Source organism: Nostoc sp. CCY 9925 (assembly GCF_963920935.1).
Lineage (GTDB): Bacteria > Cyanobacteriota > Cyanobacteriia > Cyanobacteriales > Nostocaceae > Nostoc.
This window is the reverse complement of sequence record NZ_CAWUDO010000041.1, coordinates 1-57,671: the sequence shown is the minus strand read 5'-3', so window position 1 is coordinate 57,671 and position 57,671 is coordinate 1. Positions and strand designations below refer to the sequence as shown.

The following is a 57,671-nucleotide window of genomic DNA, read 5'->3' as shown; positions in this document are numbered from 1 at the left end:
TACGGTAGATATAACAGCCGCCAATTCCAATTCTCTCTCAACGATGCTTTGGTTGACGATAAGAAACTAGCGTTGCGAATTGCGGGAGCCTACAGAGGACAGGATGGATTTATTAAGAATTTAGCCACAGGTAATGAAATAGGCGAGCGATCGCGCCTAGCTGCACGAGCGCAACTTTTGTGGACACCTACACCGGATTGGACAGTATCTTTTAATAGCTATAACAGCTTTACAGATGATGGTAATCCAACCTACAACAAGTTAAATCCTCCTGACCCATTCGAGGTTAATTTACAAACCGAAGGATACAGTAAGCTAGATACAAATACCCAAGCTTTAAAAATCGGTTATAACGGTGAGGGTTTCCGAGCCACATCTATCACCGCACGTCGTTTTACCCGTCAAGAAAACGTTGTTCCGGGAAGCACAGGAGCGGTACAAATTATTGATGGTATTGGCTCCACATTATTGACGCAGGAATTACGTTTCCAATCTCCAGAAACGGCAGAGCGTTTTCAATGGTTGTTAGGTAGTTACTACGAATCTCGTGACTTTAACGTTGGCGATGCTCAAACCGACTTTCCTGGATTTGGAAGATTTAGACGTACTGGAGACGATTATCGTCAAACCTACGCGGTATTTGGACAAGTAGATTATCAGCTTATAGAACCATTAACTGTATTTGCTGGTTTACGTTACGAATCTAGTGATGCATCTTCAGATAGTACTTATGATTTAGTAAACGCTGACGGAACTCTAACTCCCCAGCGTCCGGCATTTAACAATGAAAAAGTCAGCAACAATGAATTGATTCCCCGCTTCGGTTTGAAATATCAATTCAATCCTAATTTAATGGGATACGTAACTATTGCCAAAGGTTATAGACCGGGTGGATTAAACTATCGCGCCAATAGCGAAGCAGAACTTCGATTTGGGGAAGAAAAAACCTGGAGTTATGAAGTCGGTTTGAAATCTTCTTGGTTGAGCGATCGTTTAATTGCCAACCTATCAGTCTTTCACAATGATGTAAATAACTATCAAGTTTTGCAATATGACGAGAGTGGGTTTTTTGGCAGAGTTAGCAATGTTGACCTTAAAGCCACAGGAGTAGAATTTGAACTGAAAGCCAAACCAGCTAAGGGATTCGATTTAACTGCATCAGTTGGTTATGTAGATAGTATATACAAAAACTACCTAAATTCCGATACAGGTGTAGACCTAAGCAATAATCAAGTTCCCCTATCCCCACAATTTACCTATAATTTAGCTGCTCAATATCGCAGTCCGGGAGGCTTATTTGCTCGTGCAGAATTACGTGGTTATGGGATTACTTATTTTGATGATGCGAACCAAATCAAGCAAGAACCTTATGCCTTAGTAAATGCCCGCATCGGTTACGAAGCTGAGAAATATGGCATTTACCTTTATGCAAACAACTTGTTTGATACTCGCTACATCACCTCTGGATACTTATTCCCAGTACCAGATGGAACCGCAGGATTTGGCGATCCCGTGACCTATGGCGTGCAAGTTAAAGCTAATTTCTAATTTAATTGTTGTAGCGATGGGAAAAATTATCTTTCCTGTCGCTATTTTTGATTTTTTATTCTCTGCACATTGCCATGCTTGCTAAATTAATCCTGCTCGCCGCACTTTATACTACTCAATTCATTCCGACAACCTTTTTTATCCAAACCGTACCTGTTTTTATGCGACAACAAAATATGTCGCTTAATGCTATTGGTTTGTTGAGTTTTCTCATTCTTCCCTCAGCGTTAAAATTTCTGTGGTCGCCTTTTATTGACCGCTACCGTTTGCCAAAGTTAGGACATTATCGCGGTTGGATTATCTGTTTTCAACTTTTGTTAGCACTTGTAACATTTGGATGTGGATTTATTGATATTCAAGAGAATTTCAATATCTTAGTTTTTTGCATGTTTCTCGCTTTTTTATTCTCCGCCAGCCAAGACATTGCCACTGATGCGTTAGCAGTAAATTTACTCGAACCGCGAGAAAGAGGATTAGGAAACGCTATTCAAGCTGGGGGAAATGTTTTTGGCGCTATTATTGGTGGAGGTGGAGCGCTGATTTTACTAGATAGAATCGGCTGGCGGTATAGCTTGATAATTATGTCAGTCGTAATTTTATTGACTTTGATTCCAATACTACTGTATCAAGAACAAGTTAGTAATAAACCTCAGAAATCAAACTTTTTTAAATCTTATTTTCAACCTTTTATCAACTTTCTCTCGCGTCCCAAAGCATTACCGTGGCTTTTCGTAGTATTGCTATATATGGGAGGCGAAATGATGTCAGGTACAATGCTTCGTCCACTTTTTGTTGATAGAGGTTTGTCGCTCTCAGATATTGGCTTAATGTTGGGTATTGTCAGCTACAGTGTCCGTATTGTTAGTGCTTTGATTGCAGGAGTTTTGATTACCCACTTGGGAAGATTACGTTCTCTAGCTCTATTTGGCTTTGCTGCTAGCATGGTGACACTTTTGTATATCATACCTGCAATTGGTATCAGTAGTTTACCTGTGCTGTATGCTGTGAGTATAACAGTCAATGCAGCCCAAAGTATGGCATATACTGCATTGCTAAGTGCCATGATGGATAAATGCGAACCTGCAACAGCCGCTACTGATTATACATTTCAGGTGTCAGTAGTATACATTGGCGGAATTGCTGCTTCAGTTCTGAGTGGTGCGATCGCCAGTTCTACGGGATATACGTTTATGTTTATTATTAGTGCAGCCTTGAGTTTATTGAGCGTATTACTAATAACCAACTTGCGGGCATAGAAGCAACACATTCACAAGGTATACAGCCCTCTTGCTATATCGGATTGGTTAAAAACCCTGACCAAAGTCCTACCGATCATGTTCTTTAAATTGTCAGAGGCGATTATCCCACAAAGGAGACGCTACGAGAAGGTACATACGGTATCTTCGATTTTTTAGTACGGTTAACCGTAATTTTTATTCGTGTCAAGTAGTTGTAAAAAATATTTACATATTGTTATATTTGGTTACATAAGCAAGTAAAGGAAAAAAGACATGACAAGCAAAGGTTTTACCATGAACGAACTCGGTCAACTCAACAACTTTGCAATCGAACCAAAAGTTTATGTAGACCAAACTCCAAGAGTTGGCTTTACTGAGTATGCTGAAAAACTAAATGGTCGTTTAGCAATGATTGGCTTCGTCTCACTCATAGCTGTAGAAGTTGTCACAGGACACGGCTTAATCGGATGGTTGACAAACCTATAACTAAATCTGAATATTTAAGAATTTCACTCAATTAACCGATAGAAAATTACCAGAGGATAGCTATGAAAACTGATTTTGATTTCCCTAAAAAAGATTTAATTGGCCCCGTTGTTTTTCGCCCCAATTTCAACAACTTTGCAACAATTAACGTTAACCAAGCCTGGTCATTATTTTTCAGTGCAGGTCAAGACGATAAAGTACTGGGAGAAGAAACTGAATTAGGCAAGTTTTTTACTAACCTTTTAATTGCTGTGGGAGTAACAGGAACTCTTTGGGCAATCTATTTCAGCAATTTGGGATAAAAACTTGGCTTCAGGTTTTAAGTTGAATAAATATATCCGAAGTCTTGGTGGACATAACCAAGACTTCTTTTAATTTGCAGGAATCAATTATTAGTAACTGTGCATTTAGCGGGACTTAAACATTTTTGAGGGAAAAACAAGTCTCAAACCCATGCAGCGTAAGAGAAATACACCTTATGCTCAAAAATAGCCCAAAACTTAGATATATTAAGAAACTAAATAAAACGATATTAAAGTCTTTCTGTATATAGATTTGAGGTTCTTGTTTGGTTGTTTTTGTCTCAATCCCACTAAAAAATGGTAGCTATTGCAACCAGTCAGTTTAAGTATTATTAAATTCATAATCATGCTATTATTAGACCAATATCAACTCGGTTCTGTTGGGAGTCAGCCATCAGACTCAAGGGGGAAAGTCCGGTGTAAATCCGGCGCTGTCCCGCAGCTGTAATCAAGGTTCGCCTTGTGAGTCAGAATGCCCGCCGAAGTGAACTTGTAAATTTTGTACATCTGCGAGGCACAGATAAGTATTTTTATGAAGATTTCTACAACTACTCAGCTTTACGTTTTCATAGCCCCACATATCAATCCGCTACAGATTACGACTTTCTATGAGAGGGTAAGCGATTAATTTCCGGTACAAGTTGTGTCTTGAGATGCAGCGATCGCTATAAGCCACTCCCTATGAGAGTATCGCTTGCAAATAGTCACAACAACAAAAAAACGCTGTATTAACTAACAGATGGAAGTTGTTCAAAACAGGTAGTAAATGGCGTGTATGACATACATAGTCCTGTTTCACCACTGAACAAATACTTTCCCAATCACGCAGAGAAATTGCTAAGTTACTAAATTAATACTTCAGTTAATTATCATGCCGAAATTCTATCTTCACCGAACTGGGAAGATTCCTACTGCTATTCACCCCTTTGTCAAACAAACGGCTCTCCCCCAAGATAAACACAAGCCCAGTCTATTTCAAGGGAAAATTATTCAAGATGTTCAAAACATTGCAATGTCGATGTATCGGATGATTTATATTGCGATTGCATCCGTCGGACGGTTACGACATCGCTCGTCTGATTCGGGACAAGCAGCAATAAGTAAACCGTTAGATCGACTCAAATAGGTGTACAAAAACGTTCAAAAAAATGTCAACTTTATTATATTCTGTAATTGGTTTTCTGATGCTTTTAGTAATTGGAATTGCGGCTTATTTCCTAACTGCCCGCAAGTATCAATCCTCATCCACAGTCGCCAATTCCTACGATCAATGGACGCTTGACGGCATCCTAGAGTTTTATTGGGGGGAACACATTCACCTCGGTCATTACGGTTCGCCACCACGACGCAAGGATTTTTTGGCTGCTAAATCTGATTTTGTCCATGAAATGGTTAAATGGGGTGGAATAGAAAAATTACCTCCTGGTACTACTGTCTTAGATGTTGGCTGTGGTATTGGGGGCAGCAGCCGGATTTTAGCGCGAGATTATGGGTTTGCTGTTACAGGGATTACCATCAGCCCTATTCAGGTTAACCGCGCCCAGGAGTTAACACCCCAAGGGCTAAATGCCCAGTTTGCGGTCGATGATGCGATGGCATTGTCGTTTCCAGATGCCAGTTTTGATGTGGTTTGGTCGATTGAAGCAGGCCCCCACATGCCAGATAAAACCGTTTTTGCTAGAGAATTAATGCGGGTGCTAAAGCCTGGTGGAGTGTTGGTTCTAGCTGACTGGAATCAGAGGGACGATCGCCAAAAACCTTTAAATTTTTGGGAGAAACCAGTAATGCGGCAACTTCTCGATCAGTGGTCTCATCCAGCTTTTTCCAGCATTGAAGGCTTTTCCGAGCTTTTGGTGGGGACAAAATTAGTTGAGGGGGAGGTAATTACGGCAGACTGGACGCAAGAAACCCTTCCTTCTTGGTTCGATTCGATTTGGCAAGGAGTGGCTCGACCAGAGGGATTGGTGCGTTTTGGGCTGTCTGGTTTCATCAAGTCTGTGCGCGAAGTACCGACGCTTTTACTGATGCGTTTGGCTTTTGGTGCAGGGTTGTGCCGATTTGGAATGTTTCGGGCTGTGCGGGCAAACTCACGCACAGAATTGATGGACAGAAACTTTGCCAACCAAAATCCCTCAAGCTTGGTTAGGTAGCCAACCCGACACCACTTTAACTAAGTACTGCTTTGCGCGAATTGAGGATTGAAATTTAAACGCAGAGGAACGCATTCGCGGAGCGTCCCGTAGGGAAGGTTAGCGCAGAGGTACGCAGAGGATTCGCTACGAACTTGTGAAATCCTGTACTAAGAACGAATTTAAGTTTTGTTTTGGGCGATCGCAGCTAGTTATGAATATTTGGATTTTAACGCCTGCTGACTGTAGTGATATCTGCGGTTTGAACAACTTCCTACACATCGCAAAATTAATCAACAAACGACACACTTTATATGCAAAAAATTCCCGTCACAGTAATTACAGGATTTCTAGGTGCAGGCAAAACGACGTTAATTCGCCATTTACTGCAAAACAATGAGGGACGACGCATTGCTGTTTTGGTAAATGAATTTGGAGAAATCGGAATTGATGGCGAACTTTTGCGTGATTGCCAAGTTTGTGACGATGAAGAAGACTCCAACAGTAATATTGTTGAACTCACTAACGGTTGTCTGTGCTGTACGGTGCAAGAGGAATTTCTCCCAGCGATGCAAGAATTACTGAAGCGACGCGCGAGCCTAGACTGTATGTTGATTGAAACCTCTGGACTAGCACTCCCAAAACCATTGGTGCAAGCATTTCGCTGGCCGGAGATTCGCACAGGCGCTACAGTTGACAGCGTAATTACTGTGGTGGACTGTGAAGCGTTGGCAACTAATCAATATGTAGGCGATTTAGCAGCTCTGTTAGCACAGAGACAAGCCGACTCTAGCATAGAACACGAAACACCGATTGAGGAACTGTTTGAAGATCAACTGGCTTGTGCTGATCTAGTATTGCTGACTAAGAGCGATCGCGTTGATTTACCAACGCAAGTTAGGGTGCAGGATTGGCTAAAGCAGAACTTATCCCCTGGTGTAAAAGTCATTCCTTGCCAGGACGGTAAAATCAGTGGCGATTTGTTACTCGGTTTTAACGCTGCTGTAGAAGACAACTTGGATAGTCGCCCCAGTCACCACGACACCGAAGCTGAACATGAACATGATGAAGGGATTAATGCAGTGCAACTACTGCTAAACCAGGCATTTGAGCCGACTGTCTTAGTCAAACGCTTGCAAACATTGGTGCAACAGCAAGAAATTTATCGAATTAAGGGATTTGTAGCAGTTCCAAATAAAGCCATGCGTCTGGTATTACAGGGTGTCGGTAATCGATTTGACTACTTTTATGATCGTCCTTGGCAACCCCACCAAGCCCGTCAAACGCGATTAGTATTGATTGGACGAGAGCTTGAGCAGGTTCGCATTGAATCATTGGTGTTGGGGGAGGAAGTCAATGCGACCATCCAATAGTGTTTGGCAAGGAAATTTCGGCTACTGGCAAAATAGCTTTATTCATAATAATCTGCTGGTAATCGGTTACACAGGATGGAAAGGATTTCAGTCATTTGGGCGGGGAGTTGTTATTTGTGATGTGGATACTAAAGTTACTCACCCGACAAATACAAGTGTTGATACAGTTTCCTTCACCCTGCAATTTCTTCCCTCCGATCTGATTAGGTTTTACTTGCGTTCTTTTCAGGATAGCGGAGCTATATCGCAATCAATCTGCTCATCCATGATTTCATCAATTTCCCCGGTGATCGCAACATACAATCCCCATCAAGATATTCTTCTGGTGCTAAAGGCTGAACCTCAGATTGAGGTTAATTTTTTACACCAACTAAAAATTACTCCACCCGATTGCTACGAACAAGTTTGCAAGCGATGGTCAGAATTTAAACCAAGCCTAATACCCTAAAACTTACTTTAGTCCCAATGCTTAAGCCAAAATCAAGCAATATTCCCAAAGCAACTCGCTACCAAAATGCAGCGATAGATTATTACATGGGACTCACAAACTCCTCCTATCTCCATTACGGGTACTGGGAGCCATTACCTACTCAAGGTGAAGAATTAACTCTAACTCGCCTGCGTGTGGCGCAGGAAAGCTATGCAGCCAAACTTTTGAGTTTTATCCCAGAAAGTATAAAAACTGTGCTTGACGTAGGCTGTGGTATTGGAGGTAACGCAGCATATTTGTGCTCACGCGGTTTAATTGTTGAGGGATTAGCACCCGACGCACTCCAGCAAGAGAGGTTTATTAAAAATACCAACAGTCAAGTACCTTTCTACTTAACGAGATTTGAAGATTTTCACAAATCATACTCCTACGACTTAATTCTGTTCAGTGAGAGCAGCCAATATATTGCTGCTCTCGATTTAGCTCAAGGTGCGGCTCGTTTACTGGATAGCGGTGGCTACTTGCTGCTTGCAGATATGATGCGTTTTGATGCCGAATACCAAGAAGGTATTTTTTCTAATTGTCATGTCGCCAGTGAACTCCAAGCGGCGTTAGAACAGGCTGGATTTAAGTTAATCAAAACTGAAGACATCTCCACTCAAGTTGCACCAACGATTGACTTGTGTGTTGATAACTTTCGTACTTTTGGGCTGAGTACAGTTAAATATATTGCTGATGTTGTAGCGATCGCACTCCCACCATTATACGCGATCGGACGTTGGGCATTTAAGCGTTGGCTCGAAAAGCCAATTGCTGAGGGATTAGCAGCACGCGCTATTTTTGAAAACCATCTGTGTTATTCCATTCAACTTTGGCAGTTATCTAAAGGAGATTAATTAAAGATGATCCCAGAAATAAACACCCAAGATTGGCAACAAAATTTTATAGCCACTAATTTATTGGCAATTGGTTACAACGCTTGGGTAGGTTATTTAGGAGGAGAACGTGGTGTCGTGATTTGCAGCACTAATTCTGTGCATTTAGGTATGGCTGGCGAAACATTTAAAGCGCATTTTATCCCGCGTAAAAATCTCGCAGCTTTCTTAAATGCTTGGTTAGCAGCACCCGATACTGTACTGTTGCAAAGACACTTCATGAATGCTCATATTCTCGAAGCTTTAGATAAATATAATCCTCAAAAAGATGTTATTTTTTTGTTGGAATACGGTTATCAAGCTGCTTTTTTCTATTTAACTAATTTACCAATTACACCACCGCAATGTTACCAAACTGTATGCAAAGAATGGGCAGAATTCCAACCTCCGCACACCCTTTTAACAGGAGCAAAAACACAATGAGACTCATCCAAAAGCAAAAACAAGCTTTCTAGTTTTACCGCTTTTTCCCAATTGCTATGTATAGAGCTTTAATAGCAAAATTAAAGTCTTACAATACTTCTTAGAAATGTAATACTCTGGACAAAATTAAATCTAGAGTGTGTGAAAAGTCCCCTATCCTGATAATTAGGGGATTTATTTTATGAGTGTTAACTGTAGCACAAGTATAATTCTATATTCAGTAAGTAATATGGGGAATCAAAATTATTATTGACTAAATTTACATATACACAATAACTATGGTAATGTGACAAATAACTGTCGGTTCTGATGGTGAGCAGCCATCAGGCGCAAGGGGGAAAGTTCGGTGTAAATCCGGCGCTGTCCCGCAGCTGTAATGAGACGAATATAACGTGTCTCTTAGTCAGAATGCCCGCCGACTCACTCTAGACACAAAACATTTATCTGCGAGGCACAGATGATACATTTGATTAATAAATTTCATGGGTACAGATACTGTTTTAAGACAGTACCCTCTGCAAGTTTTACTAATTCGCTTCGCTGTTAGTAACGACACTTAATTTTTGGTTGTCTTATAGGGATTTGGGTATCCATAAGGAATACCACAAAGTCTTTTTTGCTATCCAAATAGTATCCATCATGATTTAGGTATGGCAATGCATTGTAGCAAGCTAGTTGAAGCCTAAATCTTAAAAACTCATAGCACAAATAAATACCTGTCTTTACTGAAAACGAGGAGTTTCATGTCCACTTCCCGTACAGTTACTTATTGTGAATTTTTCTCAAAAATCTTTGTTTTTACCGCAATCTATGGGATAGTCTGCGGAAGAAATGTAGCGATTGCTAATCAAGTTGCACAAATATCTGAGTTTCCTAAGTATGAAGGTTCTGCAAGAGACTTACAACCAGTTGCACAAGTAACACCTGAAAATACTCCAGCCTCCACAACAGAAACAGAACCCGATATTGAATTAACAGTCATCGACAAGCTATTGAATGAACCTGTATTTTCACCCTTTCGCCGCGAAGGGACAGTAAAAGATTCCACCCGTCCCGTTTACGTAATTACGGGTGAAGAAATGGAAGCGCAGGGTGCAAGAACTGTCAAAGAAGCACTGCGATTTCTTCCTGGTATCTTGGGTGATGGTACTGTTGGCACAGAAGTTAATGCTTTAAGTGGTCAATTTATTCGCGGTTCTAATACCGATCAAGTATTAATATTGCTTGATGGTAGACCGATTAATAATCTTGGTGGCGGTGGTTTTGACCTCTCAGAATTTACCACTAATAATATTGAAAGAGTCGAAGTATTACCAGGAGGAGGTTCAACTCTTTATGGTTCTGATGCGATAGGAGGGGTAATTAATATTGTCACTCGTCGTCCCACAGAGAAAGTTACAACAGAAGCCAAAATTAATATTGGTGCTTATGGACTAAACCAAAAAAGTATTCAAAATAGTGGGAAAGCGGGTGCAATTTCTTGGGTTGTAGGTTACAACCGTACACAAGCAGAAAATAATTATCCTTTTACAATCCCTGAAGCCAATTTTACAGGAACTAGAACAAATAATGATGCTCTATTTAACAACTTTAATGTCAAACTAGAGGCAGATTTAGGCACACGTAATACCTTAACTCTCTCAAGCCTATACTTAAGCAAAGAACAAGGAGTACCAGGAGGGGTAGCAATTCCTGAACCCCAATTTGGGCAAGGTTTTTTCAATTCTTTCACCGACAATAATCGCAAATACACAGACCAAGTTCTCACTGATTTAACCTGGAATTCCAAATTAGGGAATGGTAATGATTCACTTTTAACAGCCAGAGTTTATACTGATTTTCTCAATACTCGTTTTGATAACCGTAGTGGCGCACTTTCATCTCAAAATCGGTTTGATTCTAACCAAGTTTCTTACGGTATTCAAACCACACATAGTTGGAATCTTACCAAAAATCAGATTTTAGTTTATGGCTTTGATTACCGGAATGCAAATGTGCGTAATACCACCTTTAATTATGGCAGTAATGTCAATAGAGAAAATTACAATGACAGTATTAGTCAAGGAGCCATTTTCGCTAAATATGAAAATAATCTTACTTCTAGTTTCAGTATCAATTTAGGAGTACGCCAAGATTTCAGTAGCTTGGTAAATGGTTCATTTACATCACCATCTGTAGGTACAAAATTAGCAGTCTCTGACTCCACAACAGTCAGAGCAAACTACATCAAAAACTTTCGAGCGCCAACCATTGCCAATTTATTTAACAATAATCCTACTAATATTGGTAATCCTGAACTTAAACCAGAAAAGGGTGATAGTTTTGATATTGGCATTGACCAAAAGTTAGGTAATATAGGCTTATTACGTTTGACGTTCTTTAGTAACACAGTATCCGATACAATTGTCTTTAAGCGGTTGACACCACCCGTGAATGGCAATACAGGTACTTTTGAAAATATCGGACTAGTTAGAACTACAGGAATTGAAGCCTCTCTGAATTTGCAGCTAGCGAAGAATATCTATGCTTTTGCTAATTATACAGCTAATGATCCGCGCATTTTAGAAAGTTCTAATCCGGCGGAAGTTGATAAGGAGTTACGATTTGCAGGTGCGGATAAATTAAATTTGGGTGTTTCTTATGAAAATCCTCAAGGTTGGTATTTAGGATTGCTCATGAATTCTTTGAATGGGTATCCAACGAATAACGATAATACAGAGTTTTTGTCTGGTTATACTACTTTAGATTTCAAAATGCGCGTCCCTTTAAGTGATAGTTTGATACTGACAAGTAGTGTAGATAATATCTTTAACCAGCGTTATCAGTTGTTTCCGGGTTTTCCTGATGGGGGGAGGGTTTTTCAGGTTGGGTTGAGTTCTAGGTTTTAAGGTTAAGAATTTTTTCACGCAGAGGAGAGTTGAAGATGAGTGAATTTAATTGTTTGGTTACACCAGTAAATCAAGTTGTGACTGAGGCGTTGTCTACAGGTGGGACAATTGAGTATGAATATTTTGATTGTGTAAGTGATGTTTTGTCATCGTTACTTTACACTTTATTTGAGCAGAATTGGCAACAGGTAGGGGTGGGGCATATTGTCCAAGGTAGTGTTTTGGAATTAGAATTTAATGCTGCACCAAAACTTTGTATTCTCTACGATGGATATTTGACGGTAGCCACTGAAGGCTGGCATTTACATTTGTGTATTGATACTAATTTTGGTGGGCCTCTTTGTAGAACCCCTGTAGAAGTCAGGAAGCAGCGTCAAGTTAGTCGTGCAGCTTTTTATCGTCGGTTTAATGCAGAAGGGAATCCCAGAAGTTGGGGAATTCAGTTTTGGAATGGTGCAGATGAACAATTGATGACGATTTTATTACCGAATCCTTTCGTTGATGGTGAAAATTTATTACCAGAAGGTAAACCTGATTTATCAAAGTTAGCTTTGTATCAAGAATTAAGAGATATTTATGTATTGGGTATTCAACCAATCCCGTTTAGCAAAAATCCCCTGAAGCATTCTTATATTTCAGTTTGCACTTCTACTCGCTGCCTTCCTTCACGCAAATGGCAACCCACATTTGATGCTTTAAAATCCGCAGTTGAAAATGCAGGTTTAGATGTGGAAGTGAGAACATCTGGCTGCTTGGAAGTTTGCCAACAAGGGCCAGTAGTATTTTATTCTGATGATAGAACTTGGTACACTCGCGTTAACTCAAGTGTAGCTGAAACTATTGTCAATGAACATTTGCTAAAAGGTAACAAAGTTATTGAAAATTGCTATCCACCAGATTCCCCATAACTTCTATTTTTAAAAATCTCACGCGAAGACATAAAACAGATTTTATTTAGTTCATCTTCTTTTCTCTTCTTCTCTAACTCTCTGCGCCACCCTGCGGGAACGGCAAAGCCGAACCGCGTCTCTGCGTGAGAAAAATTATATTTCCTCAAACCCTATGAAATTGGTAAAACTGACTCACTCAAAACCCATTATTTTTTTGTACCAGTTTTTTCTCATTGCAACTTTAATTATTGCTTGCCATAGTACGGCAATTGATACCTCTACAAATACCAATAATAACGACTGCATTCAAAAATATGACCCCAATACTGATTACTTCCCTAATAAAATCAAGATTACTCACGCAACAGGCTTCGCAGTACAGTATCATAAACACTACAAAATAGTCACTATAAAAAATCCTTGGCAGAATACTAACACAGGTTTTCAATATGTTTTAGTCCAATGTGGAACTCCCACGCCAAAAGGATTTAATCAAGCACAGATAATTACAGTTCCCATTAATTCCATAGTTTCTCTATCTACTACTCATTTACCTCACCTAGCCAAATTAGGTGTAGTTGATAAACTGATTGGTATTAGTAATAGTAAACAGGTCAATACTCCTGATGTAGTCGAGAGAATCAAAGCCGGAAAATTAGCACAAGTAGGTGATAATTCAAATGTGGATATAGAGAAAGTACTAGAATTAAATCCTGATTTGGTAACAACTTTTGGTACTGGAAATTCCCAAACTGATAGTTATAGCAAACTCACAGAGGCGGGTTTGAAAGTGGCAATAAATTCTGAATATATGGAAGACACACCACTGGGAAGAAGCGAATGGTTAAAATTTACGGCTCTGTTTTTTAACAAAGACGAGCAAGCAGAAAAAATATTTAGTGAAATTGCCAATAAATATGAACAAGTAGCTCAAAAAGCTAAATCTGTAAAAAATCGTCCAACTGTATTCGTAGGGTTCAATTTTAAAGGAACTTGGTATATGCCTGGAGGCAAAAGTTACGTAGCTAAATATCTGGCTGATGCAGGAACAAACTATCTCTGGAGTGATGATAAATCCTCTGGTAGTTTACCTTTATCTTTTGAAGTTGTTTTGGAACGTGCAGCCAATGCTGATTACTGGTTGAATTTTAGCCAATCTTGGAAGAATTTAAAGGATTTAGTCGCTGAAGATAATCGCTATGCTGATTTTAAAGCTGTGAAAACAGGCAATCTTTACAATAATAATGCCCGTGTCAATGAAAGTGGAGGTAATGATTACTGGGAAGGCGGAATTAGTAACCCAGATATAGTTTTATCTGACTTAATGAAAATACTGCATCCAGAGATATTACCTAACCATAAACTATTTTATTACCACAAACTTAATTAATAATGTTCAGCGAAAAATATAAATTTAAAATTCCACTAATAACCCAAAAAACTCCGGTTTTCAAAACTATTATTTTCTTAATTATACTTATAAGTTTAATCTTGGCTTTTTTATTAGACTTAGCTTTGGGTTCAGTTGATATTCCTGTTAATGAAGTAATAAAAATTTTGCTTGGACAAGAACCAGAAAAAGTTACCTGGACTCATATTATTCTCAAATTTCGCCTACCTAAAGCCTTGACTGCAACTTTAGCTGGTGCAGCTTTAGGCGTGAGTGGCTTACAAATGCAAACCCTATTTAAAAATCCCTTAGCTGGGCCTTTTGTATTGGGTATTAGTTCTGGTGCAAGTTTAGGTGTAGCGTTAGTTGTGCTGACAGCAAGTGCTACGACACCAACATTATTAGCCGATTTGGGATACTTCGGCGATTTTAGTTTAGTCATAGCAGCAAGTCTCGGCGCAGCATCAGTTTTAGGGATGATGTTAATTGTTTCTCGCCGAGTGCAGGACACAATGACGCTACTGATTTTAGGTTTATTGTTGGGCTACGCTACTAGTGCAATAGTAAGTATTTTGTTGCAGTTTAGCTCAAAAGAACGAATTCAAAGTTATATTATGTGGACTTTTGGTAGTTTTGCTGGGGTGACTTGGAAACAGTTAGTTGTTTTAATTCCAGTGATACTTTTAAGTTTATTGGGAGCAGTGTTGCAATCAAAATCTTTGAATGCACTTTTACTGGGTGAATCTTATGCACGTAGTTTAGGTTTAACTGTGCAAAAAACCAGATTTTCTATTATTACCAGTGCATCTATATTAGCTGGAGCAATTACCGCTTTTTGCGGCCCCATTGCATTTTTAGGTGTAGCAATTCCCCATTTATGCCGTAGTCTGTTCAATACTTCCGACCATCGGATATTAATTCCTAGTGTAACAATGATGGGTGCAATCTTAGCATTGTTTGCAGATTTGTTTTCTCAACTTGCGGTAAGTCAGATGGTTTTACCTTTAAATGCTGTCACCGCTTTGATTGGAACTCCTGTTGTGACTTGGGTAATTCTGCGGCGTAATTCCCAAAAGTCTTTTTAAGATTTTTGAAACGCAGAGGTACGCGGTGAACCAGCGCTGCGGGAGGGTTTCCCTCCGCAGGCGACTGGTGAACCCGAAGGGAGGTAAGCGCAGAGGTACGCAAAGTGTTTTTAAGGTTAATTCGCTATGAATTATTATTCTGATAATGAGTAACTCGATTTTAACAACTCATAACTTGACTATTGGTTATAAGACATCCCGAAAAACTGTTCGGTGTGTTGCATCGGATATTTCTGTATCTCTGCAATCTGGGGAACTGGTTTGCTTACTTGGCCCTAATGGTGCGGGTAAATCTACATTACTGCGATCGCTCGCCGGAATGCAACCCCCAATATCAGGTGAAGTCCAACTCTTGGGGGAAAATATTTACAAGTTAGCACCACAAGAATTAGCCAAACGTCTGAGTTTGGTACTCACCGAGAAAGTTGATGTCGGAATGCTATCAGCTTACACCTTGGTCAGCTTGGGGCGATATCCTTACACTGATTGGTGGGGAAATTTGACACCCGAAGATGAAGCTATAGTAACTTTGGCAATAAAATCTGTAGGAGCAGTACACTTAGCACAACGCCAAGTTAGCGAATTAAGTGATGGTGAACGCCAAAAAATCATGATTGCACGTGCTTTGGCTCAGTCGCCTATTGTGATGTTACTTGATGAGCCAACAGCATTTTTAGATTTACCGCGACGGGTGGAAATTATGCAATTGTTACGCCAGTTAGCACGAGAAACCAATCAGGCGATTCTCCTTTCTACCCACGATTTAGATTTAGCTTTGCGTTTGGCTGATAAAGTTTGGCTATTATCAACTAATGGTATTTTACACGTTGGCGCACCAGAAGATTTGGTGTTGAGTGGTGCATTTGCTGATACTTTTGAGAGTGAAGGCGTAGAGTTCGATGTTGCTTCTGGGGAATTTCATCTCCATACATCCCACAAAGGAGAAATTAATTTGATAGGTGAGGGGATTGCATCTGTGTGGACTATTCGTGCTTTAAAACGTGCAGGCTTCAAAGTTAATCAAAGTCAAAATAGCTTACCAATCTCAGTAGAAGTGATGTCAAACTCTAAACAATTTTTGTGGAAAATCACACAAAGCAAGACTGTATATACTTATTATTCATTGTATGAAATGATTAAATTTTTGGATCTTTTATAAAAGCATTGTCCCTAATTTATTGAGATTCTCTAACTGTATAATCAAGAAAAATTACGAAATCGCTCTAATATCCGTTGTCGCACTCGTTCTATAACTACTCCCTCCTCAGCAGATAGCCCATCAAATAACATCTCATATATCAATGGTACGCCCAACTCTAACTCTTCTAAAAGTGTACGCTGGCTAAATACATCTTGTGGTTTACCTTCTAGCATCAGCCGCCCTTTATCCATAACAAAAACCCAATCTGCCCACCGATAGACTAAATCTAAATCATGGGTTGCCATCAACAAAGTGGTTCCATCTCCATGAATTTTTTTCATGGTTGCTATCAAATTACGAGTATGTTTTATATCTAAATATGCAGTTGGCTCATCCAACACCAACAGTTCCGGTTGTAGCACCATCACATCGGCTATAGAAACTCGCTTTTTTTGTCCTAAACTCAGATGATGCACTGGTCTTTCTGCTAAAGCAGTCAGTTCAAATTCAATTAATGCTTGCTCTACTCGGTCTTTAATTTCTGGTTCTGGTAAACCTAAATTACACAAACCATAAGATATATCTTCTTCAACCGTAGAAGCTACTAATTGTTGTTCTGGATCTTGAAATACTAGGCCAACTTTCTGCCGTAATTTACCCAGATAATTACGATTATAACTTAATGGTTCACCACGCCAATGAACAACACCAGAATCAGGTTTATATAAACCGTTAGCTAATAGAAACAATGTCGTTTTACCACAACCATTCTGACCAATTAAGGCACACTTTTTACTTGATGGAATCTTCAGTGTTAGACCATTCAAAGCTGATTCCTGCGCCCCTGAATAGGTGTAATATACCTGCTCAAATTCGAGTAAATATTCCTGCATTTCGCCAAAACTCTAATCCTATTAATCCTACACAACCGCAAATCGCTTCGATGATATATCGTGCTTGGGGACGATAGCGACGAGGATGCCAAACTCGAAATTCAGTCACAAAACCCCGTGATTGTAATCCGAGAGAGAACTGACTATATCGTTGTAAAGTTCGCTGTAATAGTTGTGCGATTAGTAGTGCTAAACTTTTCATTCCACTTTGCCAAGTACGGTAGCCACCACGGGAATTTTGTGCTGTCCACAATTCATTGGCTGTGTTCAGCAGAATGAAAATAAACCGATACATTAATAATAATAAATCGGTTAAAAGCACTGGAAATCCTAAGTAACGCAGAGTTTGTAATATTTCCGTGAAAGGTACAGTTAGCATGAGAAAATATAGGCAAGAAACAGAGGCTAATGCTCTGGTTAAAATTCTCAATGCTTGGCTACTGCCACTATGACTGATATAAATATAGAAGTGTCCGAGAGTTAGTCCATACCATGAGTCTAATTTGACACTTTGTAAATCAGTAATTGCAACTCCATTCACCATCAAGGCTGGTAAACTTGTCAAACAAAAAACTATGGTGAACATTAACAACCGAAAATAAACACCAGCCGGAATTCTTGCATAAATAACTGTCCAAATACCCATCCAAAGCGCCATTAAAATTTGCACTAGCGGATGAGTAGCAAAGGAAATAGCAAGAGTAGTAAATGCAAAAATTAGTTTATGTTCTGGTGGCAAACTTCGTAGTCGATTAGTGTAAGCTAAAGTGTCTATTTGCAGGCTCATTCTTCACGTTTTTGTTGTTGGGAACGTCCTTTATACAACCCAATTGCATAACCGACTACTCCAGCACCTAAAGCTGCTTGCGAAGCAAATAATAAACTTTCTATTTCACCACTAGCTGGTTCAAAAAATGATTTAAACCAGGGTTTATATCCAGGTTGTATTTCAGTAATTGCTTTTTCTGCTTTGTCATCGGAACCGGCAAATTCGCCACCACGCACAAATATTAACGGTGCAACTGCTAAGGCTAATACAGCTACTACCAACAGCCAGTTACTCAACCCTTTTTTAGATTGACTCATTTCCTTGGGGTTCCCGTTTGATTAATTTCAACAATTCTAATTCTTGAGGATTATAAGATTGTAGCCAGTTCCACACCAATACAGTTAGCAATCCTTCACTAATTGCTAAGGGAACTTGAGTAATGGCGAAAATTCCGGCGAACTTGGTAAATGAAGCGAGAAACCCACCAACAGGTGCAGGAAAAGCTAGGGCGAGTTGGATAGAAGTGATAATGTAGGTGAGTAAATCTGCGATCGCAGCTGCTAGAAATATGGCGATTTTTTGTTTACCACCCAACTTTATTGTCAGATTATATATCCAGTAAGCTGCAAATGGCCCAGCGATCGCCATCGAAAAAGCATTTGCACCCAGCGTCGTCAAGCCACCATGCGCCAGTAACAAAGCTTGAAATAACAACACTAAGCTACCCAAAACTGACATAGTAAGGGGGCCAAACAGCACCGCACCTAACCCCGTCCCTGTTGGGTGAGAACAGCTACCTGTGACGGAAGGGATTTTCAACGCTGACAGCACAAAAGTAAAAGCACCAGCCAAGCCCAGCAGTAGTTTCAGTTCCGGGTTCGCTTGGGTAATGCGAGTCAGACTACGCAATCCCAATAGAAAAAATGGTAATGCCACAATCCACCAAAAAATCGCCCACTGCACGGGTAAAAAACCTTCCATAATGTGCATGGCGTAGGCGGGTTTGGGTAAACCAACTACTAGATAAAAACTGATAACTCCCATCAGGGTTAGACTGACTAACGCCTGTTTTTTTCTTTTCATAATCTGTACCTCGCAGATTTATGTAAACGAATTGATTCTAACCGGCGGGCATCCTGACTCACCTAATTTTGGCTCACAGTTGCGGGACAGCGCCGGATTTACACCGGACTTTCCCCCTTGCGTCCGATGGCTGCTCCCCATCAGAACCGATTGGAGTAACTATATCACCATTACTAATTTTGAACAGCGATTTTTTACCAGGTATTTACAAAGCGTAGTTTATTGAGATAGTTTAGCTCTAAATAGCCGCATTCCATTCGCCGTTACAAACAAAGAACTTCCGGTATCAGCTAAAACTGCAACTGCTAACCCGACAAATCCGAATGTCCCCAAAAGTAAAAACAGTGCTTTTGTTACCAGCGAAAAGACAATATTTTGCTGAATTACCTTTACGGTACGGCGACTCAAATCAACAGCCGTAGCGAGTCTTCTTAAGTCACCACCAACCAGTACGACATCAGCGGTTTCCAACGCTATATCTATCCCACCCACCGCAAAGCTGATATCCGCAGCCGCCAATGCCGGGGCATCATTTATACCATCACCTACCATGCCCACAATCCCAGAACGGCGCATTTGTTGAATTATTTGCAGCTTATCTTCTGGTAAAAGTTCTGCTTTATACTCTTTAATGTCAAGCTGTTGAGCAATTTGTTGGGCAACCTGAGTGCGATCGCCTGTTAACATGACTAGATGTTGCAATCCCTGCTTTTTCAACAATCGCACAGATGACGCAGCCTCCAAGCGCAAGCCATCCGCCAGGGAAATCACTCCTAATAAACCCTGGCTATTGCCTACTAAAACTGGAGTTTGTCCCAAATTTTCCATCTCACCCAAGAGGGACTCGGCAGCCAGTGATAAACTGATACCTTGATCCACAAATAACCGCCGATTTCCCACAAAATACTGCATTGTGCCAAAATTTGCGGTAATACCTCTACCAGGATAAGCTATAAAATTCTGGGGATTCTCTAACTCTATTCCTTCCTCCCTGGCTTTTGCAACTATCGCCCTAGCCAAAGGATGTTCAGATTGTTGTTCCAAAGCAGCGGCGATTAATAATATCTGCGTTGCACTCACTTCCCCCAACTCCTTCACCTGTAGCACTACAGGTTCTCCTTGGGTCAGGGTTCCCGTTTTATCAAAAGCAAGACTGGTGAGTTTTCCAGCAGTTTCCAAGCTATTACCGCCCTTGAATAATATCCCTTGACGGGTGGCTGCACCAATAGCACTGACAATGGAAACGGGGGTAGAAATCACCAAAGCACAGGGACAAGCAATTACTAATAACACTAACGCTCGATAAAGCCAAATATCAAAGGATTGAGCAAATACCAAGGGCGGAATTAAAGCCAGAGCGATCGCTATCATTATTACAATAGGTGTGTAAACTTCGGCAAACTTATCTACCCATTGCTGGGAAGGTGCGCGGCTTGATTGAGCAACTTCAACTAAGTGAACAATTTTCGCCACCGTCGTATCAGCAGCAGTATGTGTGACTTTCACCTCTAAAAAGCCAGTTTGATTTAATGTTCCCGCAAAAACGCGATCGCCTATTTCTTTATCTTCAGGAATAGATTCTCCTGTAATTGGCGATTGGTCAATTGCTGAATTTCCCGATACCACCACTCCATCTAAAGCAACACGCTGTCCTGGACGAATTGTCAGAGTTTCCCCAACTTGAATTTCTTCGACGCGCACTGTTACTTCCTGAGAACCCCGCCTGATAGTTGCAGTCGGTGGAGTCAAATTCATCAGGTTACTGATAGCATTGCGGGTACGACCAAAGGTAAAAATTTGCAGCGTCGTCCCCAAGGAAAATAGAAAGATCACCAATGCAGCTTCAAACCAGTCCCCTAAAATCACCGCACCAATCACCGAAATCGTCATCAGCAAGTTCATATCGGCGCGGCGTAGGCGTAACTCCATCAAACCGGCTCGTGCAATGGGAAATCCAGCTACGATGATGCCAATGCCATAAAAAGCCCGTACTATCCAAATAGGTAGCGCCAAATACTGAGTTATCAAACCCAGAACTAAACCTACTCCTGCTAAAATCACACTCAGCCCCCGGCGGTTGTGAATCCAGAATTTCCAGTTTGTCAAGTCGGTATTTTGAGACTGCTGGCGGACTGGATGAGGGTGTTGGTGTTCGTGATTTATGGAAGTCTCATCACTTTGCTCGACTGTATAACCCAAAGTTTTAATCCGGTCAAAAATCGCCGTTTCATTGACTTGTTGCGGGTTATATAATATGTCCGCTCTTTGGGTTGCAAAACTGACCGATACCTCCAAAACGCCTGCTATCTGCTGCAAACCAACCTCAACTGTCTTAGCACAACCGCCGCAATCCATCCCGCCAATTTTAGCTTGTAGGCTTTGAGTAGGAACCGCATCAGTGTGATGGTCGTGGTCACAAGAATGGGAATGACTGAGATGGGTAGCTGCTTCATGACTCTGCTCAACTGTATAGCCCAAAGCTTTGATCCGATCAAAAATCGTCTTCTCACTGACTATCTGTGAGTCGTAGGATACTTTGACTTTTTCTGTCGCAAAGCTCACAGATGCTTCGGTCACACCACGTAACTGCTGCAAGCTGACTTCAATTGTCTTAGCGCAGCTTCCGCAGTCCATACCACCAACCTGCAAAGCTTGAGTTCTAATGGAGGGAGTTTGAGTCATGGCAGCTTGACAAGAAAGGCTACAAAGTTAACTACCAATATTCTAATACAACAGTTGAACAACTGCTCAATTGTTAAATAAGTACATTTTTAGTTAATATTGAGATTGATTACCATTGCTGCCAGCCAAAAAAAAGAGATGAACAAGCGCACATCCAAGTCAGAAAACGAGCTACTACAAAGTGCTGACAACGCGCCCACCTGTGACACCCATCTGATACATCTAGATAATGTCCGCTTAACTCAGTCACAAATCCTACCAACAGATAAAGCGCAGCAGATGGCAGAACTCTTTGGGGTGTTAGCAGATCCGAACCGTCTGCGTCTACTATCTGGTTTAGTAAACCAAGAATTGTGTGTTTGCGATTTAGCAGCGTTGACGAAAATGAGTGAATCAGCCGTTTGTCATCAGCTGCGATTGTTGAAAGCTATGCGTTTAGTCAGCTATCGCCGAGAAGGGCGAAATGTCTATTACAGTTTGGCTGACAGTCACATCATTAATTTATATAGTTCTTTAGCAGAACACCTTGACGAGTCAAATGCTTAAGGTTTTACCGGAAGTTTGGTTCGTCTTTTTTATGCAACAGAAGTTTGACAAATTGTCTTTTGACATTAGCAGTTATTTAATGTCAATGTTTAAAGCAAAATCTGATGTTTCCCCAGATAAACCCCGTCCATTTTGAAACCTAGAGTTTTTAAGGAAAGTATATTATTCGGTCGTGGCTTGAGTTCTGAGCTTTACCCTAATTCCAAAAAAACTACGGTTTTCAAGGTAGACGCGGTTTAAAATACAAAAATACACTGATTTGAACAACTTTTTTAACTTTGCTTGCTAGCCCATCTGCTGCTCACAATATTCAGGTAACTAAATCGTGTGAGTCAGGTACAATCCAGCAATCAAGCTTTCTTTTAATAAGGATTTAACCCAAATTCTAAAGATATTAAAAACTAGTTTATACAAAGATATAAAGCTTATTAAATAAACATCCAACTACCCCTGTTTAAAGCAAACTATATGGAATTTATTACTAATTTATATATCAACAAATGTTGATTAAATATTGAAGTTTTGTTGATTGGCTTTTTGAGCTAAAGGTTACATACTAAAACCAATCTATGTAAAACAGAGTAGTCAGGTTTCATTGAATAATGAGTATTTATTGGCTTCCTCATATAGCTAATTTTCAGGACAACTATATGAGCATTTTAAAATTGATCCAGGCATTGACATTTTTGTAATTCTAATTATTTATTCTGGGAGGATTGATGGAGGGATGCAGTCATTTTAAGTGGTTTGCTGGGAACCTGTATAATCAACTAGTTTTATCATTAAATGTTGCTTATATCAAATACTTATCAACTATTATAAATGAATTATCTTCTTCAAGATAATGTTTAAAAGTTTCGATTTATATCAACAAAGTGTATTTGCTTTGTAGAGGATTGTTATGTCTCAAAATAGAAGTAATAAGGGTAAAAAAGTCATGTCTGATGATAATACAACCAATAATAATATTTCGTTAAACACTGATAGTAAACCTAAAAAGCGGCTAATAATTGTTACAGGTGATAAAGGTGGCGTGGGAAAAAGCACCTTTGCACGAGCGCTATTTCAACTGTACATTAATAAAAATTTACCCTGTGTTACTTATGAAGCTGACTTAAGAAATCCTCAGTTAGAAAGATATTTCAAAAAAGACTACCGACCTATAATCCGTTATATTGATATTTTTCATAGGGGTGGTGCTGACGATTTATTAATTAATTTAGATGAGAGCGATTGTCCTATTACACTATTAGACTTACCAGCACAATCTGGAGGTTTCTTTGAAAGTTATGTCAAAGAGCTTTCATTTTTTGAAGTGCTTAAGACCGATATTAATTGCCAAGTTACGATGGTTTCAGTGATTAGTAGGGTTCTTGATTCCATAAATGTTCTAGAAAAACTGCGTGAACTTTGTAAAGATCAAGTAGATTATATTGTCGTCAAGAACTTATTTCATGGTGAAGAAGAAAAATTTGAGCGATATAATGACGCTTTTCTACGTCAAAATATGCTTGCAGAAGGTCTAGTAGAACTTGTGATGCCAGATTTATTCTACAAATCCTACGACTTTATTGACCGCCATGCTCTGACATTTAATGAAGGTCAGACTCATAAAGGAACAAATATTGTGATTAAGTCGAGAATTAAATCTTGGCTTGCTGAGTTTGAAGCGCAAATCAAGCCAGCATTTAATTTATTTGGCTTTGATATACAACCAGATGATTGTTACTATCCAGCAGTTGTTGAAAAGTCTAAAGAGCTTAGGGAAAATGAAGAAAAAGAAAAAGCTAAAAATCAAGATTCAAATTTACAATCTGAAAATATAGCTGCTTAATTTAGTAGTTTGCTTAGTTTATTATGTTTAGAAAGCGTTTTGTGATTACATCGGGTGATGCTCGTGTAGGTAAGTCTACAGCTTCTAGGCTCTTGCTAGAGTTGTACTTGAAAAATCAACTCAATGTGCGTGTTTTCTACCACGGGCATCGTAATAAACTATCGATATATCAAACACAACGCTTTGAGATAAACCATTTGGGATTCTCTAGAGGTGATTCTGATAGGTTATTACTCGACTTAGAAATGTTTCCGAAAATTGAAGTGATTTTGACTGATATGCCAGGTCAAAATCTCCGAGAATTCAAGTTTTTTGATAGAGATGTTTCACTGATAGAAAATCTTAATTATCTAGGATATCGTGTTACTTTCTTGCACCCGATATCACACCGTAAAGACTGCGTTGAAGATTATCTTCAGGATTTATATCAGCATTTTGGTAGTCAGGTTGACTATGTTGTTATCCAAAATCATTACTTTGGCAAGCAATTTCGATACTATGAGGGGAGTCAATTCCAAGCTGATATTAAAAAATTAAACAGCTTGGAACTAGTTTTAGGTGGATTGCATAATGACTTTTACCAGTTGCTTGAGGATACTGGTTTACCTTATACTCAACTGATTGAAACTAACTCTCCTCTTAATACTATTCAACGTTCGATAGTATTCAACTGGATGGAGACTTTTCATAACTCTATTGTTTCTAGTGGGATAACTTCTAATTATTTAGGGTTGAGTATGAACTGTGCAGAATTAGCTTCTGTAGGTGCAAATAAACAAAGTCCTTCCAATCTTGATGTAACTGAAGATGTTGAATCTGACAAATGGTAATTATTTGCTTTACCAAATTGAAAGTGAGATTTCAAATTGACTGTTTAAAAACAACCTATGACTAATATTGCAAAAGTTGTTGAAAAAGTTGTTGCAGAATATTCTGAAGAAAAAAAAGCAGAGGTTACTGATTGGATACTGAAATTGGGTATTCGGCCTGATGACCCCTTGTTCAACCTATACGCCGAACTAGGTACAACCCAGTTTGCGTTGCAGCAGCTACCAGGTAGGCTTGACTCCCTTGTGGTGGGTTGGACTGACATGGTAGACGATAAGCTTAATAGTGCTTCTAAAGTGGCAATACAACAACAAAAGAGTGCGATCGCAGAAGCGGCGAAGGATCTGGTTAAGATGACTAAGCAAGCTGGTGGGGTTTTGCCTCACTTGGGTGTAAGTAATTGGCGATTGGCACAAGTGGCCGGGGTATTGGGTTTTGTACTAGCTTTAGGGACTGCAATTGGTGTTTTTACATACAAGACCATTGCTGGAAGTGTAACTTTTCAGCAGGCGGCTTCTGGATCTGCCATCTTACAATCTGAAGATAAAAAGCTTCTAGATTGGGCTAAATCCAATGAAGGTAAGGTAGCGCGTAGTATTTATGTTAAAAACGCCGTTATCATTAAAACTTGCCGCCAGCAGAAAAAGTATTCAGGTGGCTGCATAATTGCAGTTGATTAATTTTCTAGGCAACCCAGCCTTTGTATCCCTTATTACTCGTTTTAGCTGTATCTTTTTGACTTTTTTGGTTAGTTTTGACTCTTGTGTGGGTTTCTTGAGTAACTTCTTCTTCGATTTTCATGTCTGTAAAGCTGAGGATTCCCAGGCGGATTGCTTCGCGGATAGCGTTTAACCTATCTTTGACTCCTAGCTTGATAAATGAATTATGTAGATATGACCTTACTGTACCTTCTGAAACATACATTACACTGGCAATTTCATTATTTTTCATGCCTCCAGCAGCTAATTTAAGAACTGTTATTTCTTTAGTAGAGAAATCACTTAAAAAGTCTAGTGCATTTCTATCAGGTGTGTCATTTGACCTGAGACTATCAATCAGAATACGATTAATAGTTGGGTCAATCCATGATTCGTTATTGTATGCAGCCATTACTGCTTCAACGAATCTTTCTCCTACTTCTTCTCTGACGCTATTTTTACAGTAATAGCAGTCTGCGCCATTACTAATGGCTGCGTTAATAGTATCTCGGCTGCTATTTGCAGTCATAACCACAATTTTAATTGATGCGTGTTTGGATTTAATTGTACTGATTACATCAATGCCATCGATATCAGGTAAATCAATATTTATAATGACGATATCTGGCTTTTGCTTATCAACAATTTCTATCCCTTCTTTCCCGTATTTGACAAGGCTACATACCTGGATTCTACCAGTTTCAGATAATATTGTTGCCGCGCCAATCCTAGATATGTTCTCATTTTCAATGATGACAACATTAATAGGTTTCATATTATATGCTTTTTTGGTTTGGTATTGTCCTTGATAATAATACTTATAGCACTTACTATTTTAAATTTTTTAATCTTTACAATTACTATAACTTAATTGGCTTATTTAAAATTTTTACTATTATTCGTAAAAACTTTACAAAGTGATTGGGTGGTTTGTGTACTTTTCATTAAGCAATCTATTTACTAGGTGATTTTATTTATAAGTCATGGGTTTAATAGTTATTAGCGAATTGATGGAGGAATAGATAATTTTTTATGAATAGCGATAAACTTTTAGGATGGATAGAAAAGATTGTTGTTTGGTCTTTGATAGGAATGCTATGTTTGGTCGGATTAGGCAGATTGCCTATTAACCCGACGAGTTTGTTGGACTTTACTGCGTCTTTTTACTATTTTGCTGTTGCGGTTGTTATTTGTCCCAAGACCCCCCTGAGTTTTAATAAAAAGCTGATTTTTGGATTTATAGCTTTTATGTATGGTGTGTGGTTTGGGTTGATTTAATCTAGCTCTTTAGCAGAATCCTGGTTTTTGAATTGTTGTTGACTCTGTTCGCGGCGTGCTTGTTGCTCATTGAACAGAGTCTTGAAACGTTCAAATTCCTTTTTAGTGAGATTATTAATGGTGATAGAGTACTCTTCTGAGTTATTGTCACGAGATGCCAAGAGTGCTTCTCGATTTTCTTCGGAATCAGGCAAATTTCTATCAAGTCTAAGAGTTTGCGAATCTTCTTCTGATTTTAGACTTGCAGTATATTCTTCACTTTTATAAATGATACCTTGTGTCTCTTTATCTGATTTTCCAAATATATCTAAGCGGTCTAAAATTACAGGAATAACAAACTGTCTAATTTGAGAATCGGCGGTAAGAGATTGTACTCTATCTTCTGGACTCTCTTCTACTGGGCTGCCATTATTATCGTCATTTTTATTTGTGGGGTTTTTTATAACCTCTGGTTCAATTGTGGTTCCTGTGAACTGGCTTGCTTCGGCTTGTGAAGATGACTCTTGATTAACTTGATTAACAAAAGTGATAGGTTTAATTTCTGTAGAGTTTACTTTTGCTTCATCTTGCACTACTTTACTGATTCTGTTAATTTCCGAATTTAACCTTAGCACAGCCTCTTTTATTTCCTCAGCAGTTGGAGGCTTTTTTGCAGATTCTTCAAATTTATCATCAGGGATGTTAAGCTGTTTGATCAATTCTCTGAGGAGACTGGCTTGTATCGCTGGAGTTAAACCTTCTACTGGAAGTTCGATTAGTTCTTTCATACTAAAATTACCTCTCCACTAAATCTTTTTTGACATCTTTGAGCGCATTATTGATACGGGAATTCATGAGTTGAAAATCCTGTAATGTTTCATCACTGATGTTACTTGTTTGGGTTTTTCCTTCTTTAAGATATAATAATATATTGTCATTTTTATCCTTAATTAAGTAAGTTTTGTCTTGAGTCTTAGTAGCAATTTGGTATTTTTCTGTTTGTACTGACATAATGCCATTGATATCTTCCTGTCCAATGATTTTAACTAAACTTTGGGCAAGACTGGTCATCTCGTTAACTTTTTTTAGCTCCTTTATATCTTGTTCCATCGCCTTAAAAGCGTTCTCAAGACTGATGTTTTCTTTGATATATAAATCAGCTACCTCCTGAATTCTATTGAGATATGTTTCTGATTTACCGAGCTTTTCAGCTGCTACATACCAGTCTTGAAGATTTTGCACTGTATTAGCTTTCATCCGCTCGATAATACTATCCATCGCTCCAACCTGCTGCATTCTGGGTTGAGAATGTGATGCGAGTGCTTGGTCAATATTTGGTTGTTGATTTTGTTGTGGAGAGAGAATGCTCTTGTCTTTAGCAAGAAATGGATTATGTGATACTTGTGTATTGGAAGAAATAGCGTTGGTAATAATTTTGGTATTTTCTACAGGATTTAATACAGCGTATCCTTGGGAAGTTTGTTCTACTTTATAGCCTTTTTCTTGAAGATAATTTTGAACTAATTGGTCAGTCCCTTGTGCATTTCCGACTATGAAAGAGCTTTTCGCTTCTATTGCCTTACTAAGTAACGGTTTATACTGATTTTCAAAAGTTTGGGCAATTAGCTCGCTTGTCACTCCGCGCCACGGGCCAGACCCGGATACCATAATGATGTCGTCTTTCGAGTAATTTCCTGTGTTGGCGCGTTCTCCCCATGCTTGCTCGTAATTCCGAGTGCTTGAAGGTGTTTCGGGGGGCGCAGCTGATTTACCGATAAACTGGGTAGCTATTTGGGCCATCGCAATATCTTTTTTCATGTGTTCAACGACGGCAGCGTTTATAGGTTCAAGTTGGGATAGTGGATTTGTTAGCGGACGATCAGTCTGTTCGGACTTTTCCTGCTGGGTTTTTGCTGTAGTTTGTTGTGACTTTTCAGTTATATTGCCGTATGCTTCGCTGAGGGCTTGAATAAATGCGGATTCTTTACCCTTACCCTCCCACTGTTTATCCTGGGCGTTAGTTATATTACTCAGGCGGTGCGTTGCGGAGCCAGCGCTGTGATTGGGTTCCCCGACTTGTTCGCGCAGCGTCTCCGATAGGAGAGGCGACTGGCGTGGGATTTCCCCCGTTGTTGCAACTGCCGTACAGTTTTCCAGCCATTCAGTTCCTCCGCGTTTGGCGATCGCCTCAGTTAGCCGGGGGTGTTGTTCGAGTTTAGCCTGAAGTACTTCTACCATTAGCTTGTATTCATCAGCTGATGGATACAGCTGCTTTTGGTGGTTAAATGCGTGTTCGGCGGATGTGTATGCTACCCCTTCAGGTTTTTGGCTGTGGTTCTCTACTCCATACTGTCCGGCGGGGGCTTCTGGATTATTATTGACTGAAACTTGGTAATTGTTTTGTAGCTTGCCTTGTTCTTTTGCGAGTGCAGTAGCAAGACTGAGTGCTACTCCAAGCCCATCTTTGGAGTCAGGACTGATATTTACTGGAGTTGCAGGTTGTTTTTGAATGGCTGGGAATGGAACAATTTTGCCATTGACATAATCCCCTAGCGGCTCCATGAATAAGCCATATAGCTGACTCTTACTCGCCTGGGTTTGGGTAAGTTCTTTAGATGAATGTTTTTCCCATTTCGCCCAGGCTTGCTGGTAACTCGGATCTTGAATCATTTCGGGGGTAATTTTGTACTGCTTACCCACCCGGAAAGCAACTTGCTCGCCGTTTTTACCTTGAGCGATCGCAATATCTCCCTCTTTGATACCATAAGTTTCTTGGTAGTTTACACCTCTGGTGGTGTGTATCCTACCGTGTCCACGCATAGCATCGATAGTTGTATCAGCTGGTACTTTGGAAGGTTCGCCATGCAGATGCAGCGAATAAACCATTGGTACTGGTTTTCCAGATATAGTCGGGTTGTCTGGAATCTGAGGGTTGGTAGCGCGTACCGCAGTGGAATTCCCAATGGCGATAATTTCTTCTACAGTTACTTGGTTTGAAGAGTGTGAGGGAGTATTTTGAGTGACTTCTCTGAGGCTGGTATAACTGCGCTCTACTTTAATTTCTCCCCCAGGTGTCCACTCGTTAGTTTTGATGGTAAGGTCGCTGTTGCTTTGGACTATCGCACGAGGAGGTTGGTTTGAGGCGAGGAAGTTTTCAAATTTTTGGCGAATGCTGTTTTCTCTGCCCAGGTCATTTTTAATTGACCAGATGTTGATAGACCATCTGCCAGCCTCAGTATTGAGGGCAGCGTGTTCGTTCTTGCAGTTAAAGCGGGTTACTGTACCCGACTCAAGTTTAAACTCTTGGTATTGTGCGTCCTGATTTTCCTCCCTAGTCCATGCCATTCGTTCCTTAGCAGCGCGATACCCCCAATCAGAATTTCCGATATTAATGGTGCGGGCTTCCGTCGCGGCGTAGGAGTCATCGCGGTGGTAGTTGATGCCAACGCCGGGGTTTTTGGAGTAAGTGACCAGCACAATATCCGCATCAGGATATACTTGTTTGACAAGTTCCATTAACTTGTTGTCTTGTAACCCTGGCTTGAAGTCTTTGTCTTTTAAATCCCATTTTGCACCGACCCATGCAACTTGTCGTCCTAGTGCGTAGTTGGATTTATCGTTTTCAAGTATAGGTTTGAAGTGGGTTTCAAGGTGCGATCGCAATTGTTCTACTTTTTCCTCGCTTACCTTACCCAATATCTCAATAGCTTTAGTTGGATCGGCTTGACGCGAGTTGGTTAGTAATATTGGTTGATTCTTAGCTTCTGATTGTGTATCTGCTAATACTTGTATCTCAACTGCGTTTTTGTAAACCTGTGAAATTCCTGCAACTGTAGCGTTAGTATTTGATTGAATGTTAGTTGTATTCTTTTCTGGTACAGCGTTCGCAGGAATAATTGGTACTGGAGAATCCTCTTGATTAAGCTCTCTGGGACGGTTAGGTAGTGCTTGTAGAGCTTTTTTGTACTCACTATTTTCTGGAATTTGGTTTAATTGTAAAAGACTACCTTCAGCCGCAACTTTTTGATTTAACTCTGCACTAAGCTGTTCGTAGCGGTCAAATCCATCAACTTCACCGATATTAATCGGTTCTCCAAGTAAACTATTTAATTCTTGGTTTATTTTTTCACTAATCTCATTTTTATTAAAAATAAATGTAGCTGTGTTACTCTCAATAAAATAATAATTTTCAGTAGATTTTGATTCTAGCCAAGTAGCTACAGCGATCGCGTCTTGTGCGGGAACAACTAATCCGAGAGCTTTTTTAGCTTCTACCTGCGATCCATCTGGGGAACTATATTGTTGGTTTGGGTTATAAAAATATACAGTTTGTTCTGGAATGATTGGAGTGGGTTGTGATGATGTATCTGCACTCTTGATATTATCACCAGCCCGTTCAATAAAGGTTTGTTTTAGTTCGTTACTAATGGTACTTTCATCGAGTACGAATACACTCATACCTTTTTTGGCTTCTAACCGAGCTTGTGAACTGGGAAGCTGTTCGTATGATACTCCTACTTTTTTTAGATAGTTTTTGGTTTTTTCGGCTATATTTTCATCAACTGCTAATCCTAAAAGCCCTACTAATTTTTGTTCTTTATCTTGGAATAGGATTGTAGGACGTTCGTTAATTTTACCGAGTATTTGGCTGCGTTTTTGTTGCTGTTCGTTTCTCACAGGTCGCTCATTACTTATAAGCTGGCTGCGCTTAACCCATTTGTCGGGATACTGTACTGTTTCTGGATTAATAGTTATTTTACAGGTACTTTCATTACTGGTAATCTCTACAGGGATACTAGTTCGTTGTTGGTTTAAGCGAATAATACCCGTATCAATTAGTTTTTGTACAATGCTACTTTCTTTCCTTTGCCACTGTCTTTGTACATTCTCTCTATTTAACTCGGTTTCGAGGCGTTCAGTATGCTGACCAATAATGCCGAGTGATTGTTCACCAACTTTAGCAATATAAACGTGCTTTTTATCAAATGCTCTAACTAAAGTTTCTTTAAATGCTTGGTTGCTAATCTCCTGTTTTTTGTACTTTGGATTAGTAATATTAATTCGTAAAAAATTTCCCTTAGATGTCTCTGCTATTGCATAGGCATTTTGTCCGGTGATGATGGTTTGAATTTTAAGCTGTAACTGTTGCCCATTACCGGGTTTTTCTGCTAGCCAACCTTCAGCAATACCCTCTTTGATTGATTCCTTATCAATGTTGCCTAGTTTCTCAGGTTTATTACCATTTTGAAGATAAATGCTATAGTCTTCACGAATAAGGTCAACTTTTTCGATTGTTAACATTACAGGTTCATTATTAAACCTTTGGGAATTTCCAAACTTATTAACTTCACCTACTTTAAATGTAAGTTCTGGTAGTCCGGGTACTTTGGTTGTAACAGAGGTGGTATATACTTCACCTTTTTCAACGCTAGCAATAGCAACACTACCAATTGGTAGTCGGGCGTTACTTTGTTCTATATTTCCAAATGTTTCGTAATTACCTTCCTGGTTCTGGAGTTCAATGACACTTTTTCCATCTTCAGCTAGATTAAATCGAATATTTTTAGGTTTATTTTCATGAAATAATTCACTACTCCTGTCGAAGCCAGTGATACTAAACTCATTAAATCTGAGTGTGTCTAACTGACTGATAATCTCTTCAGGAAAGGCAGCAAAGGCGAAATTAGAAACTTTCTTTTGGTAATCGCTACCTTTATCATTACTGCTTTCACGAGTAGTTGATACTGCCCAGGTAGCAGCTGCCATTGCTAACTTTTGTCCTTCTGGAATTGAATTGTAAAATTCTTCTGCTATCTGGTAGGCTTTTTGGTAAAGAAGCTTAATTTGACCTTCGCTTAGTTCAGCTTGGAAGGCTATTTTGTTAGACGTTACTTCCTGTCCAAGTGCAATTCCTATCTCTTCGGCTTTATTTTCTTGCTCCTTAGCAAGTGTTCCTAATGCCCTAAACTTGGGTTTGTTGTTCTCAGTTTCATCGTTAATTTGGGCATAAACTACATATTTATGTGGGCGGTTACTGTTGCGCTTGTCTTCAGATATTTCTGATAGCTTGATTGTAATTTTATTAGCTTTCCAGATAAATTCGTTGTCATACTGTAAAAGGTTAGTTACACTTACTTGATTGCCGTTAGCAAGGGTAATATTTGCAGACGGCCCTTTTTCAGTTTCTCTTTGTCTAGATAGCTGACTCGCTTGGTTAAAGGATTTGTCGAATTCTTTTTTGACAAGAGTAGCTATTAATCGCTGTTCGTTAGAAAACTTGACACCTTTAAATAAAGCTTGAAATTGGGCGATTTCACGCGATTCGAGACGAGCTTTTTCAAAATACTGGTTGGTTTGAGCAATTAGTAATTCAACAGGCGAGTATCCCGTGGGTTGAATTGTATTGTCAATATAAACGTCTTTTTTCTTATCCTTAATATAGTTAACCTCCCGGTGGAGAATCCGACTGTTGTTGCGGATAATTTCCATTTCGGGTTTTTTGGCACTTTTGAAGAGGTCAACTGCAATTTGGTTTTGAAATGCTGCCTCGGCAATCATTTCGCGGTATATCTTGATGTTAGTATTCATTGCCACCAGTGCATTGACCTGGTTTAAGGGTTCTTGCCGAACAGTTTTGATAAACTCTTCCATGTAACCGCGATACTTGGTCGGAATCTCCTTCCCTTCAATACCCTTGGATTTTGCCCAGGCTTCTGTTTTAAATAAATCTTCGTAGTGTTTGGCTACCTGCTGTACGTACTCAATTTGGTCTTTTTCACTACCAAAGTTTTTCAGGATAGTAATTTCTGACTCTAACGCCTCAATTGAGGTCAGGTGATTGTTGATAACACCGACACTAATGCCATCGCTCATGTGGATGGCGATTTCTTCAAATTCCGGCTGACTGCCATCTTCCTGGTAAAAAGATTGTTTTTTGAGTTTAACAGTTGGATCGTAAGCGTTTTCAGGCAGGTTGCGCTCCCTTGCCTCGGCAGTGAGGTTTGGATACCTGCTTGCCTGCTCAAAGCCAATACAATCACCATCGTAGTCGCGTGCCTGACGCTCTTGTTCGGACTCTTGAGGAAGAATTTCTAGCTCGTAACCAGCTGACTTTAGTTCTGAAATATACTCATTAAATTTGTTGGTAAACTCGATTTTGTCTTTAGTTTCAAGCTTGCTGATGTTTTTATTTAAGTAATTTTCAATACCTTCTAATTGAATATTTTTACTTTGGGCTTCGGGTAGGGCAGATTTAATTTGCTCGTTTAGACGGTTATAAATGCGATCGCTTGTTTCGTCTGAGACAGCGATCGCACCTGCGAGAGGTTGACCATCAGGCCCAAGGATGTCTTCTACAACTTTGTTAGTTGAGATGCATAGACCATTTGAGTTGAGGAAAGGTGAACGGAAGTTGAGAACTTCTTCCCCGCCTTGATAATGCGGGATGCAGATTTCCCCATTTTGCAGGTCTTTGGAGGGAATGACCATTGCCCGCTCAAATGTGAGTGTCTTGCCGATGGCGATTTCTTTCCACTCGTTTTGGACGAACCGGGCCAGTTCCCTCTGTACTTTCTCAGTTTCAAGAAGTTGACTTTCTCCTTGCAGGTCAGCTTTGATAAGTTTGTAAATGAAAGAGTCAGTAGCAATGCGATCGCCTACGGCGGGCGCTCCCGCGCCATCGCGCAAAGTTTCTAAATCTTCTGCTACTGTTGGATCTTCTGCTGCTTGTTCTTCTAGTGTGGTTGCTTGTTCTTCAAGAAAAGCTTTCCGTTTCTCGTACTTTTCGCAGTAAAGTTGTGCAAGTTGCCGGGGGTCGTCCTGTGCAACATTCAGCTTTTTGGCTTCAAGTTCTAGTTGTTCGGTAAAGTCTTTCAGTCCGTTAGGGAATGAAGCGAGTAACTGCGAGATAGCTGTTTTACCGAGTTCAGATTGTGATTTTTCCCCTAGCCAGATATTTTGCCTGTACAGTCCAGGTTGAATTTGGGGCTTGCTTGGCCTATTAGGGTTGTCTTTATCAGTTCCCTTGAATGCAGATAAGGGAAGAATTAAGTCAATTTTAGTTGAGTTGTTGGGATCTGAATAATTGAGGATTTGGTCAAGGTTTGCAGGGCGTAGTGTACCTTTGCCAAAGCGGTATTTATTATCATCTCCGTCTTGGTCAGTCCAACCGAAGCGGTGCTGAATTACTCGATATTTATCACCTTTTTGATGCTTGGTTAATTCGTGATATAGGTCTGTAGATATTTGCCCGTAACAGTCTCCTGTTAGCCGATACGCCTGGTCGTTACTAATAACGCCACCATTTTCACCATTACTGTCATCAACAATTAGAATATTTAACTCTTTATTGACGCTATTTTTACACGAACCGAGAAAAATAGATCCGTAAGCACCTCTATCTTTGTTGTCAGGGCATAATTGTTTAATTCTATCTAGACATTCTTCCGGCCCATATAGCAACCGTGTTTTTGATGATAATAATAATTTGTGACCTTCAGGATGATTAATTAATTGTTCCACAGTAGACTTTTCGTCCATATGCCCAAACGAAAAGTTTACCCCAGGAAAGAAATGTTCTATTAGGGTATTATTAAGTTCTTCTTTTAACAGTGAATCTGGATTATCCGTATTACCATCTGTATGAATCCACTGATTTAACCTAGTGTCAAAATGTTTAGCTTGAATTGTCATATATAAACAATTAAACTTATAAATTTAAATATAAATTTTTACTTTTTGGCACTAAAATACCCTTAGAGCTTGATTTTACTTTCTCTATATCGGTAATTTATTAAACAATTTTCTAATTTCTATTTACAAAATAAATGTAATTTTTAATACATCTTGGTGTAGTTATTACTTAGATTATGGCTCCTGAAGACGTATTCGGCGTGATCTCAAAATTTAAGTATGAAAAAAATATACAAACTTCTCAATTACTTCTTGGTTAATGCTAAATCAGTAGTAACATTCTTAATGTTTGCCATTGTGCTGATGTTTGTAGTTTGAGAGAGAAAGCTAAATTAGTGTGGCAGCAGGTTGATAATTTTATGTCTGCCTAATTTTTTACCCTTCTGTAGTTTTTCAATTTGGAGTTGTCCTTTGTTCTAGCTATTATTTTTATTTAAAGTAACTAGAACAAAGTGGATTGCTCTCTGTAACTGAATTGGGCATCACTATAGTCGGGTAGCAGAACTACTGTGACACCTATATGGGGATCAAACTCATAAAGGGGGGTTAAATTTTGTTTATATATAGGACTCCTATTTCATTTTTGAACAATCAAGCTGCCTAGAAGCTTGACATCTCAGTATACTGAGCAAGATTCAAGTAGGATTCCTATATAAAATACATAATCTTGTATAGTGCTGTAGACGTTCTGCGTAATATTTAGCGTTAAATTGGTTCTCTAATTCTTCCAATTTAGATGATTTTATAGGTTCTAAACCTAAATAATTATGATACGCCTCATTAGCTTCATTAAGAACACCATAAGATTGATATGATGCTTCGTTTTTAACCATAAACTCTATCAAGCTTTCTATAGTGTCACCCTGCCAAGAGTCTGAAATTTTATCTTGAAATCTTCCTCTTTTAGTCGATGTGGCATCATTCCATAAATCACCAAAGGGTGCATCTTGATTGTTAAATTGTTTGAGCCATTCTCTAAAACTTATGGTCATTTTTCATTTCTCCCTAGTCGGTTTTTAGCCTGTTGGTATACCTATCAGAGCGATTCGCTCGTAACCGTCACAGCCTACTAGTAGGTAAAGCAGCTTTACAAATAATCCTGTATTTCAGTATCTATATTTTGTGGCAGTAATGAAGTAAATTTTCCCTTTCTACCGTTTTATTAGTTGATGGGTATAATTTCATCAGTGTTGAAAACTTCAACTGTAGCATTTGGACTGTTCATATCTGTGGTTTGTTCGAGTAGGCGTGTTGCTTCCTCAAGCAATGTGCTTGCGTTGTGAAGCAGTGTTCGCACTTGGGTTAACTTGTTCCGCCGTTCGATACCAAGTTGTGCTTCTATATACCGCGCATCATGCTGATGGCTAAGGTGAATTACCCGTACTTCTTGTTCTTTCTCTGAAGGTGCAAACATTGCGTTTTCGGCGGTTAGTTTATAGTACGAGTACGTACCACTCGGCCGTTTGACATTGTAGATGTGGAGTTCGCAACCAGGTGGCGCGATGTACTGTCCGTCGAAGTTGGTAAGTCCAGTACGAATATTATCTAATGTGGTGGCGATCGCCTCAATGGCCGGGATAACACTTAACGATTCTGGTGATTGTGGGCAACCGCGCCTCATCAGCATCATGATAGCGGCAGAACGACGGGTCAGGCGAATTTGTTCTTGATACTGGCGCATTTGTTCTTCCCGAATACGAACAAGTTCGAGTTCTTCATCGGGGCTTAGTTGAACCGCACTCCCACAGGTTTTGTAATTTAAGCAGTCGCCAGAGTCTATGCCTGGGTATTGCATCATACTGGCACAGTCAAATCCAAGTCCGCATTTTTTCTTGGGCATAGGTTACATCCTTTAGTTTTGTTCTAGTTACTTTTATAATTTAATATAGCTAGAACAAGGTAGAGTTATTTCCTATGGGGTTATGGGCGAGATAAACGATATTAGGATTTTTGCACCTGAGCAGGATATCGTTTCTACATCGTTTCTACGAAGTATTCAAATTTGAACACTTCGTAGAAACGATACTAATTCTCAACGGTTTTGTATTTACCCACAGTCAGAGAGGCACTGTGGATTAAGTTTTCTCTACCAACAGATTTACTATTGCTCAATACCTCTACCTCTTTGCGATCGCGATTTATTCATTAATGCTTGTTGGGTAAAGATACGCAAGCTTTCAATCTGCTCGATTTCGTTTGTTGTTAGTCGAGTTGGTATCTCTTCGTACCAGTTTCCCTGACTATAGCAGGTTTGCATCACAGGAGTATTATCCCCATGACGGTAAACAGTCAGAATACTGGTATCTAAACTGGCACTCAACTCCCGTCCCTTGATACGGGAATTATTGCTAACAAGCATATAGTCAGTGATTGTAGAAGGCAGATGTTTGAGGTTAGAAGGGAGAAGGTTAGGAAAAGGGGGAGTAGGGGAAGATTCCTCTTGCAGGATTTGTTGAGCAGTGGATAGACGGTTTTCTTCTGAAATATCCTGTTGTGGGTGCTGTTCCTTCAGATGCGGCTGTACTTTTTTCTTAACCTTATTTGCTTCCGACGTGGGTTTATCTTCTAATTTTGGTTGTATTATCGAAATTTGATCTGGATAATTACTATTTAGTACTTTTGTACTGTCAAGTATTTTGGAGTTACTATCGGTATCGCCATTACTATCACTTGTACTGCTGCTAGTAGGTTTATCAGCATACAAGTACTCATTATTGCTTGTGCTATTAGTATTTATGCGGTTAATTGCTCTGGCTTTAGCTTGTTGAATTATTTCCTTATCTTTCTCTTGGTCGTATGTTATTCCGTATTCAGACAGCAGTTTGTTCCAACTATAGGGTTTGTATACTTGATAACCAGCGATTTTCACATCATTATGGATGTAGGTAAAGCCTAGTAGTTCCTCTCCCCGCATCTTAGGCAATACCCCTATATTGTTTTCCTCCAAGCGTTGAATAAACGTAGAGACAGTGGGACTATCCTTAATGGCTTCTCCTATTGCTTGGCGAATAATTTCCTTACTTGTTGGGGTTTTGTGCTTACTATTGACTGCTCTAATACTTTTCGAGCGGTTGGGGCTAGTGAGTGCAGTTATGCCATACTCTTGCTGTAACTTAGAGGCGACGGCTTTATTCGTTGTCGGTGTCACCTCTAACCCTAGTTCTGCCGCGATGCGTCTAGTTGAGACTTGGGAGTTGAAATAATCATAGGAATCATTAACTAAGCTGCCATCTAACCGAATTCGGGAGGCAATTATGTGCAGGTGTTCGTGGTCGCGATCGTGGTGGCGTACTGTAACGAACTGACTCGTAGCTGCTACAGATGATTCTTCCTTGGGTAAGTATCCCATATCTTTGAGATATTCCCTTGCTACATAGCTGTATTGACTGTCTGATAAATGCTCATGATAGTTGTGGCGGTGTGCTATCGAGATAATGAGGTGGGCACACTGCCGTTTAACTGCTTTTTTGGTGTATTTGATGTTGAGAAACTGCTGGTTGAATTCATCTGGGTTTGTTCCCATCATATTAGTATCAACAATCCCAGCATCATCTTTCCCCAAGACATACTTGAGCGTGTCGAGAAAATTGGGTTTTTTATAGATGACGGGAATCAAATTGAGGGAGTTGAAAGTGGGGGATATAGAACCTGTAATGCCTTATTTATCTTGGCTTGAGGCTGATTTATCTGGAACGTCTAGGTTAAATGCAGCTGCGATGGTCTGATCTACGAGTGCGATCGCATTATTGACAGTATCCAAAATTTGCTGGTTGTTTGTTTCCTTTGCTAAGTGAGATAACATCATCAGTTCGCTTTTGAGGTTTCCAGCAGTAGCGCGGATAGTTATCAAGTCGGCAGACGGTTTTGCTGTTAGTACCCGCCTTAACCCACAGGAACGTAAATACTCAGATGCAGTTACCCCTGTGGCGATCGCTTTTTCCTCAATGGTAGTTTTCTCTTGCTCAAAGAGGTAGACCTTGATAGATTTAGTTCGCTTTATGGAGTTACTTACCATACCTTGTTTCACTGCGGGACTGAGTGGCATAGTTAGAGACTGCACTGAGGGAGTTGGGGATAACCGAAAATCTGACAACAGTGTATGGTCTCAATTGCGGACAATATCGCTGCTACTTTTGGTATAAACTATACTTGATTTAGATGCCGCCAGTGAGAGTACTGTAACTTGTGATAATACAAGGTAATATCTTATGGTTCGTCTTGTAACTGACACTGAAGCCGTAAACCTTGTTTTTAATGATGCAATTGTTGGGTTGTAGAGATTGTATGGTTATGTCGCCAGCGTGCGAACCGACAGGTCGGCGCTTCGCTATCGCGTAGTGGGTGCTATCTATTATCGTGAATTAAATTATACGTAATTACAATTATTTATAGGTATTATTTTTCAATCTGTTTATTTATCAAACAGTAGATATACTACAAAGGTAGCATTTTGTGATACACGATAAGACGATTGGTATTAAAGGCACTGTTAATTAATCTAGTTTATTGATAATAGCCTTAGTAATAAAATGACCCTACTAAACATACCTTGTCTTAGTTACAGGACTGTACGGTGACAGCAATAGTCTGTTGTGGAGTGCAAAGTAAATCAGATGCAGAGAGGATTGTGGGGTTATTCCCTAAGCTGATTAACCTTTGACGTAGTGCTGAAATAATTGGGTTAATTTGCCCTCAGAATACCTCAATTATGGGGATTGTCAGAGTTTATTTTTCAGTTAATTATTTATTTTGATTGACAAAAATCAAACCCAATTTCATTTAATTGGGGTAATTAGTGTGTCAATTGGGGTAGTTCGGAGTAAATACGGGGGTGAGTTCTCCCACCGTATGGTTAAAGTAAGAGTATTGACAAATAGCTTACTGAGAAGCTTGATTTGCACGTTAATAGAAGAGAAGCTATGGCAAGAGCGAGTAAGCCAGTTGATTCGGTTGAGTTGGCGCGTATCATGCGGAATAAAGATATGGAGGACGGTATAGTAATTAGCTATCTCCAGTCAAAGAAGCGAGGGCAAACTGAGTTAGTATGTGAGGCGCTGCGGGCGTATTACTTACCGTTTGCGCTATCTGCTGCGGGGGTATCTGGTGTTGAATTGCAGTCAGCCCTTCATGATGCGATCGCGCAACTTGAAGTTCAGATCATTAAGATGAAACGGACGTTTGGGATGGAGGGGTTGCCCCAGATAGTTCTTGTTAATCCTCATAGTGGAGTTTTCTCGCAGGGTGCAACTGGGTTACAACCAACAGTTGGAACTAATGGCGTGGAAATAACTCCTATTTCAGCTAATTCGGTTCCCCCTTCAGTTTCTTTTTTTGATTCCACTGGGCCAAGTCCTGTGTCGTTACCTGTTGAGACAGAACCAGTCGGATCAAATGTTGTGGGAGAAGATTCCGAAGATGATGGGTTCTTTAATGATGATGAGGATGACCCAATTGCTAAGGCAGAAATAGAAGTTGATGCAGGATTTCGTCTGGAGTGAGGGGATTATAAGGATATCGGTGGTTAGGTGTTGGAGAAAAGCATACTCTCTCTGCCTTTGCTTGTGATACTTGCGTAAGTCCTGCCCTTGTCCTGTTTGTCGTTGTGGGCAATATCTCCTGGAGTGCGATCGATCGCCTGGCGCTGTTGTTAGGAGGTGCTTTTCACCTCTCCATTGGGCGCATTTAGAAGGAGTTTTCGCTCAAGCACCTGCATTGCTCAAAGGTTCTATGAAACCGTTTCAGCCATATATTTGGTCAAAGCCTTCGGTCGAGTGCATCAACAATATTTGACCGAACTGGAAAGGCGATCGCATTCTATTTTTAGAGGTGCGATCGCCTGCAATAATCACTTCATATATTTCATCTGTAAAAGCTGCGATCAAAAATTTGACAGCAAAGCAAATGTGTAATTAACCCCATTTGACATACCTTGTTATCGTACAAGACTGCACAATTGCGATACTTTTTACTGGGGTAATTGCGGGGATGGTTGAGGTAATACGGGGTGTGATCATAACAATTGCATTGTTTGAACTACAGCTAAAAAGGTAATTTTATTTAATAATTCAACTTTTCGTTGATACAGAATTTGGGTGTGATTGGGGTAATTTAGTCATAATTTAGGAGGTGTTTTGAGCATTGTGTATTAAAGTGATCTTTAGTACTTTAATGTACTTAGAATTTACGGTTTTGATTTGGTATTAGTGCTATGGAGGTACTTCAGTTAGCCCTCTGGCAATTTGCTGTAGTTGTCGGCAGTTTGCAGTGGACTTTCTACTCAATGGAGTTGAGTATGAATGCTGTAGCGCCATCGAAGAACATCGCCATAATAGTTTTTTCTCTAGGCACTTTGTATGTAAAAAAGCTGTTAAACCCTGTAAAGAAAGTGTTTTACACCACAGTATTTATCCCATTTCGGTTAAATTGGGAACGATAGTAAAAGGTAATAAAAGATAAAGATATGCCCAAAACTAAGGAGAAAACAGACGTAAAAAAGGTAGTAATTACGATTGACATGGGTGCAAGTAAAACCAAGGCGATCGCTCAGGAGTATCCAGAGGGAAAGCCTGTTGTTTTACTTTTCGACTCAGAAGTAGCAGATATTGCTAAAGCTTCGATTGAGAGCGTTCAACAAGAAGGTAGTCCTGAATCTCGTACTTGGGTAGGAATAGGCGATGAGTATTGCGCCTTGGGAGAGCTTGCTCGTCGTCGGTTTGGGGGTATATCGCAGCTGAAGGAGCTAAAGTACGAACTAGCAGTCCCTAAAATTTGTGGTGCATTTTGGCTGGCTAAGGAAAAGCTGAATTTGGGTAATGATGTTGCAGCTTACTTGAGCATCCTGCTACCGCCCGGTGAAGTGCAAGACAAAGAACAGTTACAAGTTCGGTTGAAGGATGCGTTTCGAGGATTTGATACACCAGCAGGTAAGATGCGGGTAAAAATGCTTCGTTATGATGCAGCTTCTGAGGGTAGTGGGATATTTTTTCACCGTAGGCGATCGCTTGGCGATAATATGCCTGCTTCGATGTATGTGATGCTTGGTTATCGCAACGCAAGTATTTTCACCTTTCGCAGTGGTTCAATTGGTGCGGGAATAACCAGTAATTTTGGTATGTCTTGGCTGGTGAATAATTTTACTTCCAAGACATCAGGACTAAGCCCTGATAATCCCAATATTATCGAGGTGTTGGTAGAAGCTGGAGTTAGTTGTGACTCCCAGGTGATGCAGAAACTCTCACGCAAACGCAAAGGTGATGAAATTCAACTTGATGGCGAGTTGATGTCCAAGGCTTTATTGCTTGCTAGAGATGAATATTGGCGTGCGATCGTCAGATGGTTGCGCTCGAAGATGGATGATGATATTGAAGAACTGGTGTTTTGCGGAGGGACTGCGGATTACATTCGTCCAGAAATAGACGCTTACTTCCAGAAAGAGGGGATTAAGGTATCTTGGCACGGTAATATTTTCATACCTGATGAGATATCTTCCGGTATTGGTAATCGGATGGCGGATGTCTGGGCACTCTACCAATATATGATTACTCAGTTTGATGAGTTGACTGGTTATACTCGCTCTGAAGTTGTACTGCTAACTAAATCCGCTGAAGGTAGTACAGATAATCCAGATGAAGAAGTTAAACGTAAGTATAATTTTACGCCTTGTGAGCGACCTAGTACCTTTATTGCCGTGAACGAGAATGTTTGATTAGCTCAGAAAAAGTAGTGTAGTTACAAGGACTTCAACTACACTTCTGGAATGCTTTTTACGTAATTTCTCAATAACCACTGCATGAATGAGCCGATTACTCGTGGTTAGGTGAGAATAGCTAGTTCTAGGGGGATTGAAAATAATTCCTTGTTTGCAGCGCCCCTTTCTATAATGACATCAGGTAGATAGAGAATATTGTTATCCCGCTTCAATCGAGTACACTTTGAACAAAGACTGTTGTTCAGCGTAGAATCTTCATGGCAAGGTGGTTATATTATGTCAACAGAAGATTTTTCTTCTCAATAAGCTCAAAAAAGTCGCATTAATAGCTGCTGATTGACCAGGGCGAACGCACGGGATTTCTGAAACCCTTGCTGGATAAGGATCTTGGCGGAAAATAGGCTAAATTCAAAAACGCAGAAACCCTTGCTATTAAAGGATTATTATACTTTAGATGCGTTTGCCCTGACTGATTGACACAGCTTTAAAGGTTGAAATCACACTAGAATTATGCCGTTGATTTTTATACTCAATAACCAGCTTGCACAAAGGCAATAATGCTTTCCTACGGAACTATTAGATTGAGCAAGTGCTGAGTGAATATCTCTTGGACGGGGTATATTTCTTTTTGTGTACAATTCCACAATAGGCAATCTGTGTAGCTAGGTCGATATTACTTGCAGTCAACCTCTGTGTTGATAGCAATCCTTGTTAGAGAAATCAGAAAAATGATATAACATTATCTCAAAATTCTTCGCCCAAACTGATATAACGTTATCTCATGACTGGGAGTCGGAAATATAGTAATCAAGAAAGAGAAAAAATTATGCCTGCCAATTTGACCCTTTCTATTGAGACAAACGCTGGAGGAGTGGCGAAAAGTACTATTTCATACAATCTTGCGTATGAATTAGGTGTTCGTGGCTATTCAGTGGCACTATTAGACATCGATCCTAACGAATCATTGACATTATTTTGCGGATTAGGAGAATTTAAAACTCAGGGAACAATGGCTAATGTTTACCATCCAGACTTCAATGGGAACTGGCCTTTAGTTACAGCTTGGCAAGGTAAGATTGACAAAATTCAAGTTTGTAAAGGCGGAAAAGAATTACACGAAACAATTCGGGAAGTTTCAAAGGATCTGCGTGGAGCTTATACTCTTGCAGATCGGTTGAGTGATTATCCCTTATCTCACGATTTTGTAATTATCGATTGTCCTGCAACATTGGAGCCTTTACCACTGACAGCTCTTGCAGCTTCTAGCCACGTGTTAATTCCCATTCAACCTGAATACAAGGCTTCTCAAAGTGCTGCGGCGATGATTGAGTGGTACTATTTCAACTGCAAGCGGTTGAGATTGAAACCGACTCCGAAAATATTAGGTATAGTTCCTACTCGTTGGAAAAGTGATTGGGGAGCGCATAGAAGTATTGTTGAGGAACTTCCCCTAGTCTGTAAGAATTTGGGAATTCAGTATTTTAGCCCAATTCGAGAATCAGCTGATATTCTTAATGCTTCTGGTAGAGGGCTACCTCTGGGAATTTACAGACCAGGCAAAGAGGCAAGAGGAGATTTTCTGCCAATTGTTGATGCACTAGTTAACGAACTTAAGCTAATAAGAGGTTGATCGATGACAAAATTAAACAAACCGAGTGTACTTGGAATGTTTGCTTCTGCTGCTGATTCACAACAGATATTTGAGCTTGAAGAACGAGTAGAAGATTTACAGGCAGAGATTACAAGATTAAAAGATGAAGAAGCACAGGGAAAGCTTGCTGAAGAAGAACGTACACTCCTCAATCAAACTATTGAAGACCTACGAGAACATTTGAAAGCATCTGGGATTTTCAAAATTCACTATAGTGAAGTAAGACCCAATCCCAAACAAGCAAGGCAAACATTTACTTCGGATAGTATTCGGAGTATGGCTGTTTCCATTAGAGAGTCAGGGCAACAACAGCCGATTATTTTACTACCGGGAAATCTCATTTTTGATGGAGAACGGAGATGGAGATCCGTTGCAGAAGAGTTACAGCCAGAAATTGAAACGCTTGATGCAGTGATGCTTCAGAAAGTTCTTTCTGAAGAGGAATTACATGCACGCACGTTATTAACTAGTCTTCACCGAGAAGGCTTGAATGAGCTAGATTTAGCCGAAGGTTTGATTCAACAGGCTAAGTTAGCTTTGGAATTTGAACAGGAAGAAGTAGTTAAAGCACTTAGGAGAGCAATAGCTAGATTAAACGCAAAAAAACTTTTGCCCCAATTAACTGAATTGGTTATTTTAACTAGAAAAGAGCAGTCAGAAGGCATTAAAGAATTTAATTTAGACGAAATAGAACAAAGTATTCTTTTGTTATTACTACGTTTTCAACAAAATCCAGCATCAGTAGATGCAAATATCTTTCCTTGCTTACGGCTTTCAGAAGACTTAAAAATTGCGATTAGACAGTCAGGACTTGGTGCAAACCATGCCCGGTCACTCCAAAAACTAAATTCTAAAAATTTAAAAGTTGAGGAAACTAAAGCTCTTAAAATCCGACAAGATGCTACATCACAAGTTTTGCAAGAAAGGCTAACAGTCGCTCAAACTCGTTTTCTAGTTGCCCAAACTATTGCTGAACATGCTCCTGAAACAAAACCTAAACCAAGTCACCAAATCAGTTCTCTAATTCGAGATGTCTCAGCAACTAAGGTCGAAGATATCCAGCAAGAGCAACTGAGAGATTTATTGGCTGTATTAGAAGCTAAGGCAAAAGAGATTCGGAAAAAGTTGGACTAATGCTATCTCGTCCGACCTAGTTTACTGAACCTGAGATGTCCATGTAATCTATAAGTGCCTATCTAAACTACCCAAATGGCTTTCGCCTGAATCCCGCAGAGTCAAACCAGAATTATCAGCCGAACGGTTTCAGCATGTGAGATTTCTAGACTGCGACAAAGCAGTGAGCCAAATTCTATTTGAGTGCTGGTATTGCCAAGAGGGGATACTTTGTGAGTTTACGGGTGAGCCTGTAGTTGGAAAATATATATAATGGACGATCTTCAATCATCCAAGTTAAAGTTTAATGCCCCAACTCTGAGCAAACTGCTATTAGAGTGAGTACGGAAGAAGTGCTTTCTACAATAGCGATTCCTTCTCCTTGGACATAAATAATTTTCAAGAAACCAAATAATCTTTAATCCTGTCTTGCTCACGTCGTAAAGCTTTCATTCCTTGTCTATGAGCAGAGTGTACCTTGGAATGACTCCTATTCAATCAGATCCAGAAATTCCAGGTTACTCCAGCGACATTTTTTAGCTACCGCAACCACTAATCGGAGGTTGGCGATAATCATTTTTTGTTTAGCCAGTTGACCAAGCTTTTGAATTTGGGTTAACTGTGCTTCTGTTTCATTTACCTCGATAGCTAGTTCAGCCCTAGTTGGGGAATGCTCTAGTAGTCGTTGCACTTGAGAATCGTTTTGCTTATCAAGTTTTGCATTGACCTTACAAGTCTTGTGTAGACAATCTCTTACTCTGGCAATAGCCTCGGAAAGCTACAATTTATCGTAGATAAATTCCAACTGTATCAGAGCTAGGGCTAGACATCTTGCGGGAAGCTAATTTACAGCTATTTTCAGGTAAATGAACCACGGCTTTTTTTATCACGCAGAGGCGCAGAGTCGCAGAGAGAAAGATTAGTGTGGTCTAAATACATGAAAACTGCTGTAATAACAAAGACATTGACAGGAGAGTATAAATCAAACAGTCAACCATTTTAGAGGGTGTAGGGAACCAACGTTTTGAAACGCGGGATTGAAGCAAGGACGCTTTGTATTTCGCGCTATGCGTCTCGAAATAAATATTTTTTTAAGTGGGCTTTAGACCACAACTAAAGTTTTCTATTCCTTCTTCTCTATTTTTTTGTAAGTTAATTTCTACTACGTTCATAGAAAAGATTTCAAAAATTCTGATGGGGGCTATGTGGGGGCTATATGTACCCCAAGAATAGGCTAGAACTTTTAGGAAAATTTGACACCTATATGGGGGCTAAATAGGCGCTAAGTGGGGTACAAAATGTCATTTAAGCAAATGTACCCCACTTAGCCCCCAAGAGGTTATGATAAGCTCTTGAGGTTAGAGAAGGAAGGGGCAGAGTTCTGGGGAAAGACTCATAGCAAGTTATTCTTCTCTCCCCTGCTCCCCTAGATAATCTGAACAGATAACTTTCAAAAATCAAAACGTATTGACTTGATCCCTATGTCAAATATTCACGCCTTGCAAAAAAATTTTCCTGCTGGTTTTGATAACGGTTATGGAAGCCTAAAACTTTTAGTCGATGGTTTTGAAGTAGTTCGTGTACCAAGCTATATAACCAATGCCGACATGGAAGATGTACCCGGACGAGTAGTTTTTAACGGTACTGCTTACACTGTCGGGGAATCAGCTTTCCGTACAGGAAATTATTTTGACCGGAACACGGATAACAATGAAAACAAAGTCAATAATGCATTGCTGACATTATTCGGTGCATTGGCACATCTGCCACACCGTAAGGCTTGGCACTTAAAATTAGTGGTCAGCTTACATGATGTTGGTCTGGCTGACGAATTGCAAAAAGTACTCAGTGGAGAATATCAGCCAATACTTGCTGGCAAACAATCAGAGGTGAAAGTAGAAGTGCTGAAAATAGTACTAGAGGGGATGGGTGCATTATTTGGGCATCAACTACCGAAAAAATTAACCATTTTAGATTTTGGCAATGGCACGACTCTGTATTCTCGTTACAACCAGGGAAAACGAGAAGTTCACACCGCCTACCCTATTGGTGTAGAAGTTCTCATTGATGATATTTCCCAAAAAATGAAACATCTAAATGGGGGAAAAATCGGGGATGCATCCAAGATTCGATTTTGTCTGGAAATGGGACATACCAAGTACAGCCGTGACATCGATATCAAAGATATATACAGCACTTGTTTGAAAGATTGGTATGAAAAATACTTAAAAAAAGTGGTGAATCTGACACTTGATGCCAAGCACCAAGGGGATGAAATCTGGGCGATAGGTGGAGGCTGCCTCTTACCTGGATTCAAGAAACTATTAGAGAAAAACGGGTTCAAAATACTGGACAACCCGGTAGAAGCTAACGTCTTTGGGCTTCTAGAAATGGCAAAAACCATTACGAGCAAGAATTAACCAAACACATCTGGAAAGTGAAGTTATAACAAACAATGACAAATAAACAAGACTTAGCTCCGGTAAAAATTCGGCTCAAAGAAAACTACCGAGAACGCATATTTGCAGAATCCCAACAACTAGGTAAAAGTTATCTGGAGACGCTTTATTTTATTATTGATTGCTATTTTGTTTTCATAAAGGCTGGATTAGCCACACAACAAGTAGCTTTCACGCCGCTTACTACTAACGAAAACAGACTCCAGCAGCCAATTCTCCAGCCATCTACAGACCAAAAACTAGAAGAGCCTGATGGCGAAACATTCAGTCTTGATTTTGAATTATAACCGTCAGATGAAGTTGGCAACGGTAATTCCCAACTCGTGGGGTAATTATGTTAAAAAAGTTTTAAATTTAGCTTTTGTGTAAGTATTTCAGTAATTATGTACTATATAAGATGAGTTGATGTCAGCGATTCTACCAAATAGTAGATTTTTATTCTGGATTTCTATAAAAAAATAATGCCAGTACTAACAAGTAAGTCTGTATGTACTAGCATTATTCAGTTAAGTGGATCTAGAACGGAGGTTCTTGGTCTAAATCTTCATCTGTCGAAGTAACGTTATCTTCGAGTAGTTCTTTGGCAAAATCGGGAGTTTCTGGCGAGTGAGGGGTTTTACTAACCTGGGTGAGTTCGTTGATGGGTTGTGCTGACATAAAGTTTCTGATTACGAATGTGGCAATCTTTTCTTTGTAATCACCTCTGTTATCAACTAGCAAATCGAGATATCCTTCTGCTGTACCGTGTACACCTTCCCCTTGTTCGTTAATAACGACGGCGGGTGCGCCCTTGGAACGGAATGGCATCTCGTCAGCAACTACTCCCTCCTTGGAACGGTAGTAGAATTCGGCGATCCCAAAGGCAATCAAGGAACCTTCTTTGTCGTGGGTAGTGTTCACTGACTTAAGATTGATAGTTGCAGTATTATGAATCATGTTCGTTTTGTTTGTAGATTGATTAGATGATTTATCGCCTACGATTTATACTGCATAGGCGATTTGTAATTTCCTAGAAATTTGCGTTAGCTACAGTCTGTGTTTCGTTTGGTGCAGAAGTGGATGTAGATTCTTCCTTACGGGGTGAACCTAACAATTCAAGAGCGTTGATTGTAATTACGGGTTTTTGCCGCATAGTGCCAGAATTTTTATCTGCCCAACGATCAAATCCAAACTCGCCAGTAATTGCAATTTGGGTTCCTTTACGAACGTAATTTCCAATCACTTCTGCTTGATTTCCCCAGGCGACTAAATCAAACCAAAGGGCTTGTTCACTTCTGTAGGGTGGTCTGACTGCAATAGATATTGAAGCCTTAACTGCGCCAGACTCGAAATATTTGAGTTCCGGTTCTTGTCCGCATCTGCCAACCAGAATGATTTTGTTGATATAGTTCATAACGCGAGGATTTATATATTTCTCTTATTGCTGCGTCAGCATTAGTTCTTTTAGGATTTATTATTTTGACGAGTTGTTTTATTTAAACCACATTCTTTTTTATTCATACTTATGAGTTATTTTTTGTCTTGTTTATCGTAAAATTGTGGTTTTTACTAAGGAACGATAAGTTCCCCTGTGCTATGGTGGTATCGCAATTAATGTGGTCTGTATCTAAAAATTACAAGTAATGACTTATGCCTGAATATCTTCTCCTAAAGCGAGTAAGTATTTGTAAGCTAATGCTTTTGGCTTTGATATGGATACAGTCCGATGAGGATAGCCAAAACCAGCTGACTTCTGACTACTCATCTTCTTTGCGGGTAGAAAATCTTACTTGGTTAGGAGAAACATCTGTTGGAGAAGATGTAGAGCATTTTTGTGATGTTTCCAATACAACTAGGATAGGCGTTTGGGGAGAAATCCTAGAACTAAAGTTAGTAGATTTAATTGCTGATTTACCGACTTGTTTGCACGATGCGTCATGGTTTGCCCTACTGGCAATTACTATGACGCTAGTGGATAAGGAACTAGACCGAGTATGCGTACATTCACAAGATGAGTATTTTGCCCGGACTATCGCGCTTGAAAGTTTAGCAGATTTGGGTGATTCTTACTTAGCCAAAGGTCATCCTTATTTAGATTTTCCTCTATCATTAGAAGACGCTAAATCATTACTACCAGTTAATAGAAAGCAAGAGCTAGAAATCGAGTTAGATAAATTTATTATTAATACTTACGAAGACGATTTTGATGATGAATCTCCAGACATTAATGAGTTTTCATCCATCTATTTACAAGAGATTTTAAAAGAGTTTTTTACTGAATCTGATTGGCAGGGTGATATCAATCAAGAGGCTGTTGCCCAACTGCAAGAGAAGTACGGTTTGCAGTATTCAGAAGGTGCATTTTCTCCTCAAACTGAAGGACACGAACGTTGGGGGAAAACACTTGTTTTTCTCAAACAGTTTATAGGTCTAGATTCCAGTTTTATCGAAAGCCAGAGTGACTTATTCCTTGATGAATCTCAGGCGGCTGATTTACCTGATTACTTCTGTATCAAGTCTCATTTAGAACGTTGGCAAGACCGAACAGTTGTTTTATCACGGTTGGTTCATACTTTGGTTTATTTCATGCTGGTAGGACAAAATTATCATCCCAGTCATTTGCAAGATTTGATGGCTATTCCAGCTTCTTCGCGGGCCATAGCCAGCTTACAAGCTTGTTTGGGTGTAGCTGCTTACAGAAGTGGTTATTACATGGCTGCTTCAAATATTCCGGAATCAGAAGTTGGGCGCAACTGGCTTTTAGAAAAAGCTTTCCCTAGTCTGCGTGATTTTTATCAAACAGGTCGGTTAAATGGGAAGCAATAATTAATATTTTATTGTTGGTTTACAAATACAAATTTATATTTATGAATAAATACTTATTTATAGGATTGTTACTCTTACTCGTTGGATGTTCATCTCCAGAAAAAGAAGATAAAGTCTCGGCTATAGAATCAAATTCTTCACCTACCTCATCATTATCCTCAGCTAATGTTAATAATGCTACGCCATCACTAAATCCAGAAGCGTTGCCTGATTTATCAAATAAAGAGAAGCTTGGAGAAGTTAGTGCGGAAAACGATTTAATTGATTTGTTCTATTTTGATGGTAATGGCGTGAAAGTGAGTTTGACTGTAGCAGCTGATAAAGCTTGTTTTGTCTACGTGCGCCGCAGTACTCCAGACCGAGTTGGCGAGGTTGAAATTGAGTCACTACGACGCGAGAAGTTAGGTCTATGGCGTTCGTATAACACTCAGCGACTTCTTACCCAACCTGCTGGCAATAAACTAAAGGTTTATTCATCAAGTGAGGAACTTTCTTCTACTTATGAAAATCCTGCTGTATCACAAGAAACCCTTGTGGCAGTGAAGGAATTGAAAGAGCGTGAAAAATCGTTTAAATTACTTTTACGTCAGGACTTGAGGGCGAGTGATTCAGCAAGACGAATTTATGTCAATCAGTGTCAGAAATTAGGCAATTTTTACTATAAAGAAGAACTACCTCCTCTCACAGAGAAGGAGAGGAAGGACTTTGAAAAGAGTGTTGAAAAAAGTACTGAAAATTAGTTATGAGAACAGTGATAATTGCTCCATCTGAATATTACTTTCAGTTGTAGTTGCTTTAACAGGGTGTTTGTTCTTATTTGACGACCTTTTACCCCACCCTTCTTTCGCCGCGTGTTTGACTATGCGGGAACGGATATCAGCAGCTAGGGTTTCATAATCAGAGCGGATTTTTTCATAACGAACCGGGGTTGTACCAATTTTCTCCCACAGTTTATTGTATTTGAAATTCTCAAAAGGTCTGTGCCTTACGAGGGCATCATAACTTGCCCAGAGGTAAACATCCGTCCATTCAGATGAAAGCGGCACTTCAAAAGCAATTGGCATCATAAGTGCAACAACTTCGCTGCTAGAGGCGAGTTTACCTACTTCTCCCTTGTCTATCTCTTCTAGCGCTGCATCTAATCTATCGACTGCGATCGCTTTTCCTACCCAGGATGGAATTGACTGTTGCCAGCCGTTTTGCTGAGTTACAATTGGCCCGACGATGTATTGAACAATTTCATGACTTGCTCCTGCTAAATCAAGTAGACTGGCTGTTACAGTTTTGTTAATTCCTTGGCTGGTTAGTAGCTGAAGTATCTTTCTAGTGCTAGGAGTAATAATTTCGCTAGCTTTTTGGCTTTTGCTGTTACGGATGGTTTCTTCGACATCGAATAAGCTTTGCTGCTGGTTCATATTCTTTATGTGTAAATAAATACTGCCAGCTAGAAATACTTCTAACTGGCAGTGCTTTTTGATAATGGGTGTGTTTTGCTATGGCAGAAGTAGGTTATCCCAAACGCTTCTAGGAGTAACGTGATGCAACAATTGCTTCCTTGCTTGGGTGAATTTAGCTAGCAATTGAGTGCTTTTTAATTTCTGCCACCAGTCGTGTTGCAGGTAGGTAAGCAGCCATAATTGTGTCTCGTGATTCCAGCTTGAGATGGAGTTACTCAAACTGAGTGCGTTGAGGATATCGTCAGGAGGGACTTCCAGTTGACTTGTGATTTCTGTTGAGATGGAAGCTAACATTGTGATGTTGGCGATCGCTTGACCAGGACTGCCTGAACTGATAGCTAGTATTTTTTCTGTTACCTCGATTTGTTGGTCTTTCAGAACAGAAATAACCTCCTCATCGGTTAACCTTTGGAAAGGTATGATTTGACACCTACTCTTGATAGTGGGTAATAGCTTTTGAGGATAGGACGAGATCAAGATAAATGTTCCAGTTTTCGGTTCTTCCAGCGTCTTAAGAAGTTTGTTGGCGGCGGTAGGGTTTAGCATATCTGCTTCGTGGATAATGACCACCTTTTGCTTGGCCTTGACTGCACTAGTTGATAGAAATTCAATTACCTCGCGCACCTGTTCTACTCGAATAGCAGGTATACCTTTCTGCTGGGAGGTGTTTTCGGGATGGGTTGGTTTGATTTGTAAGATGTCTAGATGGTTATTTTCTCCTGCGTTTGCGGAGCGACTCCCTCTTGGGAGTATCGCATTTGCGATCGCCAGAGCAGTTTTTCCTTTCCCCACTCCCTCAACTTGACTGCTAAATAGGTATGCAGGAGCAATTTTATTCTGTTCGATTGCTTCAGTCAGGAGAAGTTTGGCAGTATGCTGTCCGGTGATTTCTGTAAATGGGTTGTTTTTCATATCGTAGAAATTTCAGCAATTCGACTGGTTAGGTTGTCAACTCCGCTTTTGAGTTCGGCTTCGAGTTGTACAAGTAAAGTAAGACTGTTTTTAAGCTTTTGAACGCCTACAAACTTGACTTCCTCTTTGAGGTAATACAATCTTTTGGGGTTTTTCAGTTCGGCTATTTCTGCAATCTTAGTATCAGATAATTTAGTTTCTACCCCAGCTTTGGTTATTAACCAAGTGCGGAAAACAGAGGTAAGTGTTGCTACTATTTTGAGCGGCTGTTCATTATTATCTAGTAGTTTAGATACCTGCACTATTGCTAAACTTGGATGGTTTCTTAACATAGCAATAGTAAGCTTTAGGTAGTCAGTATTATGATTACAAACGATCTGTTTTACTTCCTCAACAGAGATTACTTTTCCGCTTGCATAAACAGCAAGTTTAGCGAATTCGCTATCGGCTCGTGCAGTATTATTGCCAATTGCTTCAGCTAGGTAATCTGTAACATTTGGCGTGAGTTTAACTTGATGGATGGCTGCATAATTTCCTATCAAGTTAACTATCCCCTTTTTATCCCAACTAGAGACGAGGGGAAACTCTTCTTGTTGGGCATATTTTAGGATCGTTTTTACTACCGTCCTGCGCGAATCTGGCTTTTTATTACCAGTAATTAGAAGAATGTTGCTTGACGGTATTCGGGAAAGTTGATTTTCAAGTTCTTGGTTATTATCTTCATTTGATAAACTTCCCATTAGAGAGTCGCTGTCTGTATGAATAATTTTGTTACCCTCTCCAAAGGGCAAAGTCATAACCTCAGTAAAGACTTTTGCAGCAATATTTCTCTCATTTCCAAATAGCTTGACGTAATTAAAAGCTTTCCATTCCGCATGAACATTTTGATTCACTAAATAATCAATTTTTTGATTTAGTGAGTAGCTATCTTCGCCGTAGTATAGATATACAGTCATGATAGATTAGATAAACATTTATTTATCAGGCGTTAGTCGTAAGCAGTGGTTTAAAAAAATAAGAGTTAGTATTAACTCTTTCCATATACTTAGTATTTGTTATATAGCCGCTAGCAAAATATAGCGATCAACAAATACTTACACTTCATTTTGTACTGGCTGTACTGACTTCTGATTTGAGAGTTTCTCAACAGAGTTTTCTACTGGTTGAGTACCCAAATATTTCCGCCAAGAATCCAATTGTTGAAGATACTCTATAACTCCACTAGAACCAGTTACCTCATATAGTGCAATAGCTGTTTCCCACTCCTTTAAGCTGGCTTTTTTCTTAGAAAGAATTTTGACTATAGCTCCTGGAAGTTTGGTCTCTTTACCAGTATCTAGATTTAGGTGCGATCCGCTTTCTAGTAATAGTTCTTGTTCGGATAAAGGAACACCACCATCTTCGATATTCATAGTATGAAGTTGGGCACTAATTCCTGATAGAGGAAGAGTATGCTGAATTAATTTTTTAACTTTCTTGGTTTTAGTATTCCTCCTTTTTGGTTTAACGATAACTGGGTTGTTTGGTTCTGTAACTTCGTAACACTGAGGAAGTTCTAGAGAAAGTTGACCTGTTAAGTGCCATGATGCATTTCGTTTTTCTGGCGGGGTGATCCGGTACGAGAACTCGGCTGTTTTTCTCGCATCGCCAAATTTCCTTAGTTTGACCCGCATCTTGTAGCTAATAATTCCTTGAATGTAGGTTTTTGGGTTTAATATTATTCGGTTTGTATTTTCCCACCACTCAATTTCAACTACGCGATCGCCATCTAATTCATAGATATTTCTAACTCTGGCATTAGGATGAGATACAAGGAATGAGTTCACCCAAGCCCTTTGTTTTTTATTAAGCCTGGGCTTGCGATATGAGGATTTATTTTTCATTAGTTACTTTTCCAATTTAAGAATAATATCTCCACCAATCCCTCAATCAATCAATTAAATAAATTAACCAGTGAGCTTTTGACTGATACTGGGTTTGGTAATCTGATTTTTTACGGCATATTTTCGGTTTATGTGAACGCATCAAAATCACTTTTTACAAAGCCTGATTTACTTGCAAATATTTTTTTATAATTTACAAACTGTTGAGAATTCATGAATTGAAAAAAGACTTGATATTTATTAATTTAAGCGCTTTGATTAAATATCAAGTTTATTCATCTAGAAAAGAGATAACTGACGTTTATTACCTTCTAGTATTTCAGGAGCGGCTATTTTGAGGATTTCTTCTCGCCTTTTTTCGATAATGTCAAGATAGTATTGACGTGAATAGCTCTCATTAGTGCTGGTATTAGTAATACCTCTAATTCCGTAATAGTAAATTACTACATCACCAGGTTTTCCTAATTTAAGAAGTTCTTTTTCACCAATACGAATTTTGCGAGTAATGCAGAGTTTTTCTCTCGGGTATTTTCCTGATAAAATCTGCGATTTTACTTCTCTGAAATATTCCTCTGCCGTGGATTGGTTTTGGATTAAGTAGGTTAGATATTCAACAGGGAATTCTTTCTCTAGTTTTGAGCGAGAACGGCTTCTCCAACTACCTTTGCGGATAATCCAGTTATCTTTTAGCCATAACAGATAGTTCTTAGTTCCCCTTTGCGGAATAAACATTGCATTGGCAATAAACTCTAATTTGACGGTTATCTCTTTGGGTAATTGAGACTGAAGTGTGGCATATACTTTTTCTGGGTTAGGGTGAGTAAAGAACACGCCGTCAGTATCAACTTCTACAGGGGTTGCACCAGCATTATTGATTACCTCAATCATGAATTGTAGGATGCGCCGACCGTAAGCTGTTACTAAGGCGGCTGCTTCCATATCGTTGAAGGCGAGTTCCGATGTTCCGAAGAACCCAAACTGAGAATTAGCTAAAACTTTGGTGGATTCTCTTTTTTCCTTGGCAACAATGTCTCCAGTGCTGGCAACTTGTTCCAACCTTGATTTCTCATTTACCAAATATTGCAAGATGCTCAAGCCGATTCGCTTTGTATCCTTACGAGAGACAATCCCTTTCGACAATATGGTTTTGGGGTACATAGAACTGATATCGATGTATCCAACCTTTTTATATAGTCCTGGAATAGAGTAGGCTATCCCGCCTTGAAATTTATACTTACGGTCGGGTTTGGGTTTGTATCCTGGGTAGTGATGCGAGAATATTTGCTTCCACTTGGTGCCGTTACCAGCGAGGGCTAACTGCTGGAGGTTCATCCCCGGTACAACCAGTGCTTCATAGTGGTATGAGGGTACAAGTCTGTTAGCTATGAGTTGCGTATCTTCCAAGTCGTAAATAAGGTAATCCTTGATTTTCTGCCATCCCCTACTACCAGAACCGGCTTTCCAGCAGGCGAGAATTTCTTCATAGGGGAGAACCAGTCGCGCTTGCTTACGCAATCCCATTTCCAGTACCACCTGTTTAAGCGATCGCCCGTTAGTAAGTTCCTTGGCGACAAAATCCCACCTGAGAACGCAGATAAAGATATCTACGTGCAGGCAGTTGCGGATGAATACCTCCCGAATTTCCAGTGGTTCGCCGCGTACTTGGGCAGTTCGGATAGTGCGCTTCTTAGATGCAATTCCAAATGGATGAGAAATGCCATGTAACTCGCAGCGGGTGATGAGAAACGGTAGGTCAAATTCTGTTCCATTGTAGGTGTAAATTACTTCTGGTTTGCTTGCTTCTAGGTGTTTGAAAAACTCCAGGAGGATTTTGCTTTCGGCTTGATACATAAAGATGGCAATCTCCCCTATCTCCCTCATACAGCCAATTGCATAGATACGATTTTCTCTTGGGTTTATCCCTGCCGTCTCAATATCGACTACCAGAGTTTTGAGCGCACCGTAGGTCGGAATATTTACTGTGGGATGCCACTCAGGTATTGGGGTAGTATCTGACCAGAATATGTCGAGTCTTTCCTCATCAATGATAATCTTATTACCAGATTTGGTAATAAAATCTCGGTGGTTATAACTGGAGTTTAGACTAAAAGCGATATGAGAGAACGCAAATCAAAAGGAACTTA

The 57,671-nt window shown here is 39.7% G+C and carries 51 protein-coding genes and 3 riboswitches (1 of these 54 running past the window's edge); of the genes, 30 read left to right on the top strand and 21 right to left on the bottom strand.

The window, feature by feature from the left end:
• From ACM0OY_RS20715 to ACM0OY_RS20640, 16 genes are all read left to right on the top strand, one after another.
• Positions 1 to 1,548 carry the 3' portion of a TonB-dependent siderophore receptor gene (locus ACM0OY_RS20715; RefSeq protein WP_414570732.1) on the top strand. The gene continues 969 nt to the left of window position 1, outside the view, so 1,548 of the gene's 2,517 nt are visible here — the last part of the coding sequence; its start codon lies off the left edge, out of view; the stop codon is at positions 1,546 to 1,548.
• A 74-nt stretch (positions 1,549 to 1,622) separates the two neighbouring features.
• On the top strand, positions 1,623 to 2,804 hold the full coding sequence (locus ACM0OY_RS20710; RefSeq protein WP_414570731.1) for an MFS transporter: 1,182 nt from the start codon (positions 1,623 to 1,625) through the stop codon (positions 2,802 to 2,804).
• Between the two features lie 255 nt (positions 2,805 to 3,059).
• Entirely contained in the window at positions 3,060 to 3,272 is a 213-nt protein-coding gene (locus ACM0OY_RS20705) for a chlorophyll a/b-binding protein (RefSeq protein WP_102205590.1), read from the top strand.
• Between the two features lie 62 nt (positions 3,273 to 3,334).
• Positions 3,335 to 3,574, top strand: coding sequence for a hypothetical protein (locus ACM0OY_RS20700; protein WP_414570730.1), 240 nt, complete (start codon positions 3,335 to 3,337; stop codon positions 3,572 to 3,574).
• 355 nt (positions 3,575 to 3,929) lie between these two features.
• Positions 3,930 to 4,073: riboswitch (cobalamin riboswitch) on the top strand.
• Positions 4,037 to 4,186: a hypothetical protein gene (locus ACM0OY_RS20695; protein ID WP_414570729.1), complete on the top strand. Its 150-nt coding sequence runs from the start codon at positions 4,037 to 4,039 to the stop codon at positions 4,184 to 4,186. (Overlaps the previous riboswitch by 37 nt.)
• A 259-nt stretch (positions 4,187 to 4,445) precedes the next feature.
• On the top strand, positions 4,446 to 4,700 hold the full coding sequence (locus ACM0OY_RS20690; protein ID WP_414570728.1) for a hypothetical protein: 255 nt from the start codon (positions 4,446 to 4,448) through the stop codon (positions 4,698 to 4,700).
• Between the two features lie 22 nt (positions 4,701 to 4,722).
• Positions 4,723 to 5,724, top strand: coding sequence for a methyltransferase domain-containing protein (locus tag ACM0OY_RS20685; RefSeq protein ID WP_414570727.1), 1,002 nt, complete (start codon positions 4,723 to 4,725; stop codon positions 5,722 to 5,724).
• 293 nt (positions 5,725 to 6,017) lie between these two features.
• The gene (gene cobW / locus ACM0OY_RS20680) at positions 6,018 to 7,076 is read left to right on the top strand and encodes a cobalamin biosynthesis protein CobW (RefSeq protein WP_414570726.1); all 1,059 of its coding nucleotides are present in this window, start codon (positions 6,018 to 6,020) and stop codon (positions 7,074 to 7,076) included.
• Positions 7,060 to 7,524, top strand: coding sequence for a hypothetical protein (locus ACM0OY_RS20675; protein ID WP_414570725.1), 465 nt, complete (start codon positions 7,060 to 7,062; stop codon positions 7,522 to 7,524). The genes cobW and ACM0OY_RS20675 overlap by 17 nt, the downstream gene beginning before the upstream one ends.
• Before the next feature lie 17 nt (positions 7,525 to 7,541).
• Positions 7,542 to 8,402: a class I SAM-dependent DNA methyltransferase gene (locus tag ACM0OY_RS20670; RefSeq protein ID WP_414570724.1), complete on the top strand. Its 861-nt coding sequence runs from the start codon at positions 7,542 to 7,544 to the stop codon at positions 8,400 to 8,402.
• 6 nt (positions 8,403 to 8,408) lie between these two features.
• Positions 8,409 to 8,864, top strand: coding sequence for a hypothetical protein (locus ACM0OY_RS20665; protein WP_414570723.1), 456 nt, complete (start codon positions 8,409 to 8,411; stop codon positions 8,862 to 8,864).
• A 284-nt stretch (positions 8,865 to 9,148) separates the two neighbouring features.
• A riboswitch (cobalamin riboswitch) is annotated at positions 9,149 to 9,299 on the top strand.
• Positions 9,300 to 9,607: 308 nt separating this feature from the next.
• Positions 9,608 to 11,752, top strand: a complete 2,145-nt coding sequence (locus tag ACM0OY_RS20660; RefSeq protein ID WP_414570722.1) for a TonB-dependent receptor plug domain-containing protein — start codon at positions 9,608 to 9,610, stop codon at positions 11,750 to 11,752.
• A gap of 35 nt (positions 11,753 to 11,787) precedes the next feature.
• A complete protein-coding gene (locus tag ACM0OY_RS20655) occupies positions 11,788 to 12,660 on the top strand; it encodes a (2Fe-2S) ferredoxin domain-containing protein (protein ID WP_414570721.1) in 873 nt (290 codons plus the stop codon).
• 154 nt (positions 12,661 to 12,814) lie between these two features.
• Positions 12,815 to 14,032, top strand: coding sequence for an ABC transporter substrate-binding protein (locus ACM0OY_RS20650; protein ID WP_414570720.1), 1,218 nt, complete (start codon positions 12,815 to 12,817; stop codon positions 14,030 to 14,032).
• Between the two features lie 2 nt (positions 14,033 to 14,034).
• Positions 14,035 to 15,117, top strand: a complete 1,083-nt coding sequence (locus ACM0OY_RS20645) for an iron chelate uptake ABC transporter family permease subunit (protein ID WP_414570719.1) — start codon at positions 14,035 to 14,037, stop codon at positions 15,115 to 15,117.
• Between the two features lie 145 nt (positions 15,118 to 15,262).
• Positions 15,263 to 16,276, top strand: coding sequence for an ABC transporter ATP-binding protein (locus ACM0OY_RS20640; protein ID WP_414570718.1), 1,014 nt, complete (start codon positions 15,263 to 15,265; stop codon positions 16,274 to 16,276).
• A 41-nt stretch (positions 16,277 to 16,317) separates the two neighbouring features.
• On the opposite strand, the gene ACM0OY_RS20635 is transcribed toward ACM0OY_RS20640, so the two are convergent.
• From ACM0OY_RS20635 to ACM0OY_RS20615, 5 genes are all read right to left on the bottom strand, one after another.
• Complete coding sequence (locus ACM0OY_RS20635; protein WP_414570717.1) at positions 16,318 to 17,151, bottom strand: energy-coupling factor ABC transporter ATP-binding protein; 834 nt, start codon at positions 17,149 to 17,151, stop codon at positions 16,318 to 16,320.
• The gene (gene cbiQ, locus ACM0OY_RS20630) at positions 17,126 to 17,938 is read right to left on the bottom strand and encodes a cobalt ECF transporter T component CbiQ (protein WP_414570716.1); all 813 of its coding nucleotides are present in this window, start codon (positions 17,936 to 17,938) and stop codon (positions 17,126 to 17,128) included. The genes ACM0OY_RS20635 and cbiQ overlap by 26 nt, the downstream gene beginning before the upstream one ends.
• Entirely contained in the window at positions 17,935 to 18,237 is a 303-nt protein-coding gene (locus tag ACM0OY_RS20625) for an energy-coupling factor ABC transporter substrate-binding protein (RefSeq protein ID WP_322677886.1), read from the bottom strand. The genes cbiQ and ACM0OY_RS20625 overlap by 4 nt, the downstream gene beginning before the upstream one ends.
• Entirely contained in the window at positions 18,224 to 19,003 is a 780-nt protein-coding gene (locus ACM0OY_RS20620) for an energy-coupling factor ABC transporter permease (RefSeq protein WP_414570715.1), read from the bottom strand. The genes ACM0OY_RS20625 and ACM0OY_RS20620 overlap by 14 nt, the downstream gene beginning before the upstream one ends.
• 25 nt (positions 19,004 to 19,028) lie before the next feature.
• A riboswitch (cobalamin riboswitch) is annotated at positions 19,029 to 19,169 on the bottom strand.
• 53 nt (positions 19,170 to 19,222) lie between these two features.
• Entirely contained in the window at positions 19,223 to 21,685 is a 2,463-nt protein-coding gene (locus ACM0OY_RS20615) for a heavy metal translocating P-type ATPase (RefSeq protein ID WP_414570714.1), read from the bottom strand.
• A 138-nt stretch (positions 21,686 to 21,823) separates the two neighbouring features.
• Between ACM0OY_RS20615 and ACM0OY_RS20610 the strand changes: the two genes are divergently transcribed.
• The 4 genes from ACM0OY_RS20610 to ACM0OY_RS20595 all read left to right on the top strand — a co-directional run bounded on the left by ACM0OY_RS20610 (position 21,824) and on the right by ACM0OY_RS20595 (position 25,573).
• Positions 21,824 to 22,231, top strand: coding sequence for an ArsR/SmtB family transcription factor (locus tag ACM0OY_RS20610; RefSeq protein WP_414570713.1), 408 nt, complete (start codon positions 21,824 to 21,826; stop codon positions 22,229 to 22,231).
• Between the two features lie 901 nt (positions 22,232 to 23,132).
• Positions 23,133 to 24,065 (top strand): chromosome partitioning protein ParA, encoded by a 933-nt coding sequence (locus ACM0OY_RS20605; protein ID WP_414570712.1) that lies wholly within the window; start codon positions 23,133 to 23,135, stop codon positions 24,063 to 24,065.
• A 23-nt stretch (positions 24,066 to 24,088) separates the two neighbouring features.
• Positions 24,089 to 24,895 carry a hypothetical protein gene (locus ACM0OY_RS20600; protein WP_414570711.1) on the top strand — a complete coding sequence of 269 codons (807 nt, stop codon included), beginning with the start codon at positions 24,089 to 24,091 and terminating at the stop codon, positions 24,893 to 24,895.
• Positions 24,896 to 24,952: 57 nt separating this feature from the next.
• Entirely contained in the window at positions 24,953 to 25,573 is a 621-nt protein-coding gene (locus ACM0OY_RS20595; protein ID WP_414570710.1) for a DUF6753 family protein, read from the top strand.
• Positions 25,574 to 25,577: 4 nt separating this feature from the next.
• Here ACM0OY_RS20595 and ACM0OY_RS20590 read toward each other — a convergent pair whose 3' ends face one another.
• On the bottom strand, positions 25,578 to 26,366 hold the full coding sequence (locus ACM0OY_RS20590; RefSeq protein WP_414570709.1) for a response regulator: 789 nt from the start codon (positions 26,364 to 26,366) through the stop codon (positions 25,578 to 25,580).
• Between the two features lie 257 nt (positions 26,367 to 26,623).
• Here ACM0OY_RS20590 and ACM0OY_RS20585 point away from each other — a divergent pair, with 257 nt between their 5' ends.
• Positions 26,624 to 26,869: a hypothetical protein gene (locus ACM0OY_RS20585; RefSeq protein WP_414570708.1), complete on the top strand. Its 246-nt coding sequence runs from the start codon at positions 26,624 to 26,626 to the stop codon at positions 26,867 to 26,869.
• Here the strand turns inward: ACM0OY_RS20585 and ACM0OY_RS20580 are convergent.
• From ACM0OY_RS20580 to ACM0OY_RS20555, 6 genes are all read right to left on the bottom strand, one after another.
• Positions 26,866 to 27,636 carry a hypothetical protein gene (locus ACM0OY_RS20580; protein ID WP_414570707.1) on the bottom strand — a complete coding sequence of 257 codons (771 nt, stop codon included), beginning with the start codon at positions 27,634 to 27,636 and terminating at the stop codon, positions 26,866 to 26,868. The two genes, ACM0OY_RS20585 and ACM0OY_RS20580, sit on opposite strands and share 4 nt — an antisense overlap.
• Before the next feature lie 7 nt (positions 27,637 to 27,643).
• Positions 27,644 to 35,539, bottom strand: a complete 7,896-nt coding sequence (locus ACM0OY_RS20575; RefSeq protein ID WP_414570706.1) for a hypothetical protein — start codon at positions 35,537 to 35,539, stop codon at positions 27,644 to 27,646.
• A 635-nt stretch (positions 35,540 to 36,174) separates the two neighbouring features.
• A complete protein-coding gene (locus ACM0OY_RS20570) occupies positions 36,175 to 36,531 on the bottom strand; it encodes a hypothetical protein (RefSeq protein WP_414570705.1) in 357 nt (118 codons plus the stop codon).
• A 170-nt stretch (positions 36,532 to 36,701) separates the two neighbouring features.
• The gene (locus ACM0OY_RS20565) at positions 36,702 to 37,379 is read right to left on the bottom strand and encodes a hypothetical protein (protein ID WP_414570704.1); all 678 of its coding nucleotides are present in this window, start codon (positions 37,377 to 37,379) and stop codon (positions 36,702 to 36,704) included.
• A 261-nt stretch (positions 37,380 to 37,640) separates the two neighbouring features.
• A complete protein-coding gene (locus ACM0OY_RS20560) occupies positions 37,641 to 39,155 on the bottom strand; it encodes a relaxase/mobilization nuclease domain-containing protein (protein ID WP_414570703.1) in 1,515 nt (504 codons plus the stop codon).
• A gap of 42 nt (positions 39,156 to 39,197) precedes the next feature.
• Entirely contained in the window at positions 39,198 to 39,632 is a 435-nt protein-coding gene (locus tag ACM0OY_RS20555) for a plasmid mobilization protein (RefSeq protein ID WP_414570702.1), read from the bottom strand.
• A gap of 826 nt (positions 39,633 to 40,458) precedes the next feature.
• Between ACM0OY_RS20555 and ACM0OY_RS20550 the strand changes: the two genes are divergently transcribed.
• Positions 40,459 to 41,037, top strand: coding sequence for a hypothetical protein (locus tag ACM0OY_RS20550; protein ID WP_414570701.1), 579 nt, complete (start codon positions 40,459 to 40,461; stop codon positions 41,035 to 41,037).
• Positions 41,038 to 41,277: 240 nt separating this feature from the next.
• Here ACM0OY_RS20550 and ACM0OY_RS20545 read toward each other — a convergent pair whose 3' ends face one another.
• Complete coding sequence (locus ACM0OY_RS20545; RefSeq protein WP_414570700.1) at positions 41,278 to 41,421, bottom strand: hypothetical protein; 144 nt, start codon at positions 41,419 to 41,421, stop codon at positions 41,278 to 41,280.
• 326 nt (positions 41,422 to 41,747) lie between these two features.
• Here ACM0OY_RS20545 and ACM0OY_RS20540 point away from each other — a divergent pair, with 326 nt between their 5' ends.
• The 4 genes from ACM0OY_RS20540 to ACM0OY_RS20525 all read left to right on the top strand — a co-directional run bounded on the left by ACM0OY_RS20540 (position 41,748) and on the right by ACM0OY_RS20525 (position 46,032).
• A complete protein-coding gene (locus ACM0OY_RS20540) occupies positions 41,748 to 41,975 on the top strand; it encodes a hypothetical protein (RefSeq protein WP_414570699.1) in 228 nt (75 codons plus the stop codon).
• A 24-nt stretch (positions 41,976 to 41,999) separates the two neighbouring features.
• Complete coding sequence (locus ACM0OY_RS20535) at positions 42,000 to 43,244, top strand: ParM/StbA family protein (protein ID WP_414570698.1); 1,245 nt, start codon at positions 42,000 to 42,002, stop codon at positions 43,242 to 43,244.
• 829 nt (positions 43,245 to 44,073) lie between these two features.
• A complete protein-coding gene (locus ACM0OY_RS20530; RefSeq protein ID WP_109013390.1) occupies positions 44,074 to 44,877 on the top strand; it encodes a ParA family protein in 804 nt (267 codons plus the stop codon).
• A gap of 3 nt (positions 44,878 to 44,880) precedes the next feature.
• Positions 44,881 to 46,032: a ParB/RepB/Spo0J family partition protein gene (locus ACM0OY_RS20525; RefSeq protein ID WP_414570697.1), complete on the top strand. Its 1,152-nt coding sequence runs from the start codon at positions 44,881 to 44,883 to the stop codon at positions 46,030 to 46,032.
• 469 nt (positions 46,033 to 46,501) lie between these two features.
• Here the strand turns inward: ACM0OY_RS20525 and ACM0OY_RS20520 are convergent, their stop codons facing one another.
• Positions 46,502 to 46,702 (bottom strand): hypothetical protein, encoded by a 201-nt coding sequence (locus ACM0OY_RS20520; RefSeq protein ID WP_414570696.1) that lies wholly within the window; start codon positions 46,700 to 46,702, stop codon positions 46,502 to 46,504.
• Positions 46,703 to 47,492: 790 nt separating this feature from the next.
• On the opposite strand from ACM0OY_RS20520, the gene ACM0OY_RS20515 reads away from it, so the two are divergent.
• Together ACM0OY_RS20515 and ACM0OY_RS20510 are read left to right on the top strand one after the other, a co-directional pair.
• Positions 47,493 to 48,431, top strand: coding sequence for a ParM/StbA family protein (locus ACM0OY_RS20515; protein WP_414570695.1), 939 nt, complete (start codon positions 47,493 to 47,495; stop codon positions 48,429 to 48,431).
• Between the two features lie 35 nt (positions 48,432 to 48,466).
• Complete coding sequence (locus ACM0OY_RS20510) at positions 48,467 to 48,757, top strand: hypothetical protein (protein ID WP_414570694.1); 291 nt, start codon at positions 48,467 to 48,469, stop codon at positions 48,755 to 48,757.
• Between the two features lie 229 nt (positions 48,758 to 48,986).
• On the opposite strand, the gene ACM0OY_RS20505 is transcribed toward ACM0OY_RS20510, so the two are convergent.
• A complete protein-coding gene (locus tag ACM0OY_RS20505) occupies positions 48,987 to 49,406 on the bottom strand; it encodes a hypothetical protein (RefSeq protein WP_029631539.1) in 420 nt (139 codons plus the stop codon).
• Between the two features lie 73 nt (positions 49,407 to 49,479).
• Positions 49,480 to 49,863, bottom strand: coding sequence for a single-stranded DNA-binding protein (gene ssb, locus ACM0OY_RS20500; protein ID WP_414570693.1), 384 nt, complete (start codon positions 49,861 to 49,863; stop codon positions 49,480 to 49,482).
• A 236-nt stretch (positions 49,864 to 50,099) separates the two neighbouring features.
• Here ssb and ACM0OY_RS20495 point away from each other — a divergent pair, with 236 nt between their 5' ends.
• Positions 50,100 to 51,275, top strand: a complete 1,176-nt coding sequence (locus tag ACM0OY_RS20495) for a hypothetical protein (protein ID WP_414570692.1) — start codon at positions 50,100 to 50,102, stop codon at positions 51,273 to 51,275.
• A 41-nt stretch (positions 51,276 to 51,316) separates the two neighbouring features.
• Positions 51,317 to 52,015 carry a hypothetical protein gene (locus tag ACM0OY_RS20490; RefSeq protein ID WP_414570691.1) on the top strand — a complete coding sequence of 233 codons (699 nt, stop codon included), beginning with the start codon at positions 51,317 to 51,319 and terminating at the stop codon, positions 52,013 to 52,015.
• Here ACM0OY_RS20490 and ACM0OY_RS20485 read toward each other — a convergent pair whose 3' ends face one another.
• The 5 genes from ACM0OY_RS20485 to ACM0OY_RS20465 form a co-directional block, all read right to left on the bottom strand.
• On the bottom strand, positions 52,016 to 52,690 hold the full coding sequence (locus tag ACM0OY_RS20485) for a hypothetical protein (RefSeq protein WP_414570690.1): 675 nt from the start codon (positions 52,688 to 52,690) through the stop codon (positions 52,016 to 52,018).
• Positions 52,691 to 52,768: 78 nt separating this feature from the next.
• On the bottom strand, positions 52,769 to 53,644 hold the full coding sequence (locus tag ACM0OY_RS20480; RefSeq protein WP_414570689.1) for an AAA family ATPase: 876 nt from the start codon (positions 53,642 to 53,644) through the stop codon (positions 52,769 to 52,771).
• The gene (gene holA / locus ACM0OY_RS20475) at positions 53,641 to 54,600 is read right to left on the bottom strand and encodes a DNA polymerase III subunit delta (RefSeq protein WP_414570688.1); all 960 of its coding nucleotides are present in this window, start codon (positions 54,598 to 54,600) and stop codon (positions 53,641 to 53,643) included. Before holA ends, ACM0OY_RS20480 begins: the two co-directional genes overlap by 4 nt.
• Before the next feature lie 138 nt (positions 54,601 to 54,738).
• A complete protein-coding gene (locus ACM0OY_RS20470; RefSeq protein WP_414570687.1) occupies positions 54,739 to 55,527 on the bottom strand; it encodes a hypothetical protein in 789 nt (262 codons plus the stop codon).
• Positions 55,528 to 55,806: 279 nt separating this feature from the next.
• The gene (locus ACM0OY_RS20465; RefSeq protein WP_414570738.1) at positions 55,807 to 57,573 is read right to left on the bottom strand and encodes a 3'-5' exonuclease; all 1,767 of its coding nucleotides are present in this window, start codon (positions 57,571 to 57,573) and stop codon (positions 55,807 to 55,809) included.
• Between the last annotated feature and the right edge of the window lie 98 nt (positions 57,574 to 57,671).

Excerpts from the sequence above, each read along its gene's own strand:
- ACM0OY_RS20530 (WP_109013390.1), top strand. The coding sequence starts at position 44,074 with ATGCCTGCCAATTTGACCCTTTCTATTGAGACAAACGCTGGAGGAGTG.
- ACM0OY_RS20580 (WP_414570707.1), bottom strand. The coding sequence starts at position 27,636 with ATGAAAGAACTAATCGAACTTCCAGTAGAAGGTTTAACTCCAGCGATA.
- ACM0OY_RS20615 (WP_414570714.1), bottom strand. The coding sequence starts at position 21,685 with ATGACTCAAACTCCCTCCATTAGAACTCAAGCTTTGCAGGTTGGTGGT.
- cbiQ (WP_414570716.1), bottom strand. The coding sequence starts at position 17,938 with ATGAGCCTGCAAATAGACACTTTAGCTTACACTAATCGACTACGAAGT.
- ACM0OY_RS20495 (WP_414570692.1), top strand. The coding sequence starts at position 50,100 with ATGCCTGAATATCTTCTCCTAAAGCGAGTAAGTATTTGTAAGCTAATG.
- ACM0OY_RS20700 (WP_414570730.1), top strand. The coding sequence starts at position 3,335 with ATGAAAACTGATTTTGATTTCCCTAAAAAAGATTTAATTGGCCCCGTT.
- ssb (WP_414570693.1), bottom strand. The coding sequence starts at position 49,863 with ATGAACTATATCAACAAAATCATTCTGGTTGGCAGATGCGGACAAGAA.
- ACM0OY_RS20590 (WP_414570709.1), bottom strand. The coding sequence starts at position 26,366 with ATGAAACCTATTAATGTTGTCATCATTGAAAATGAGAACATATCTAGG.
- ACM0OY_RS20575 (WP_414570706.1), bottom strand. The coding sequence starts at position 35,539 with ATGACAATTCAAGCTAAACATTTTGACACTAGGTTAAATCAGTGGATT.
- ACM0OY_RS20505 (WP_029631539.1), bottom strand. The coding sequence starts at position 49,406 with ATGATTCATAATACTGCAACTATCAATCTTAAGTCAGTGAACACTACC.
- ACM0OY_RS20655 (WP_414570721.1), top strand. The coding sequence starts at position 11,788 with ATGAGTGAATTTAATTGTTTGGTTACACCAGTAAATCAAGTTGTGACT.
- ACM0OY_RS20605 (WP_414570712.1), top strand. The coding sequence starts at position 23,133 with ATGTCTCAAAATAGAAGTAATAAGGGTAAAAAAGTCATGTCTGATGAT.
- ACM0OY_RS20570 (WP_414570705.1), bottom strand. The coding sequence starts at position 36,531 with ATGACCATAAGTTTTAGAGAATGGCTCAAACAATTTAACAATCAAGAT.
- ACM0OY_RS20485 (WP_414570690.1), bottom strand. The coding sequence starts at position 52,690 with ATGAACCAGCAGCAAAGCTTATTCGATGTCGAAGAAACCATCCGTAAC.
- ACM0OY_RS20670 (WP_414570724.1), top strand. The coding sequence starts at position 7,542 with ATGCTTAAGCCAAAATCAAGCAATATTCCCAAAGCAACTCGCTACCAA.
- ACM0OY_RS20645 (WP_414570719.1), top strand. The coding sequence starts at position 14,035 with ATGTTCAGCGAAAAATATAAATTTAAAATTCCACTAATAACCCAAAAA.
- ACM0OY_RS20650 (WP_414570720.1), top strand. The coding sequence starts at position 12,815 with ATGAAATTGGTAAAACTGACTCACTCAAAACCCATTATTTTTTTGTAC.
- ACM0OY_RS20610 (WP_414570713.1), top strand. The coding sequence starts at position 21,824 with ATGAACAAGCGCACATCCAAGTCAGAAAACGAGCTACTACAAAGTGCT.
- ACM0OY_RS20640 (WP_414570718.1), top strand. The coding sequence starts at position 15,263 with ATGAGTAACTCGATTTTAACAACTCATAACTTGACTATTGGTTATAAG.
- ACM0OY_RS20600 (WP_414570711.1), top strand. The coding sequence starts at position 24,089 with ATGTTTAGAAAGCGTTTTGTGATTACATCGGGTGATGCTCGTGTAGGT.
- ACM0OY_RS20620 (WP_414570715.1), bottom strand. The coding sequence starts at position 19,003 with ATGAAAAGAAAAAAACAGGCGTTAGTCAGTCTAACCCTGATGGGAGTT.
- ACM0OY_RS20685 (WP_414570727.1), top strand. The coding sequence starts at position 4,723 with ATGTCAACTTTATTATATTCTGTAATTGGTTTTCTGATGCTTTTAGTA.
- ACM0OY_RS20550 (WP_414570701.1), top strand. The coding sequence starts at position 40,459 with ATGGCAAGAGCGAGTAAGCCAGTTGATTCGGTTGAGTTGGCGCGTATC.
- cobW (WP_414570726.1), top strand. The coding sequence starts at position 6,018 with ATGCAAAAAATTCCCGTCACAGTAATTACAGGATTTCTAGGTGCAGGC.
- ACM0OY_RS20625 (WP_322677886.1), bottom strand. The coding sequence starts at position 18,237 with ATGAGTCAATCTAAAAAAGGGTTGAGTAACTGGCTGTTGGTAGTAGCT.
- ACM0OY_RS20585 (WP_414570708.1), top strand. The coding sequence starts at position 26,624 with ATGAATAGCGATAAACTTTTAGGATGGATAGAAAAGATTGTTGTTTGG.
- ACM0OY_RS20540 (WP_414570699.1), top strand. The coding sequence starts at position 41,748 with ATGGAGGTACTTCAGTTAGCCCTCTGGCAATTTGCTGTAGTTGTCGGC.
- ACM0OY_RS20660 (WP_414570722.1), top strand. The coding sequence starts at position 9,608 with ATGTCCACTTCCCGTACAGTTACTTATTGTGAATTTTTCTCAAAAATC.
- ACM0OY_RS20705 (WP_102205590.1), top strand. The coding sequence starts at position 3,060 with ATGACAAGCAAAGGTTTTACCATGAACGAACTCGGTCAACTCAACAAC.
- ACM0OY_RS20690 (WP_414570728.1), top strand. The coding sequence starts at position 4,446 with ATGCCGAAATTCTATCTTCACCGAACTGGGAAGATTCCTACTGCTATT.
- ACM0OY_RS20525 (WP_414570697.1), top strand. The coding sequence starts at position 44,881 with ATGACAAAATTAAACAAACCGAGTGTACTTGGAATGTTTGCTTCTGCT.
- holA (WP_414570688.1), bottom strand. The coding sequence starts at position 54,600 with ATGACTGTATATCTATACTACGGCGAAGATAGCTACTCACTAAATCAA.
- ACM0OY_RS20675 (WP_414570725.1), top strand. The coding sequence starts at position 7,060 with ATGCGACCATCCAATAGTGTTTGGCAAGGAAATTTCGGCTACTGGCAA.
- ACM0OY_RS20470 (WP_414570687.1), bottom strand. The coding sequence starts at position 55,527 with ATGAAAAATAAATCCTCATATCGCAAGCCCAGGCTTAATAAAAAACAA.
- ACM0OY_RS20595 (WP_414570710.1), top strand. The coding sequence starts at position 24,953 with ATGACTAATATTGCAAAAGTTGTTGAAAAAGTTGTTGCAGAATATTCT.
- ACM0OY_RS20535 (WP_414570698.1), top strand. The coding sequence starts at position 42,000 with ATGCCCAAAACTAAGGAGAAAACAGACGTAAAAAAGGTAGTAATTACG.
- ACM0OY_RS20490 (WP_414570691.1), top strand. The coding sequence starts at position 51,317 with ATGAATAAATACTTATTTATAGGATTGTTACTCTTACTCGTTGGATGT.
- ACM0OY_RS20710 (WP_414570731.1), top strand. The coding sequence starts at position 1,623 with ATGCTTGCTAAATTAATCCTGCTCGCCGCACTTTATACTACTCAATTC.
- ACM0OY_RS20565 (WP_414570704.1), bottom strand. The coding sequence starts at position 37,379 with ATGCCCAAGAAAAAATGCGGACTTGGATTTGACTGTGCCAGTATGATG.
- ACM0OY_RS20635 (WP_414570717.1), bottom strand. The coding sequence starts at position 17,151 with ATGCAGGAATATTTACTCGAATTTGAGCAGGTATATTACACCTATTCA.
- ACM0OY_RS20480 (WP_414570689.1), bottom strand. The coding sequence starts at position 53,644 with ATGAAAAACAACCCATTTACAGAAATCACCGGACAGCATACTGCCAAA.
- ACM0OY_RS20515 (WP_414570695.1), top strand. The coding sequence starts at position 47,493 with ATGTCAAATATTCACGCCTTGCAAAAAAATTTTCCTGCTGGTTTTGAT.
- ACM0OY_RS20665 (WP_414570723.1), top strand. The coding sequence starts at position 8,409 with ATGATCCCAGAAATAAACACCCAAGATTGGCAACAAAATTTTATAGCC.
- ACM0OY_RS20510 (WP_414570694.1), top strand. The coding sequence starts at position 48,467 with ATGACAAATAAACAAGACTTAGCTCCGGTAAAAATTCGGCTCAAAGAA.